The sequence below is a fragment of the Blastococcus sp. SYSU D01042 genome (genome assembly GCF_054050515.1).
In genome coordinates, this window is sequence record NZ_JBJGZM010000003.1 from 1 (window position 1) to 54584 (window position 54584).

Sequence of the window (54584 nt, forward strand, 5' to 3'; positions counted from 1 at the left end):
CCCCCCCCCCCCCCCCCCCCCCCCCCCCCCCCCCCCCCCCCCCCCCCCCCCCCCCCCCCCCCCCCCCCCCCCCCCCCCCCCCCCCCCCCCCCCCCCGGCGGGGTCAGGGCGTGACGTCCCGGGCCTCGCCCAGCCAGCCGGCCAGCTCCTCCATGTAGGCGGCCTGGGCGGCGTAGTCCATCCCGATGTACTTCCACGGGTGCACCTGGCCGGCCCGCGCCGCCGGGAGCAGGTCGTACGTGGGCTGCTCGGCCATCTGCTCCGGCGGCAGGGCGCCGCGCAGCGAGTACAGGATGAGGTCGCTCGGGTACTGCGGCACGTCCTCCCAGCTCGCGGTCTGCCAGTAGTACTCGTCGCCGCCCGGGTCGACGAACCGGACGCCGAGCTCGCTGTACATGCGCAGCGACGGCTCGTCGGGCGCCTTGGCCATGTAGAAGCCCTCGTCGGCGTAGGCGGCCACGGGCAGGACCGTGAGCCCGCTCGCGGCGGCCTCGGTCAGCGCCTCGCCGGCGGCCTCGAAGTCCTCGCGGGCGGCGGTGACCTCCTCGCCGTCCATGTCCGCGCCCAGGGCCTCGGCCAGCTCCGCGGTGCGGTCGATGACGTCGGCGGCCGAGCCCGTCCAGGCGATGGCGATGATCGGCGCGATCCGGCCGACCTGCTCCTGCTGCTCCAGCGACTCGAAGCCGTAGAGGGGCTGGCTCTCGTCGAGGGTGCCCGCGGAGTCGGTCGGGTAGACCGTGGTGACGACGACGTCGGGCGCCGCCGCGGCGAGCTGCTCGAGGTCGATCTCGCCGTAGCTCTCGCCGAGGATCTCCACGTCTGAGAGGTCACGGCCCTCGAAGGCGACGTCGTCGGCGGTGGAGGTCTGGCCGAAGGTGGCGACCGGCGCGACGCCGTAGTTCCACAGCGAGGACACGACGTCGTTGATGCCGGCGACGCGGTCGGGTGCCTCGTCCAGCTCGACGGTGTTGCCCAGGTCGTCGGTGAAGGACCAGCCCTCACCGGAGGCGGCGGCGTCCGTGCCGCCGTCGTCGTCGCTGGAGCAGGCGCTCAGCCCGACGACGGCGAGGGCCAGCAGGCCGCCGGTCAGGCGGCGGGAGGTGCGGTGCAACGGGATCTCCTCGGCTCACGGATCACGGTCGCCGGGAAGGTTAGCCTGCCCTAAGTTGACACCGCATCGGGGTCCGCGGACACGGGCGTCAGCGGAGGCGGCGGACCGGCACGACCATCGGCGTCCCGGTCACCGGGTCGGGCACGATGCGGGCCTCGAGGTCGAAGACGTCGGCGAGCAGCTGCTCGGTGAGCACCTCGGCCGGGGTGCCCGAGGCGACGAGGACGCCGTCCTTCATGGCCACGAGCCGCTGCGCGTAGCGGGCGGCCAGGTTCAGGTCGTGGAGGACGACGGCGACGGTGCGCCCCCGCTCCGCGTGCAGCCGGCCCACCAGCTCGAGCACGTCGATCTGGTGGGCGAGGTCGAGGTAGGTGGTCGGCTCGTCGAGGAGCAGCAGGTCGGTGCCCTGGGCCAGCGCCATCGAGATCCAGGCGCGCTGGCGCTGGCCGCCGGAGAGCGCGTCGACCGGGCGGGCCGCGAGCTCGGCCATGTCGGTCCACTCCAGCGCCTCGGCGACGACCGCCTCGTCGTCCCGGGACCACTGCCGGACCCAGCTCTGGTGCGGGTGGCGGCCGCGGGCGACCAGGTCGGCCACGGTGAGCCCCTCGGGCGCGATCGGCGTCTGGGGCAGCAGGCCGAGCACCTTGGCGACCTCGCGGGTGGGCGTCCGGGCGATGGCGCGTCCGTCGAGCAGCACCTGGCCGCCGGTCGGGCGCAGCAGCCGGCCCAGCGCGCGCAGCAGCGTGGACTTGCCGCAGCCGTTCGGCCCGACGACGGCGGTGAACGAGCCGTCGGTCAGCTCCAGGTCCAGGTCGTGCACGACGACGTGGTCGTCGTAGGCCAGCCGGACGCGCTCCGCGGCCAGCCGCACCGGGCCGACGGCGTCGTCGCGGGAGGAGGCGGTGGGGTGCAGCAGCCCGGTCACGGCGTCGACCTCATGTGAACTGCCGCCTTCCGCGGATCAGGAGCCAGAGCAGGTAGGGCGCGCCGATGACGGCGGTGAGGATCCCGACGGGCAGCGCCTCGGGGAGCACGGTGCGGGTGACCAGGTCGGCGGTCACGACCAGCACGGCGCCGAGCAGGCCCGAGGCCAGCAGCGGCGGCCGGGATCCGCCGGTGAGCCGGACGGCGACCTGGGGCACGACGAGCGCGACGAAGGTGATGGGCCCGGCGGCGGAGACGGCGGCGGCGGTGAGCGCGACGGCCAGCAGCACCACGGCGGTCTGCGCCCGCGGTAGCCGGACGCCCAGCCCGCGGGCGGTGTCGTCGCCGAACTGCAGGACGGTCAGCGCCCGGCCGGTGGCCAGCGCCAGGGGCACGAGGACGGCGAGGGCCAGCGCGAGGGGCACGGCCTGGTCCCAGGTGCGGGCGTTGAGCGAGCCGGTGATCCAGACGTAGGCCGCGGCGGCGTCGTAGATCTGGGCGTTGGTGAGCAGCCAGTCGACCAGCGCGCCGCCCACCGCCCACAGCGCGATGCCGACGAGCACCAGCCGGTAGCCGTCGACACCGGCGCGCCAGGCCAGGACGAACAGCAGCAGCCCGGTGACCAGGGCGCCGGCGAGCGCGGCCAGCTGGACGCCGAAGCCGCCGAGCAGCGCGCCGACCGAGCTGCCGCCGGTGAGCACCAGTGCGGCCACCGCTCCCACCGAGGCACCCACCGTGATGCCGAGGGTGTCGGGGGAGGCCAGCGGGTTGCGGGCGAAGGTCTGGAACAGCGCGCCGGCGACGCCGAGGGCCAGCCCGACCAGCAGTCCGACGATCACCCGGGGCGCGCGCAGCTGCAGCACGATGAAGTTCTGCGGGCCCTCGGTGAGCCCGGCCAGCGTGCGCAGGACGTCGGGGATGCCGATCGGGTAGTCGCCGCGGCCGATGCTCAGCGCCGAGACCAGCACGAGGACCACCCGCGCGACCAGCGGCACGGCCACCTGCCGCCAGCGCACCACCATCGACACGGGCCCGACGCGCAGCGCCGTCCGGCCGCGCGGCCCGCTGACCGGGCGCTCCAGGACCGCGCTCACAGGGCCATCGTCCGGCGACGGCGCACGAGGGCGATGAAGAACGGGGCGCCGACCAGCGCGAGCACGATGCCGACCTGGAGCTCGCCGGGGCGGGCCAGCACGCGGCCCAGCACGTCCGCGCCGAGCAGCAGCGCCGCGCCCAGCAGGCCGGAGCAGGGCACCAGCCAGCGGTGGTCGGGTCCGGTCAGGCCGCGGACCACGTGCGGCACGACCAGGCCGACGAAGGCGATCGGCCCGCAGGCGGCGGTCGCGGCGCCGCACAGCAGCGTGATGGCCGCCAGCCCGACGGCGCGGGCCAGCCAGATGCGCTGGCCCAGCCCGCGGGCGACGTCCTCGCCCAGGCCCAGCAGGTCGAGGGCCGGCGAGTTGGCCAGCGCCAGGACGGCGCCGACGGCGATGAACGGGGCCACCTGCCAGGCGACCTCCGAGCCCCGGCCGGCCAGCGCACCGACCTGCCAGAAGCGGAAGGAGTCCAGCGTCGCCGAGTCGCTGACCACGATCGCGCGGACCATCGCGTAGAGCAGCGCCGAGAGCGCCGCGCCGGCCAGGGCCAGGGTCACCGGCGTCGCCCCGCCGCGCCCGGCCGCGCCGACGGCGTAGACCAGCACCGTGCCGGCCAGCGCGCCGGCGAAGGCGAACCACACGTACCCCGAGGCCGTGGTCACGCCCAGGTAGGCGATGGCGACCACGACGGCCAGCGAGGCGCCCGCGGTCACGCCGAGCAGGCCGGGGTCGCCGAGCGGGTTGCGGGTGTGGCCCTGCATGAGCGCGCCGGACATGCCGAGTGCGGCGCCGACCATCAGCCCGAGCACGGTGCGCGGCACCCGCAGCTGCTGGACGATGACCGCGGCCTCGTCGGTGGGGTCGCTGTCGAACAGCGCCCGCCACACCTCGCCGGGCGCGAGCGACCGCGTGCCGACGGCGATGCTGGCCAGCGCCGCGACGAGGACCAGTGCGACCAGTGCGAGCAGGACGACCAGCCGTCCGGTGCGCGCCCGGCCGAGGGGCGCCCGGACGGGCGCGCCGCTCCGCGCGGGAGCGTCGGCCGTGGTGGTCACGAGCAGCTCCTGGCTTACGGCGACGGATAGCTGAGGCTTACCTTAGCCGCGGTCGCCGGGGAAGGCCCGTGCCCGGAGAGCCGGAGCGCTACCGCTTCAGCCGGCGACTGCCGCCGTGCCAGTCCTCCTGCCGGCCCGCCTCGTCCGTCCGCACGCCGAAGGAGGGCAGCTGGGGCCGCTCCCGCAGGCTGCGCTTGAGCTCCGCGAAGCCCGGGAACGAGGCGAGCGCCACGACGTGGTCCCACAGCGCGACGGCGTCCTCGTCGGCGGGCAGCCGGCTGATCACGGGCCCGAAGAACGCCACGCCCTCGGGCGGGCGGAAGTGCAGGATCGGCGTCCCCACGTCCTTGCCGGTCAGGGCCAGCGCCTCGTCGGTCTCGTCCTGGATCTGCGCGTCCCAGGACCCGTCGTCCAGGGCCGTCGCCAGCCCGGCCGGGAGCCCGGCCTCGGCCAGCGCCGGGTCGAGGAACTCGCGGGTGCCCCGGCGCGCGGCGTCACCCCGGCCGGCCGGCACCTCGAACACGTGCGCACCGAGGGTGGCGTAGAGCCGGTCGACCGCCTCGTGGCCGTGCTCGGCACGGGCACGCGCCGCGACGCGCAGCAGGCGCAGCCCGGAGGTGTGCCCGGCTTCGTACTCCGGCGGGAAGTGGGTCGCGTAGTCGACGTGCCCGTTGAGCAGCCGCAGCGAGATGAACCGCCACTCGACGTCGTACCGCCGCTGGGCGCTGACCTGGCGGACCCACTTGCTGGTCATCCAGGCGAACGGGCAGACCGGGTCGAACCAGAAGCGGAGGTCGGCCATGGGGCCGACGGTAGGCGTGGCCGGCGGTCGCTGCTCAGCGCAGCGTCGACTCCACCGCGGCGCGCACCTCGGGCGCGTCCGGCGTGGTCATCGGGCGGAACCGGGCGACGACCTCGCCCTGGCCCGACACGACCCACTTCTCGAAGTTCCACGAGACGTCACCGGCCTTGCCGTCCACGTCGGGCGTCTCGGTGAGCCGCTGGAACAGCGGGTGCGCGCCCTCGCCGTTGACCTCCAGCTTCTCGGTCATCGGGAAGGTGACGCCGTAGGTGGCCGAGCAGAACTCCGCGATCTCCTCCGCGCTGCCCGGCTCCTGGCCCATGAACTGGTTGCAGGGGACGCCGACGACGGTGAAGCCGCGGGGCGAGAACTCCTCGTGCAGCGCCTCCAGGGCGGTGTACTGCGGGGTCAGCCCGCACTTGCTGGCCACGTTCACCACGAGCGCCGGGTTGCCCCCGGTCAGCTCCCGCAGCGTCGTCGTCTGGCCCTGGAGGGTGGTCACCGGCACGTCGAGGAGGTCGCTCATGCACCCGGCCAGCGCCGCCGGACCGGCCGCTTATTCCGGGTCCTGCAGGGCGCTGAGGTCGTCGGGGACGTCGACGGCGTGCCGGCGCAGCGCCTCCAGCGGCACGACCTCCAGCGCGCGCTCGTTCGTGGCGGCCAGCACGACGCCCGCGGCGGCGCCCGACCGGTAGGCCTGGAGCCAGCGGACGGCGACGACGCACCAGCGGTCGCCGGGGCGCAGGCCCGGGAAGCCGAACTCCGGCCGGGGCGTGGACAGGTCGTTGCCGAGCTCGCGCTGCAGGGCCAGGAACTCGGCCGAGACGACGGCGCACACGGTGTGCGAGCCGAGGTCCTCCGGCCCGGTGCTGCAGCACCCGTCGCGGTAGAAGCCGGTGACCGGGTCGGTGCCGCACGGCTCCAGCGGGCCGCCCAGCACGTTCCGCTCGCTCGGGGGCACGGTGGTCTCCAGTCTCCGGTGGGCACGCCGGGGTCAGGATGGCAGGGTCGGGGCGTGCGCGACGTCCTGTGGCAGCCCTCGCCCGAGCGGATCCGCGGCTCGCGGATCGCGGCCTTCGCAGCCGAGGTGGCGCAGCGCCGGGGGCTCTCCTTCGGCGACCCGGTGGACTACGACGCCCTGTGGCGCTGGTCGGTCGAGCACCTCGACCAGTTCTGGGGGGACCTCGCGCGGTGGACCGGCGTGGCCGACGTCCCGGACGACCGGGTGCTCACCCGCCGCGCGATGCCGGGTGCGGAGTGGTTCCCGGGGACGACAGTGAACGTCGCCGAGCAGGTCCTCCGGCAGGCGACCCCCGACCACCCGGCGCTGGTCGTCACGGCGGAGGACACCGAGCCGGTAGAGGTCTCCTGGGCGGAGCTGCGCGGGCAGGTCGGCGCCTTCGCCGCGACCCTGCGCCGGCTGGGGGTCGGCCCGGGCGACCGGGTGGCCGGCTACCTGCCCAACGTGCCCGAGGCCGTCGTCGCGTTCCTCGGCGCCGCCGCCGTCGGGGCGGTGTGGTCGGCGTGCGCGCCGGACTTCGGCACCCGCGCCGTCCTGGACCGGTTCGCGCAGATCGAGCCCACCGTGCTCGTCGCCGTCGACGGGTACCGCTTCAACGGCCGCCCGTTCGACCGCCGCGCGGTGGTCGCCGAGCTGCGGGCCGCCCTGCCGAGCGTCCGGACGACGATCTCGGTGCCGCGGCTGTTCCCCGACGAGCCGCCCGCCGGTGCGCTGAACTGGGCCGACGCCGTCGCCGACGCGCAGGACCCGGTGTTCGAGCCGACGCCCTTCGACCACCCGCTCTGGATCGTCTACTCCTCGGGCACCACGGGGCTGCCGAAGGGGATCGTGCACGGCCACGGCGGGGTGGTGCTCGAGCAGCGCAAGTCCGCCGAGCTGCACATGGACGTCGGTGTCGGTGACCGGTTCTTCTGGTACGCCTCGACCGCCTGGATCATGTGGAACATCGCGACGTCGACGCTGCTCAGCGGCTGCACGCTGGTGGTGCACGACGGCGCGCCCGCGTACCCGGCACCGGACGCGCAGTTCGCGCTCGCCGCGCGCACGGGGATGACCTACCTGGGCACGAGCGCGGGCTACCTGTCCGCCTGCGAGAAGGCGGGCCTGCGCCCGGGGGAGCAGCACGACCTCTCGGCGCTGCGCGGCATCGGCTCGACCGGGTCGCCCCTGCCGGCCGCGGCCTTCCGCTGGGTCTACGACGCGGTCGCGGACGACGTGCTGCTCGGCTCCCTGTCGGGCGGCACCGACGTCGCCACCGGCTTCATCGGCGCCTCTCCGCTGCTGCCGGTGACGGCGGGGGAGCTGCAGCGCCCGATGCTCGGCGTCGCCGCCGCGGCCTGGTCGCCGGACGGCGAGCCGGTGTCCGGAGAGCTGGGCGAGCTGGTGATCACCGAGCCGATGCCGTCGATGCCGCTGCGCTTCTGGGACGACCCGGGCGGCGAGCGGTACCGCGCGGCCTACTTCGAGCCCTGGCCCGGGGTGTGGCGGCACGGCGACTGGATGGAGGTCACCGAGCGCGGCACCTGCGTCATCACCGGCCGCTCGGACTCCACGCTGAACCGCGGCGGCGTGCGGATGGGCACGGCCGACATCTACGCCGCCGTCGAGTCGGTGCCGGAGGTCCTGGACTGCGTCGTCCTCGGCGTCGAGCAGCCCGACGGCGGCTACTGGATGCCGCTGTTCGTCCAGCTCGCGCCGGGCACCGAGCTCGACGAGGACCTGGTCGCCCGGCTGCGGACCGTCATCCGCGAGCAGGCCTCGCCGCGGCACGTGCCCGACGAGATCCTCGCCGTCCCGGCGGTGCCGCACACCCGCACCGGCAAGCGGCTGGAGGTGCCGCTCAAGCGGCTGTTCCAGGGCGTGGACCCGGCGAAGGCGGTCAACGTGGGCACCGTCGACGACCCGGCTGCGGTCGAGCACTACGTCGCGCTGGCCCGGATACGCGCCGGTGAGGCTGGTCACCTGCGCGGATGACCGCGGCGTGCGGGGGGCACCTGCAGCCCCCAAGGTGAACGTGATCATCCCGCCGTCGAGGAGGGCCGTCCGACGATGACGTCGAGCGCCAGCACCGAAGAGACCGAGCTCCTGCTGCCCCCGCCGCCGGCGCTGCTGCCCCCGTGGCACACGCCCGAGCGCGAGGAGCTGCAGCTGGAGGCACGCCGGTTCGCGATGGACGAGGTGCTGCCGGTCGCCGACGAGCTGGACCCCCAGAAGGGCCTCATCCCGGCGGAGCTGCTGGCGCGGCTGGCCGAGCTCGGCTACTTCGGCATCACCGTGCCCGCCGAGCAGGGCGGGCTGGGTCTCGGCGTCTTCGAGTACTGCATGGTGAGCGAGGAGCTGGCCCGCGCCTGGATGTCGTCGGCCAGCATCCTGGCCCGCTCCCAGGGCCTCGGGACGGCGGTGCCCGACGCCGCCCGCCGCGACGAGCTGCAGCGGCGCAGCGCCCGCGGCGAGTGGATCGGCGCGATCGCGCTGTCCGAGCCCGACGCCGGCTCCGACCTGGCCGGGGTCTCCACCCGCGCGGTCCTCGACGGCGACGAGTGGGTGGTGACCGGGCACAAGCGCTGGTGCGGCAACGCCGAGGCGGCCGACTTCATCCAAGTGCTGGTGCGCGAGCGGGACCCGGAGGAGGGGGAGTCGCGCTCCGCCGGCCTGGTCAACCTGCTGCTGGAGAAGGAGCGCGGCTCGTTCCCCGAGGGGCTCACCGGGCACCCGATCGACAAGATCGGCTACCACGGCTTCCTGACCTGGGACCTCACCTTCGACGGCGTCCGCATCCCGAAGGGCAACGTCGTCGACGAGGCGCGCGCCGCGCGGGAGGACAGCGGCGAGGAGGGCGAGGCGGCCGAGCAGGCGGGCTTCGCCGAGGCGCAGAAGTTCCTCAACACCGCCCGCGTGCACACCGCCGCCCGCGCCGTCGGCCTGGCCCGCGCCGCCCTGGAGGACTCGATCCTCTACCTGCAGGAGCGCGAGCAGTTCGGCCACCCGATCGGCGACTTCCAGGCGCTGCGCTTCGCCGTCGCCGAGATGGCCGCGCAGATCGAGCAGTCGCGCGCCTTCTACCGGCAGGTCGCGCACCTCATCGACCTGGGCCTGCCGGTCGCCAAGGAGGCCTCGATGGTGAAGCTCGAGGCCACCGAGATGTCGGTGCGCGTGACCAACCAGGCCATGCAGCTGCACGGCGGCAACGGCTACACCACCGAGCGGCAGGTCGAGCGGCACTGGCGCGACGCCCGGCTGACCACGATCTTCGAGGGGACCAGCGAGATCCAGAAGCGGATCATCAGCGACCGCCTGCTCCCCCGGTCGCCCTTGTCCTGACCCGTGCCGTTGCGCACCAACCGCCCTCTCGGGAGCTCCTCACGCGGCGGTTGGTGCGCAACGGGCGGCTCAGGCGAGGCGGATCGGCATGACCATGCGGACTTCGCCGGGGCGGCGAGGGTCGCGGATCACCAGCGGCGCGAGCGGGCCGTCGAGCCCGAGCTCGAGCTGGCCGGCGTCCCCGGGCAGCGCCTCCAGCAGGAACTCGCGGTTCACGCCGAGCTCGACGCCGTCCAGGGTCAGCACCGTCGCCGTCTCCTCTCCGCCGTCCGGCCCGGTCGGGACCGTGCGCGTCGGCGCGGAGGCCAGCTCCACGCGGAAGGCGGCGGCGTCGACGTCCAGCAGCGAAGCGCTGCCGGTGCGCAGCACGCGGCGGTAGTCGGGGAACTCGGCGTCCAGCCGCCGGCCGGTGACGCTCCCGCCGGCCCACTCGACGGCGACGTCGTCGCCCGCCAGCCGGAGGGCGGCCGCACCGGCGGCGTCGGAGGCGAGGAGCCGGTCGACGAGGTCCACGGGCAGCAGCACGCTCACCGCTGCGCCCTCCAGCACGGCGCCGGCGACGGCGGACACGGCCAGCCGGTAGCGGTCGGTGGCGGCCAACCGCACGGCGTCGGCGTCGGCGTCGACCAGGACGCCGGTGAGCATCGGCAGCTCCGGGTCGGTGCCGACGGCGGGGCGGACGGCGCGGAGGGCGTCGAGCAGGGCGGCGGCGGTGGTGCGGACGACGGTCATCGGGCTCTCCTGGGCGAGTAGTGATCGGGCGGAGAGGAGCTCGCGGCGGGCGTCGGCCAGGCCGTCCTCCAGGCGCGTCAGGTGCGCCTCGAGGACCGCGTCGACGACGGCGGGGTCGTCCCGGTGCTCGACGACCCGGCGGATGTCGGCCAGCGGCATGCCCACCCGTCGCAGCCGGGCGACGAGCCGGGCCACGACGACCTGGTCGTCGCTGTACCACCGGTAGGAGCTGTGCGGGTCCACGTGCGCCGGCACGAGCACGCCCGCGCCGTCGTAGAACCGCAGGGCGCTCACCGTCAGGCCCGATTCCCGGGCGAGCCGGCCGATCCCCCGCATGCGTTCCTCCACGCCCGTCACCGTCGGGCCTCGACCTGGTCGAGGGTCAAGCGTCCCCGGACAGGCGCAGGACGCGCGCCTCCCAGGGGCGCAGGCGGGTGGGGTCGTCGTCGGGCAGGTTGCCCAGCACCAGCTCCGCGCCGGCGGCCCCGGGCAGCAGGGCGGTGAGGTCGTGCGTCGTCCGCGACAGGTTGCAGACGACGAGCAGCGTGGCGCCGTCCAGCGAGCGGGTGAAGGCGTACACCTCCTCGTGCTCGGGCAGCAGCATCGTGAAGTCGCCCAGCGCCACCACCGGGTCGTCGTGGCGCAGCGCGATCAGCCGGCGGTGGTGGGCGAGCACCGAGGTGGGGTCGTCGCGCTGCGCGGCCGCGTTCCACTCGACGTGGTCGGGATTGACCGCCAGCCACGGCCGCCCGGTGGTGAAGCCGGCGTTCGGGGAGTCGTCCCACTGCACCGGCGTGCGGGCGTTGTCCCGGCTCATGGTGCGCAGCGCGGCCAGCACCTCGGCCGGGTCGTGCCCGGCGGAGACCGCGTGCACGTGGTGGTTGAGCGACTCGACGTCGGCGAACTCCTCGAGCGAGCGGAACGGGAAGTTCGCCATCCCGAGCTCCTCGCCCTGGTAGACGTACGGCGTCCCCCGGTGCAGGTGGAGCAGCGTGGCCAGGCAGGTCGCGGAATCGCGCCGGAACTCCGGGGAGTCGTCGCCGAACCGGGACACCGCCCGCGGCTGGTCATGGTTGTCCCAGTAGAGCGAGTTCCACCCCACGTCGGCCAGGCCCGCCTGCCAGCGCCCGAACGAGGCCTTGAGGTCGTGCATCCGCAGCGGGTGGACGTCCCACTTCGACGTCCCGTGGTCCAGGCCGACGTGCTCGAACTGGAACACCATGTCCACCTCCGCGCGCGCGGGATCGGTGAACAGCCGCGCCTGCTCCACGGTCACCCCGGGCATCTCGCCGACGGTGAGGAACGCTCCCTCCCGCCCGGCGAAGACCTCGCGGTGCATCTCCTGCAGGAACTCGTGGATCCGCGGCCCGCACAGGAACGAGCCGAAGCCGCTGCCCAGCGCCGAGCCCGGGATCGGCGGGCCGTCGTGCAGCGTGCCGTCCGGGGCGACGTCCTTGCTGATCATGTTGATGACGTCCATGCGGAAGCCGTCGACCCCGCGGTCCAGCCACCACCGCATCATCTCGTAGACCGCGCTCCTGACCTGCGGATTCTCCCAGTTCAGGTCGGGCTGGCGGCGGTCGAACAGGTGCAGGTAGTACTCGCCGCTGGCCTCGTCGAGCTCCCAGACGGGGCCGGAGAAGAACGACTGCCAGTTGGTCGGCTCCGCTCCCGGGTCGCCCGGCGCCATGCCGGCCCGCGGCGGACGCCACCAGTACCAGTCCCGCTTGGGCGAGTCCGTCGACGCGCGGCTCTCCACGAACCACGGGTGCGCGTCGCTGGTGTGGTTGACCACCAGGTCCATGAGCAGCTTCATCCCGCGGTCGTGCAGCGCGGCGACCAGCTCGTCGAGCTGCGCGAGCGTTCCGAACAGCGGGTCGATGCCCCGGTAGTCGCTGATGTCGTAGCCGTTGTCGGCCTGCGGCGAGGGGTAGACCGGCGAGAGCCACAGGACGTCGACGCCGAGGTCGGTCAGGTGGTCCAGGCGCTGGAGGATCCCGCCCAGGTCGCCGATGCCGTCGCCGTCGGAGTCCATGAACGAGCGCGGGTAGACCTGGTAGACGACGGCGCGGGTCCACCAGGGCGCGGATGCGGGGTCCATGCCGTCGTCTGCCCCGTTCAGGCCGCGGGGAACCCGTGGTGGACCGCTTCGACGTTGTTGCCGTCGAGGTCGCGGAAGAAGACGCCGTAGTAGCCCGGGTGGTACTCCGGCCACTCCCGCGGCTCGTGCAGGATCTCCGCGCCCGCCTCCCGCGCCGCGGCGAAGACGGCGTCCACGGCGTCCCGGGACGGCGCTGCCAGCGCCAGGTGCACCGGCCGGTCGCCCGGGCCCTCGACCGGCGACGTCCACAGCTGCGGCTGGCCGGAGGGCCCGGCCAGGCCGATGACCGGGCCGTGCGGGGTGTCGATGCGCATGGCCTCGCGGACGCCGCAGGGCGCGAGGACCCGCTCGAAGAAGGCGGCGGCAGCAGCGGGGTCGGCGCACTGCAGGCCGAGGTGGTCGATCATGCGGCGGGACGCTAGCGCCGAAGTCCGACAACCGGGGCCCGCGGATGCGCCCGGCGCGAAACCGCGTGCGACCTGTCGTACCCATCACCGACGATGAGGGCCGATCCGGGGGAGAGGGAGGACGATGACCGCCGTGCCGCGGGCACTGTCGCCGCTGCGGCACCAGCACTACCGGTGGCTGGCCACCTCGCTGGCCGCGTCGCTGCTCGGGCACGGGCTGTGGGCGGTCGCGCTCGTCTGGCAGGTCGTCGACCTCGGGGGCGGGCCCGCCGCCCTCTCGCTGGTCACCGCCCTCTCCGCCGGCGGCATGCTGGTCAGCACCCTGCTCGGCGGCGCGTTGGCCGACCGGCTGCCGCAGCGCCGCATCTTGCTCGGGGTGGCGCTCACCGAGTGCCTGGCCATGGGCGTCGCGGCGGGACTGTCCCTGGCCGGGGTGATCGCGCTGGAGCACCTGGCCGCCGCCAGCCTGGTGACCGGCATCGCGATGGGCTTCTACTACCCGGCCTACTCCGCGCTGGTGCCGGTCCTGGTCCCGCCGGGCGACCTGCTGGCCGCGAACGGGCTGGAGGGCGTCGTCCGCCCGGTCCTGGCCCAGGCGGCGGGCCCGGCCGCCGCCGGGTTCCTGGTCGCCTCGATCTCGCCCGGTGCCGCGCTGGCCGCCGCGGCCGCAGCGGCGGCCGGCGCCGCCGCCTGCGTGACGACGCTGCCGGTGCGGGCGAGCACGCGCTCCGGCGACGGCGACGGGGGTTCGGCGGTGGCCGGGCTGCTCACCGACGTGCGCGAGGGCTTCCGCTACATGCTCCGCACGCGGTGGCTGCTGGCCACGCTGCTCTACGCCGCGGCCATGATCCTGGCCTTCATCGGACCGTTCGAGGTGCTCGTCCCCTTCGCCATCCAGGACGCCGGGGGTGGCCCGTCCGAGCACGCCTGGGTGCTGGCCGCCTTCGGCATCGGCGGCGCCGTCGGCTCGCTGGTCGTGGCCTCGCTGCGGCTGCCGCGGCGCTACCTCACCGTCATGAACCTGCTCTGGGGTGCGGGCACCCTGCCGCTGGTCGTCTTCGGGTTCACCACGGACCTGTGGCTGATGCTCGTCGCGGGCGCGGTCATGGGCGCCACCTTCCAGGCGGGCATGGTCATCTGGGGCACGCTGCTGCAGCGCCGGGTGCCCGGCGAGCTGCTCGGTCGCGTCTCCAGCCTCGACTTCTTCCTGTCCCTGTCGCTGATGCCCCTGTCGATGGCGCTGGCCGGCCCGGTGAGCGAGCTCATCGGCCGCTCCGCGACCTTCGTGGTGGGCGGCGTGGCGCCCGTCGTGCTGGCGGTGGTCACGATCGTCGCCGCCCGTCTGCGGGAGGACGAGCTGGCCCACCCGCTCGACGTGCCGGCCGAGGACACCGCACGGCCGGAGGACGAGCGGCCCCTGGAGGGCGCCGACCGGTGACCGCCACCGCCCGGGCGACCGGCCGGCTCCGCTGCTTGGATGGGCGGAGCGCCGGGAGAGCCCCGGCGCAGGAGGGAGCACCGTGGCCGAGCTGCAGCGACCGGACGTCGAGCCCCCCACCGGGCCTGCCCCCGACGACCTGGTGATCGAGGACCTCGTCGTCGGCGAGGGTCCCGAGGCGAAGGCCGGCGACCTGATCAGCGCCCACTACGTCGGCGTCACGCACGACGGCGGCGAGCAGTTCGACGCCTCCTGGGACCGCGGCGACCCGCTGGAGTTCCGCCTCGGCGTCGGCATGGTCATCCAGGGCTGGGACGAGGGCATGACCGGCATGAAGGTGGGCGGCCGCCGCCGGCTGACCATCCCGCCGCACAAGGCCTACGGCGAGCGCGGCGCCGGCGGTGTCATCAAGCCCGGCGCGACGCTCGTCTTCGTCGTCGACCTCGTCGGGGTGCGCTGACTTCACGAGGCATGCCCCGGTGCCCATGCCCCCAGCGGGCACCGGGGCGGCCGGTCCGCCCGGAATGCGTGGACGCACGACCGGGTTGGGCCGGGCATGCGCGTAGAGGTGTGGTCCGACGTCGTCTGCCCGTGGTGCTACGTCGGCAAGCGCCGGCTGGAGACCGCCCTGGAGCGGTTCCCGCACCGCGACCAGGTCGAGGTCGTCTGGCGCTCCTTCCAGCTCGACCCCACCGCCCCCGAGGGCGAGACGCACCCGACGCTGCCGGCCCTGGCCGCCAAGTACGGCGTCCCGGTCGAGCAGATGCGCGAGAACATGCGCGGCCTCGAGGAGCTCGCCGCCGCGGAGGGCCTGGAGTACCACCTGGCCGAGGGCGTCAGCGGCAACACCCTGCTCGCCCACGAGCTGCTGCACCTCGCCGCCGAGCACGGCAACGACACGCGCAACGCGCTCAAGGAGCGCCTGCTGCACGCCTACTTCGAGGAGCAGCGCTCGGTCTTCGACGTCGAGTCGCTCGTCCCCCTGGCCGTCGAGGTGGGCCTCGACGAGGCGGCGGTCCGCGAGGCCCTCGCCGATCGGCGCTTCCGCTGGGCGGTGAGCGAGGACAGCGCGACGGCCGTCGAGCTCGGCGCGCGGGGCGTCCCGTTCTTCGTCGTCGACCGGAAGTACGGCGCGGCCGGCGCCCAGCCCGCCGAGCAGCTGCTGCAGCTCCTCGAGCGCGCGTGGGCGGACGCGAACCCGCTGATCACGGTGCCCGCCGCCGACGGCTGCACCGACGACGGCTGCACGGTCTAGCCGAGCAGGCGGGGGACGGCGCGCAGCGCCGCCTCCGCGTCGGCGGTGAGCTCCCGGACGACGTCGGTCGCGGACCGCTCCGCCGTCACCAGGCCCACCGCCTCCCCGGCGTAGAGCGGGGCGTGCGCGGGATCGCCGGTCCGCCGGCCGTCGACGACGAGCTGCCGCGCGGCGGCGTCGTCCACCAGCTCGTGCTCCCGGCCGTGCCAGGCGCGTGAGAAGTCGTTGGCCAGGGCCCGCCCCGGCCAGCGCTCGGGCCAGGCGATGCCCTCCGCGACGTCGAAGGCGCGGGTCAGCACCGTCTCGTCGCCCGTGGCCGCCCGGATCCGCTCCCGGGCCGGGGCGCCGTTGAGCCCCTCGACGCACGAGAGCAGCGCCGTCCCGACCCACACGCCCGCCGCGCCGGCCACGAGCGCCGCGGCCATCCCCGCCCCGTTCGCGATGCCGCCGGCGGCGACCACCGGCCGGTCGGTGAGCGCCAGCACCTCCTGCAGCAGGGGTAGCAGCGCCCGCTGACCGGTGTGCCCGCCCGCCTCCGTGCCCTGCGCCACGAGCACGTCGACGCCCGCGTCGACCGCCCGCCGCGCGTCGGCGACGGTGTTGACCTGCGCCGCGACGGCGATGCCGGCGTCGTGCAGCGGCCCCACCCAGGGCGCGGGGTCGCCGAAGGACATCGACACCAGGCTCGGACCCGCGGCCACCGTGGCCTCGACGAGCTCCGGCCGGTCGGCCAGCGTCCAGATCATCAGGCCGACACCGAAGGGCAGCCCCTCGGCGGCGGCGAGGCCGCACTCCGACGTCACGAACTCCGCGCTGTGCCGCCCGCTGACGCCGATCATGCCCAGGCCGCCCGCGCGCGAGACGGCCGCGGCCAGCGCGCCGCCCGAGACGCCGGCCATCGGCGCACCGACGACCGGCGTCGTGAGGTCGAACCAGCGGGTCAGCGGGGTTGCTATCACCCGCCCATCCTGGCCTCGGGCACTACTTCGTGGCAGGGCCGCCCTGGTCGGTGCCCTGCAGCCGGCCCAGGAACTCGTGGCAGCGCTTCGCGCGGGCCGAGTCCTGCTCCATCACCTCGCGGAAGAACGACGCGACGTCGTCCAGGCCCGCGTTCTCGGCGTCCCGGACGTACTGGCCGTAGTCGTGACCGGCCTTCAGCGAGTGGTACTGCACGGAGACGAGGTCGTAGAAGACGTCCTCGAACCCGGTCTCACCGGTGGCCATGGCTCCTCCTCGGGTGCTCGACGGCGGGCTCCCGGGTTACCCGGACCGGACCGGTCCGTCACATCGGTCAGGACTCCGCCGGCTCGGCGAACGCGCCGCCGGCGGCGCGGTCCTCCTCGTCGGCGGCGAGCTCGTCCTCGCCCGAGACGACGGGGTCGTCCGCGGCGGAGGCCAGGTCCTCGCCCTGGCCGAGCGCGCCGGGGTCGGCCTGCAGGGTGCGCGGGTCGTTGAGCGGGTCCGGGGTGTCGGGATCGGTGACGGTCATGCCCCACCGGTGCCCCGGGCAGGCCTGGCTGATGCGTAACCGATGTGTTACGCATGGGGCGTGGAGGCACTCGCGGCGCTCGCCGACCCGGTCCGCCGGGAGCTCGTCGACCTGCTGGCGCAGGGGGAGGTGGCCGCCGGGGACCTGGCGGACCGCTTCCCGGTGAGCCGCCCGGCGATCAGCCGGCACCTGCGCGTGCTGCGGTCGGCGGGCCTGGTCACCGTCCGCGCGGAGGGCCGGCGACGGCTCTACGCCCTGGACCCGCGGCCGCTGCGCGAGCTCGACGACTGGCTGGAGCCCTACCGCGACCTGTGGGCCTCGCGGCTGGACGCACTGGACACCGAGATCGCCCGCGGTCGGCGGGCGCGGAGGAACGGAGGACCGGCATGAGCGAGGACCTGGAGACGCGGCGGGGGATCGTCACGCGGCTGGACGACGGGCGGCAGCGGCTGGAGTTCCGCCGCTCGTGGCCCGACCCCATCGAGGACGTGTGGTCCGCGCTGACCGAGCCGGACCGGCTGGCGCGATGGATCGGCACCTACGAGGGCGAGCGGGCGGTCGGGGCCACGGGCACCTTCACCATGACCCACGAGGAGCAGCCGGTCGGCGAGCCCATGCGCATCGTCGCGTGCGAGCCGCCGCACCGGCTGACCGTCGAGTGGGTCCAGGAGGACACCGACGCCTGGACGGTCGACCTCGAGCTCTCGACCGAGGGCGACCGCACCGTGCTGACCTTCGTGCAGGTGTTCGGCGCCGACGCCGACGTCACCGACTTCGCGATGGGCTGGCACTGGTACCTGGACAAGCTCGGCGCCGTCGTCGCGGGCGCGCCCGCCCCGGGCCTGTGGGACGACTTCCTGGCGGAGGTGGGGCCGTCCTACGGCCGCGGCTGAGGGGCCGCGATAGCGTGCCCGGGATCCGTCCGCCGACAACGGCGTCGGCGGCCGGGTCGACCCCGCCCGGGGAGCCCCCGCTCGCCCGGTGACGTCGGCGGAGGTCGGTTAGCGTGGATGAGCCGCAACCCGTTCGACGGAGGCTCTTCCCCACGTGGCGAATCCCTACCTGCAGGTCCTGCGCACGCCGCACGCCCTGCCCATGGTGCTGGCGGCGTTCGTCGGGCGGCTGCCGCTGTCGATGGTGGGGCTGGGCTGCGTGCTGCTCGTGGCCGCCGAGACCGGCTCGTACGGCCTCGGGGGCGCCGTGGCCGCGGTCGGCGCGGTGACGACGGCGGTCGCCGGCCCGTTCATCGGCCGGCTGTCCGACGCGCACGGCCAGCGACGGGTGCTGCTGCCGGTGCTGGCCGTCTTCGTCGCCTCCGGCAGCGTGTTCCTGGTCGCCGTGCGCCAGGACTGGCCGCTGGTCCTCGTCTTCGCCGCCGCCGGCCTGGCCGGGGCCTGCCTGCCGCCGGTCAGCTCGATGATCCGGGTGCGCTGGACCCACCTGCTGCGGGGCAGCCACCGGCTGCCCACCGCCCTGGCCATGGAGTCCGTGGTGGACGAGATGGTGTTCGTGCTCGGCCCCGTGCTGGTCACCATCCTGTCCACGACCGGGCACGCGACCGCCGGCCTGGTCACCGCCTTCGTGCTGGCGACGGTGGGCAGCCTGCTCTTCGCCGCCCAGCGGCGCACCGAGCCCGCGCCCACCGCGCACGAGCACCGCGCCGTCTCCTCGGCCATGCGGTGCGACGGGCTCAAGGTGCTGTTCGTCGTGGCCGCCGCGGTCGGGACGGTGCTCGGCACGCTGCAGATCTCGCTCGTGGCCTTCGCCGACGAGGTGGGGGAGAAGCCGATGTCCGGCGTCCTCATCGCCGGGCTCGCCGTCGGCTCGATGATCAGCGGCATCGGCTGGGGCGCGGTGCACTGGCGGCTGCCGCTGCGCCACCGGCTGGCCGGCGTGCTGGTGCTGCTCACCCTGCTCAGCGCCCCTCTGCTGCTGGTGAGCGACGTCTGGCTGATGGTGCCGTTCGTCGTCCTGACCGGGATCGCGGTGTCGCCGTCGCTGATCAGCGCCTTCACCCTCGCGGAGCTGCTCGTCCCGCGGGCCGCCGTCACCGAGGCGTTCACCTGGATCGGCACCGCGCTCGCCCTCGGCGTCGCCGTCGGCGCGTCGCTGTCGGGCAAGATCGTCGACGCCTCGGGCGCCAACGCCGCCCTCGCGGTGGCCCTGGTGGCCGCCGCCATCGCCGTCGTCGTCGTCTCGCTGTGCCAGCGTGCGCTGCACGTGCCGGCCGAGCACGCGTCGGCGCCGGCGCTCGCCCGCTGATGGACGAGCGCTACGAGATCCCCGGGGCGCTGGTCCGCGACCGGTCGGTGACCGTCCCGCTGCACTGGCGCGGGGACGACGGCGCGGGCATCGACGTCTTCGTCCGCGAGCTGGTGCGCCCCGGTGGGCGCGACGCCGACCTGCCGCTGCTGCTGTTCCTCCAGGGCGGCCCGGGCGGCCGGTCGCCGCGCCCGACCCGCGGCAGCTGGCTCCCGCGGGCGCTGCAGGACTTCCGCGTCGTCTTGCTCGACCAGCGGGGCACCGGCCGCAGCTCGCGGGTCACCGGCGCAGGCATCCAGCGGTTCGAGGATCCGCACGCGGCCGCGGCGCACCTGCTGGCCTTCCGGGCGGACTCGATCGTGGCCGACGCCGAGCACGTCCGCGCCACGCTCTACGGCGGGCGGCGCTGGACGACGCTCGGCCAGAGCTACGGCGGGTTCGTCACCCTCACCTACCTGTCCACCGCGCCCGAGGCGCTCGAGCGGTGCCTGGTCACCGGCGGTCTGCCGTCGCTGCAGCCGGACGCCCGCGAGCTGTACCGCCGCACCTACCCCCGCGTCGCCGGCAAGGTGGCGCGGTTCTACGAGCGCTACCCCGGCGACGTCGCGCGCTTCGCCGCCGTGGCCGACCGGCTCGCGGCGGCACCGGTGCACCTGCCCGACGGCGACGTGCTGACGGTCCGCCGGCTGCAGACGGTCGGCCAGGTCCTGGGCACGCAGGCCGGCGCCGAGGAGCTGCACTGGCTCGTCGAGGAGGCGCTGGACGACGGCGCCCCGAGCGGGCTCTCGGACACCTTCCTCGACCAGGTCGCCCGCCGGACCTCCTACTGGGACAACCCGCTGTACGCCGCGCTGCACGAGAGCATCTACGCCTCCGGGTCCGTCCGGCCGGGCTGGGCGGCCGAGGCCGAACGCGGGCCGGAGTTCGACGGGAGCGTGCGGCCGCTGCCGTTCACCGGCGAGATGATCTACCCCTGGATGTTCGACGAGATCGCCTCGCTGCGGCCGTTCGGACCGGCCGCGCACGCGCTCGCCGAGCGCGACGAGGCGCCCGAGCTCTACGACGCCGGGCGGCTCGCGGTCAACGAGGTGCCGGTCGACGCGGCGGTGTACTTCGACGACATGTACGTCGACGCCGGCCTGTCGCTGGAGACCGCCGACGCCGTCGGCAACGTGCGCACCTGGGTGACCAACGAGCACGAGCACGACGGCCTGCGGACCGGCGACGTGCTGGACCGGCTGCTCGGCCTGCGCGCGCGGTGAGCCGGCCCCGGCCCGCACCAGGTGGTGGCCGCCGGCTCGGCGTCGCCCCGGCCCGCCTGGGGAGGTGGCTCGACGGCGTGGCGGAACGGCACGGCGCGTTCGCGGAGGTGGCGGCCGACGACGACGGCACGGTCAGCCTGACCTGCGCCGACACCACGACGGTCGCGCTGCGGGCGCCCTTCGGCTGGCGGCCGGAGCAGCCGGTGCTCGGGAGCTTCACCGCGGCCGCGCGCGCCGACCGGACGGCGGCGGTGCTGCTCGTCCGCCGCGGCCGGTGGGCGGTGGGCGTGTTCGAGGGGGAGCAGCTGGTGGTCTCCAAGGTCGACGCCCGGCAGGTGCAGGGGCGGACGGCGGCCGGCGGGTGGTCCCAGCAGCGCTTCGCCCGGCGCCGCGGCCACCAGACCGACGCCGTGGTGACCGCGGCCGCCGACACCGCCGCGCGGGTGCTGCTGCCGCACGCCGGCGACGTGGTCGCGCTGTTCACCGGCGGCGACCGGGGGCTGGTGGACGAGGTGCTGGCCGACCGGCGGCTGGCCGGCCTGGCCGCGCTGCGGCGGGAGCCGGCGCTGGACGTCGGAGAACCCACCAAGGCGGTGCTGCTGGAGACGCCGGGGCAGTTCCGCGCCGTCGAGGTGACGATCGTGGAGCCCGCCGACCGGCGCTGACGGCCGCACCCGATCCGGAATGGCTGTTCCGGGCGCCATTTCCGCCGATCGTGTCCGGGACCACGCGAATGGCGTGGCCTGGGCCACTCCTGCGCGCCGGAGTGAGCAGCATCTCAGGTGATTGCGAGATGCAACCACCCTTTTCCGCGTTAAGAACTAAAGGAACGACCAAGCGTGGCCGATGCGAACACCGACCACCGGCACCCGTCAGGAGAGAGTCATGGGACCGCAGACCGCTCGCAAGCCCAGCACGCTCGGCAACATCCCGATGAGCTTCGCCCCGATGCTCTTCGCGGACCCCTCGTACCTGCAGGCCGACCGCGCCCCGATCGGCTCGTCGCAGGGCGACGGCGTCCGCTTCATCGCGAAGCTCGGCCGGATCCTCCGCAGCCACAGCTGAGCCATTCCTCCTCGCCCCGCGAATAGCGGCGAGAGTGCGACCCCGACGCGAGAACCGCCATTCCTGTGCGGCTCTCGCGTCGCTGTCGTCACAGGGGCCGTAAGTCCCTCGACCGGCGCGCCCGGGCGGCGTAACGTCCTCCGACCGTGTCTCCCGTCGCCCCTCCCGAGACCGATCCCTCCGCCGACCCCGTCCTGACCGCCGAGCGCGCCCACCTGGCGCGCGCGGCCGACTGCCTCACGCGGATGCGGGCCGCCGCCACCGCAGTGACCGACGCGGGCGTCGACGCCTGGGCCTCCGAGCGCCTGGGTGCCGCCCGCGCCGAGCGGCTGCGCGCGCTGGCCGCCGACCCCGGCGTGCCCCCGTTCTTCGGCCGCACCGACGCCGGCGGCCCCGAGCCGGAGACCTTCCACATCGGCCGCCGGCACGTGCGCGACGACGCCGGCGACCCGGTCGTCATCGACTGGCGCGCCCCGATGAGCCGGCCGTTCTACCAGGCCACCGCCGCCGATCCGCAGGGTCTGGCCCGCCGCCGCCGCTTCGGCTTCGCCGGCGGCGAGCTGACCGGGTACGAGGACGAGCGGCTCGAGACCGGCGACGACGGCCCCGGGGAGTTCCTCCGCGCCGAGATCGAGCGCCCGCGCAGCGGCCCGATGCGCGACATCGTGGCCACCATCCAGCCCGACCAGGACGACATCGTGCGGGCGCCGCTGAGCGAGTCCATCTGCGTGCAGGGTGCGCCGGGCACCGGGAAGACTGCCGTCGGGCTGCACCGCGCCGCCTACCTGCTGTACACCCACGGTGGTCAGCTGGCCCGCACCGGCGTCCTCGTCGTCGGCCCCAACCGCGCGTTCCTGCGCTACATCGAGCGGGTGCTGCCCACCCTCGGCGAGGTGGACGTCACCCAGTCGACGGTCGCGGACCTCACCGCACGGGTGCCCGTGCGCGCCGTCGACGAGCCGGCCGCCGCCGTGCTCAAGGGGGACGTCCGGATGGCCGAGGTGCTGCGCCGGGCGCTGTGGGGGGAGATCCGCAAACCGGCCGACGACGTCCTGGTCCCGCTGGCCGGCCGGAGGTACCGCGTCCAGGTCGAGCGGCTCAAGCGGTACGTCGACGACCTGCGCCGCCGCTCGCGCGGGGACGACGACCAGCAGCTGCTGCACTACGCGGCCGGCCGCGAGCGGCTGGCGATGCTGCTCGCCGGCGACGCCCGCCGCCAGAAGGAGGAGGCCGGCGGCAGCCCCACCGACGCCGAGACCCGCCGGGCCGCGCGCAGCCCCGAGGTGCGGGCGTTCTGTGACGAGGTGTGGCCGGCCCGGGACGCCGCCGGCCTGGTGGCGGCCCTGTTCACCGACCCCGCCCTGCTCGCCCGGGCGGCGCGCGGCGTCCTGGACGACGCCGAGCAGGCGCTGCTGAGCTGGGCCACGCAGCCCCGCTCGGTGCGCACCGCGCGGTGGACCGAGGCCGACGCGGTGCTCGTCGACGAGGCCGCGGGGCTGCTCGAGCGCACGCCGGGGTTCGGGCACGTCGTCGTCGACGAGGCGCAGGACCTCTCGCCCATGCAGTGCCGGGCGGTGGCCCGCCGGCTGGCCGCCGGCTCGCTCACCGTGCTCGGCGACCTCGCCCAGGCGACCAGCCCGTGGTCGGCCGAGGACTGGGCCCAGACGCTGACCGGCCTGGGCCGGCCCGGCACCGTGGTGCGCCCGCTCACGCGCGGCTACCGCGTGCCCGCCGAGGTCCTCGACTACGCCAACCGGCTGCTCCCGGTCATCGCGCCCGGGCTCCCCGCGGCGACCGCCGTCCGCGGCGAGCCGGGCTCGCTGCGGGTGCGCCCGGTCAGCGACCTCGCCGGCCCGCTGGCCGACGTCGTGGCGGAGCTGGCGGCCGAGCCGGGGTCGATCGGGGTCGTCTGCGCCGACGACGGGGTGCCCGACGTGGTGGCGCTGCTGACGGCGGCCGGCCTGCCCGCCGCCGCGCTGGTCGACGACGGCGAACCGCCGGCCCGGCTGGCGGTCGTGCCGGCGACGCTGGCGAAGGGGCTGGAGTTCGACGCGGTCGTCGTGGCCGACCCGGCGGCGATCGTGGCCGCCGAGCCGCGGGGGCTGCACCGCCTCTACGTCGTCCTCACGCGGGCGGTGAGCACGCTGGTCGTCCTGCACCGCGGCGACCTGCCGGCGGAGCTGGCCGCCGTCTCCTGAGCCCGCAGGTCAGCCGGCGAGCACACCGCGGCGCCGCGCGAGGGCGTCGTCCAGCGAGCCGGTGAGCAGCCAGCCGGTGAGCACGACCAGGTGCAGCAGCCACAGCCAGAAGCCGACGGCCACGACGCCGCCCACCACGTCCAGCCCGCCGAAGGGCGCGCCGAGGTCCAGCGGCAGCGACAGGAACATCACGAAGCCCTGCAGGAAACCCGAGACGCAGGCCGCGGTGAACAGCGCGCCGCAGACGAGCGCCGCCCAGCCCACCTGCCCGCCGCCGACGACGCGGAAGCCCCAGGCCAGCGGCAGCGTGAGCGCGGCCAGGCAGGCGTAGAAGCCGACCGCGACGCGGCCGACCGCGGCCCAGGCGCCGCCGGTGTCGGCGAGGTCGGCCATCTGGGCGGCGGCCAGGAGCAGCGGGTAGAGCAGGAACGGGGTGATCAGCAGCAGCGGCAGGGCCGCCAGCCGGCCCCGCCAGGCGGTCAGCCCCTCCTCCCGCCGGCTGAAGCGCAGCAGCGCCCGCCGGAGCCCTTCGCCGTAGAGCGACATCGGCAGCAGCGCGAGCAACCCCTGCAGCGGGCTCAGGCCGACCCCGGCCTCCACCAGCCGGCCGACGGCGTCGGGCGCGCCCAGCTCGGGAGGGAGCAGGTCGGCCAGCCGTTCCCCGAGTTCCGCCACGCGCTCGGGCGAGGTGAGGCGGGCGGTGAGGGAGAAGGCGAGCACCAGCAGCGGGACGACGGCGATCCCCGCGTAGAACGTGAGCCCGGCGGCGATGAGCGCGAGGTCGCGGCCGCGCAGGCGGTCGCGTACCCCCGACAGGAGGGCGCGCAGCCACGAGCGCACCGGGCGGGCCGACCCGGGGGTCAGCGGGGGCGTCCCGTCATCCGGCGTCGCCGGCGCCGGTCTCCTCGCAGCTGGCGTCCTGCGGATTGCTCGCCTCCTCGCCCTGCGAGTCGCAGTTGGTCTCGCCGCGCTGCAGGTCCGTGTTGTCGCCGCAGGCGACGAGCGAGCCGGCGACGGCCAGGAGGAGGAGGGGGCGGCGGAGGTCCATGCCCTCCGTAGTGAGCGGCGGAGCGCCATCCGAAACGGCGCCGCGCCCGGCGGCTCACCGGCGTGTCGCTCGTCACGGGCGCCGACGTGTCGGGACGGGTCCGTCACGCATCCGTGCAGGCCAGAGGCGCTTCGTACCCGACCGCCCGCCCGGTAAACCACAGACGTGTATTTCGCCCATTGTCACGGCTCGGTAACGCCCTTACGGTCTGTGTGCCCGGAGCGGCTGTCCGTCACCGCCCGGGTGACAGCCCGCCGGACCACGAACGACTGGAGAGCCGCCCGCTCATGGCGTCCCCCCTGCTTCCCGCTCGCCGCCGCACCGTCCGCCGGGCCGCCGTGGCCCTCGCCGGAGCCGCCGGCATCCTGCTGGCCACCGCGCCCGCCTCGGCCGCCCCCGCGAATCCCTCGACCGCCGCCGAGGCCGCCGAGCTGGTCGCCGCCCGCGGGCACGACCTCGAGGCGCTGTCCGAGCAGTTCAACGAGGCGCGGGAGGTGCTGCGGTCGCAGCAAGCCGCCGCCGAGGCCGCCCAGGTCGAGCTGGACCGCTCGACGGCGGTCCTCGCCCAGGCGCAGCAGAGCGTGCGGGGCATCGCTCGCAGCGCGTACACCGGCTCGGGCCTCAACTCGTTCCAGGCCCTCATGATCAGCGACTCGGCCGACGACTTCGTCAACCGGATGTCGACGCTCCAGATGGTCGCCGGGCACCAGGGCGAGGTGCTCGGCGTCGCCGCCGAGGCCAGCGCCGCCGCCGCCACTGCCCAGGCCCAGGTCCAGGCGGCCGTGGCCGAGGCCCAGCGCCAGTACGACGCCGTCGCCGCGCAGCAGGCCGACCTCGAGGCGCAGATCGCGGAGTACCGGGCGATCCACGACCGTCTCTCCGCCGAGGAGCAGCGGGCCGTCGCCGCCGCGGCGGCCGCCGCGCACGCTCCGCGCGCGAGCCGGGCCGAGCGCACCGAGCCGCTGGCCGCCGCGTCCGCCCCGGTCGTCGCCGACGGCGCCGCCGCCCAGGTCGCCATCGACACCGCCATGGCGCAGCGGGGCAAGCCCTACGTGTGGGCCGCCGGCGGGCCGGGGTCCTTCGATTGCTCCGGGCTCACCCAGTACGCCTTCAGGGCTGCCGGCATCAGCCTGCCGCACTCGAGCCGGATGCAGTCGCAGATGGGCCAGGCCGTCGCGCGGGCCGACCTGCAGCCCGGCGACCTGGTCTTCTTCTACAGCCCGGTCAGCCACGTGGGCATCTACATCGGGAACGGGCAGATGGTGCACGCGCCGACGTCCGGCGACGTCGTCAAGGTCGCGCCCGTCGACGCCGTGGGCGGCTACGCCGGCGCCCGCCGCATCGCGGCCTGATCCACCCGCTGCAGCAGCCCCCACACGAAGGTCGCCCGCACCCCGCCGGGGAGCTCCACCAGCCAGCGGGTGACGACGCCGGGGTCGACGCTGCGAGCGCCGGGCACCACGACGACGTCGTCGAGCACGTGCTCCCACACCCGCAGGGCACCGGGGGTGGCCGGCGGCACCGGGGATCCGGGCGCGCGGGCCAGGTGCTCGTGCAGCACGGCGCCGCCGGGGCCGCTCACCACCTCCCACCAGGCGTGCGGCCAGAGCGGTAGCGGCCAGCGGCGCACCTGGACGTCCAGGTCGCCGAACCGCCGGTCCTCGAGCTCGTCGGGCGGCCCGAGGACGGCGCTGCGCAGCGCCAGCCCGCGCGGCGCGCGCCGCGAGTGCTGCAGCGCCTGCCAGCGGGTGTGCGCGGCGTGGGCCTCCGCCCGGGTGGCGCCGAGCCGCGGCAGCGCGTCGGCCACCAGGTCGGGGCGGACGTCGGCCATCCGGCGCAGCAGGACCAGGCAGAACTCGCGCCGCGCCAGCCCCTGCACGCGGTCGACCCTGCCATCCCCGTGGGTACGGGATCTCACAGCGGGGCCCCGCCTGCGCCAGGTGGTGCCTCGGGCAGGATCGGAGGGGTGAACCCCCGCACCGTCGCCACCGCGTTCCGCGTCGTCGCCGTCGCCGAGGCCTGCTCGTGGGTCGGGCTGCTGATCGGGATGTTCGTGAAGTACGTGCCCGAGACCTCCGAGATCGGCGTGAAGATCTTCGGGCCGATCCACGGCGGGGTGTTCGTGGCGTACGTGCTGGTCGCCCTGCTGGCGGCCCGGACGTTCCGCTGGTCGGCCCTCACCACGCTGCTCGCGCTGGCCGCCTCGATCCCGCCGCTGGTCACCGTCTGGTTCGAGCGCTGGGCCACGCGCACCGGGGCGCTGCCGTCCGGGGACGCCGTCCCCACCACCTGACCTGCGGGGACGGCGGCGCTACGGTCGCCGTCATGCCCGAGCCCGTGCTGCCCGCGACCGCCCGCACCCTGCTCGCCCGCGTGGCCCGCGCGCAGCGCGACGGGCGGGCGCCCAGCCTGGTCGCCGGCGTCGTCCGGGACGGCGGGCTGGCGTGGTCGGCCGGCCGCGGCGCGGTGGCCGAGCCGCACGACGACGTCCAGTACCGGCTCGGGTCGATCAGCAAGACGGTCACCGCCGTCCTGGTGATGCGGCTGCGCGACGAGGGGCTGCTGCACCTCGACGACCCGCTGGAGCGGCACCTGCCCGGCACGCCGTTGGGGGAGCGCACCGTCGGTCAGCTGCTCTCGCACCTGGCCGGCGCCTCGGCGGAGAGCCCGGGCGGCTGGTGGGAGCGGGTGCCGGGCGGCACGCTGGCCGAGCTCGGGCTCGGGGACGACGACGTCGTCCTGGGCGCGGCCCGGCGGTTCCACTACTCCAACCTCGGCTTCGGCCTGCTCGGCGAGCTGACGGCGCGGCTGCGCGGCACCTCGTGGGACGACGCCGTGCGCACCGAGGTGCTCGAGCCGCTGGGCATGCGGCGGACCACGCCCCGCCCGTCGGGACCGGCCGCCGAGGGGCGGGCCGTGCACCCCTGGGCCGACGTCGTCCTGGCCGAGCCCGAGCACCACGCCGGCGTGATGGGCGCCGCGGGGCAGCTGTGGGCGACGCTGGCCGACCTCGGCCGGTTCGGCGCCTTCCTGCTCGGTGACACCGGCGACGTGCTCGACCCCGCCACGCTCGAGGAGATGGCCGAGCCGGCCGGGGTGGACTCGTCGGCCGCCGGCTGGTCGGCCTACGGCCTGGGTCTGCAGGTCATGCGGGTGGACGGCCGGACGCTGGTCGGGCACGGCGGCTCGATGCCGGGCTTCCTCGCCGGGGTCTTCGTCGACCGCGACGAGCAGACCGGCGCGGTGTCGCTGGCCAACGCCACCGCCGGCGTCGACCCGGTGGTGTTCGGGCTGCTGGCCGACCTGCGGGCCACCGAGCCGCGGATCGTCGAGGCGTGGAGCCCGGCGCCGTCGCCGGTGCCGCTGGAGACCCTCGGTGTCTGGTTCTGGGGCGTCTCGCCCGTCGTGCTGCGCGCGGTGGCAGGGGGGCGGCTGCACCTCGGCCCGCTGCCCGGACGGAACGGCCGGGCCAGCCGGTTCGAGCAGCGCGCCGACGGCCGCTGGGTGGGCCTGGACGGCTACTACGCCGGCGAGACCCTGCGCATCGCCGCCGACCACCTCGACGTCGGCACGTTCGTCTTCACCCGCACGCCCTACGACCCCGCGGCGCCCGTGCCCGGCGGCGTCGACGAGGGCGGCTGGACCGCCGGGTAGAGGCCGGCCGAGTAGGTGGCCGGGTCGTAGTAGCGCTCGAGGTCCTCCAGCGCGTCGTCCGGCCGCTCCAGCGCCTGCGCGATGCGCGCGCGGCTGGGGACGGCGTCGGGCCGCCAGGTGCCCGGATCCCACAGCTGCGAGCGCAGGAACGCCTTGCCGCAGTGGTGGAACACCTGCTCGATCTCGACGACCACGGCCAGGACCGGCCGGTGCCCCTCCACCACCATCCGGTCCAGCAGCTCCGCGTCGGTGACCAGGCGGGCGCGGCCGTTGATGCGCAGGGTGTCCGTGCGCCCGGGGATAAGGTGGATCAGCCCGACGTGCGGGTTGGCCAGGATGTTGCGGTAGCCGTCGGCCCGGCGGTTGCCCGCCCGCTCGGGCAGCGCGACCGTCCGGTCGTCGAGCACCAGCACGAAGCCGGCCGGGTCGCCCTTGGGGGAGACGTCGCAGCTGCCGTCGGCGCCGCTGGTCGCGACCAGGCAGAACGGGGAGGCGGCCAGCCACGCCCGGTCCAGGTCGGTGAGCGCCGTCCGCTCCTTGGCCAGGGCCGCCGGCACCGGTTCGCCGAGCAGCGCGCGGAGCTGGGCCTCGCTGGTGATCTCCTGCACGCCCCAGAGCATGCCGGGTGGCCCCGTCCGGAGGCTCGCCCCGAGTGTGCGAGGGGTGAGGGGGACGGGGTCCTTCACCGGTCGAAGGCGTCGATCACGTTCTTGACGACGACGCCGTAGGCCAGGTGCGGCACCAGGTCGCTGATCCAGTCCTTCGCCGACCAGGTGCGCGGGTCGGTCACGCCGAGCACCGTCATCGGGCCGTTGGCGGCGACCAGCACCCCGAGGGTGGTGAGCGCGACGCCGACCGGCTTGGCCGAGAGGTAGCCGCGGGCGCGGGCCAGGCCGCCGATCGTCCCGACGCCCACACCGGCCACCAGGCCGAGCAGCGGCCCGAGGCCCTCGACCCGGTTCTGCCGCGTCTCGTCGTCCCCGGGGATCGGGACGTGCGCCTTGCCCGCCAGCTTCTCCACCGTGTCCTCCGGCGTGGAGCTGGTGCCGCGCCCGCGGACCGCCATGTCCAGGTAGGTGACCGCGTTGAGCGCCGTGCTGCCGGCCGCGCCGGCGGCCGCGCCGCGCAGCGCCCAGCCGAGCGTGCTGATCCCGCGCTTGCCCTTGCCGCTCACGCCGAGCGGGGTCCGTCGCATCATGCGGCTGCCGGTACCCCGTCCCGGCCCGAGATCTGCACACTCGTGGCCATCAGGGCCCGGAAGGCCACGAGTGTGCAGATCTCGGGGGCAGGCGGCAGGCTCACCGGTGTGGACGACGTGGACGCGCGCCTGGAGCGGGCGATCGACGAGCTGCTCGACCACCGGCGGGCGGGTGCCACGATCTGCCCGTCCGAGGCGGCCCGGCAGGTCGACGCCGGCGGCTGGCGCGACCTCATGCCCGCCGCACGCGCCGCGGCCGGGCGCCTGGCGGCCGAGGGGCTGGTCGAGGTGACCCAGGGCGGCGAGGTCGTCGACGTCGCCTCCGCGCGCGGGCCGGTGCGCATCCGCCGGGCCGGGCGCTGAGCCCGCTCAGTCCGCGGCGCGGTCCAGCAGTGGGCGCGTGCGGTACTCGACGAACCGGCGCATCGCGAGCGCGGTGTCGACGCGCTGGACACCCGGGATGGCCAGCACCTGCTCGGTGATCCGCCACAGGTCGTCGGCGTCGACGGCGACCACCTGGACCAGCAGGTCCGCCGCGCCCGACAGCCCGGTCACCTCGAGCACCTCGGGGATCTCGGCGAGCGCGTCGCTCACGTCGGCCAGGCTGCGCTGGGTGACCTGCACCGTCGCGTACGCGCCCAGCCGGTAGCCCAGCGCCTCCGGGCGCACGCGCCGGTCGAAGGGGGCGAGGCCGCCCGCGGCCTCCAGCCGGGCGAGCCGGGCCTGCACGGTGTTGCGGGCCAGCCCCAGCTGCTGGGAGAGCGCCATGACGCTGGCGCGGGGGTCCGCGCGCAGGGCCAGGAGCAGCCGGGCGTCGGTGGGATCGAGGCGGTCCGGACCAGCGGTCACGCTGGGCATCCTGGCACGCGCAGGCGCTCCCGACCACGCATTCTGCGCAGACAGCTCGAACCCCCTTGAGCAGAAGGCGGCCGCGTGGTCTTGTCAGCCGCAGCGGCCGTCGGGCAGGATGTGTGAGCGGCGCCACACCCCGGCGCCGGGACGACGTCCACGCACCGCCCGGTGCCGGTCACCCCCGGTCCCGGCGGCCGACGACGAGGAGCGAGCCGTGACCGCGTTGCGCCACGAGACCGAGGCAGGCATCGGCGACGCCACCGAGGCCGTCGACCCCGTACCCGGCGCGGGTGCGCCGCACCTGCCGCAGCAGCCCGACCTGGTGCAGCTGCTGACGCCCGAGGGCGAGCGGGTGGAGCACCCGGACTACCCGCTGGAGGTCTCCGACGAGGAGCTGCGCGGCTTCTACCGCGACATGGTCCTCGTGCGCCGGTGGGACGGGGAGGCCACGGCCCTCCAGCGCCAGGGCGAGCTCGGCATCTGGGCCTCGCTGCTCGGCCAGGAGGCCGCCCAGCTCGGCGCGGGGCGGGCGCTCGAGGACGGCGACATGGCGTTCCCGACCTACCGCGAGCACGGCGTGGCGTGGGCGCGCGGGGTCGACCCGCTGCACGTCATGAGCCTGTTCCGCGGCGTCGACAACGGGGGCTGGCACCCGATCGAGCGCGGCTTCAACCTGTACACGATCGTCATCGGCGCGCAGTGCCTGCACGCCACCGGCTACGCGATGGGCGTCCAGCGCGACGGCGACGGCTCGGCCGTCCTGGCGTTCCTCGGCGACGGCGCCACCAGCCAGGGCGAGGTCAACGAGGCGATGGTGTTCGCCGCGAGCTTCGACGCGCCGGTGGTCTTCTTCTGCCAGAACAACCAGTACGCCATCAGCGTGCCGCTCGAGCGGCAGTCGAAGGTGCCGCTGTACCGGCGCGCCGCCGGCTTCGGATTCCCGGGCATCCGGGTGGACGGCAACGACGTGCTCGCCGTCCTGGCGGTGACCCGTGCCGCGCTGCGGGCCGCCCGCGAGGGCCAGGGGCCGACCTTCGTCGAGGCGTTCACCTACCGGATGGGCGCGCACACGACCTCGGACGACCCCACCCGCTACCGGGTGGCCGACGAGGTCGAGGAGTGGAAGCTGCGCGACCCGATCGCCCGGCTCAAGGCCTACCTCTCCCGCGGCGGGCTGGCCGACGCCGCCTTCTTCGAGGGCGTCGAGGCCGAGGCCGACGAGCTCGCCGCGCGCATCCGCAGCGGCACGCTCGGCATGCCCGACCCCCGGCCCACGGCCATGTTCGACGCGGTCCACGCCGAGCAGACCCCACCCCTGGCCGCGCAGCGCGCGGAGTTCGCGGCGTACGAGGCGTCCTTCGAGGGTGGCCACTGATGGCCGCGGAGCTGCTGGACGCCCCGGCGGTCCAGACGATGACGATCGGCAAGGCGCTCAACCTCGGGCTGCGCCGCGCGATGGAGGACGACCCGAAGGTCCTGCTCATGGGCGAGGACATCGGCCGTCTCGGCGGCGTCTTCCGCATCACCGACGGCCTGCAGGCGGACTTCGGGGAGGACCGCGTCGTCGACACCCCGCTGGCCGAGGCGGGCATCCTCGGCACGGCGGTGGGCCTGGCGATCCGTGGCTACCGGCCGGTCTGCGAGATCCAGTTCGACGGGTTCGTGTTCCCGGCCTGCAACCAGATCGTCACGCAGGTGGCCAAGATGCACGCCCGCTCCCGCGGGACGATCCCGATGCCGCTGGTCATCCGCATCCCGTTCGGCGGCGGCATCGGTGCGGTCGAGCACCACAGCGAGAGCCCCGAGGCCTACTTCGCGCACACGCCCGGCCTCAAGGTCGTGGCCGTGAGCAACCCGGTCGACGCCTACTGGGGCATCCAGCAGGCGATCGCGGCACCGGACCCGGTGGTCTTCCTCGAGCCCAAGCGGCGGTACTGGGAGAAGGCGCCGGTCGACACCGCGGCCACGCCCGAGCCGCTGTTCGGCTCACGGGTCGTGCGCGGGGGCGACGACGTCACGGTCCTGGCCTACGGCCCCATGGTGAAGACCGCGCTCCAGGCCGCCGAGGTGGCGGCGGGTGAGGGCCGGTCGCTGGAGGTCGTCGACCTGCGCACCATCTCGCCGCTGGACCTCGACCCGGTGCACGAGTCGGTCCGGCGCACGGGCCGCTGCGTCGTCGTCCACGAGGCGCCGGTGACCCTCGGCGTCGGCGCGGAGATCGCCGCCCGGGTGACCGAGACCTGCTTCCACTCCCTGGAGGCGCCGGTGCTGCGGGTGGGCGGCTACGACGTCCCCTACCCGCCGTCCAAGCTCGAGGAGGCCTACCTCCCCGACCTGGACCGGGTGCTGGACGCCGTCGACCGAGCGATGGGCTTCTGAGATGACGCGGACCACCGGCGCTCTGCGTCACTTCCTGCTGCCCGACGTCGGCGAGGGTCTCACCGAGGGCGAGATCATCCAGTGGCTGGTCGCCGTCGGCGACACCGTCACGGTCAACCAGCCGCTGTGCGAGGTGGAGACGGCGAAGGCCGCCGTCGAGCTGCCCTCGCCGTACGCCGGCCGGGTGGTCGAGCTGCTGCACGAGGCCGGCGCGACGGTCGACGTCGGCGCCCCGATCATCACCATCGACACCGGCGGCGACGACGGCCCGGCCGACGGCGAGCCCGCCGCCGGCCTGATCGGCGGCCCCGCCCCGGGCGGGCGGACGTCGGTGCTGGTCGGCTACGGGCCGCGGACCACCGAGGCCGCCCGACGCCCCCGGCGCAGCGGCGCGGTGGCCGCCGCCCGGGCGACCGCCCCGCAGGAGCCCGCCGACGCCGGTCCGCCGCCGGCGGACGGCCGCACCCCGCTGCTCGCCACCGCGCCCGACGTCCGCACCAAGCCGGTGCGGCACGGCGGTCTGGAGGTCGGCCGGCAGGCCGAGGCGGCCGCGGCCCGGGAGGACGCCGCCACGTCGACGGCGGTCGCGCCCGGCCGCCGCGGACCGCGCCCGCTGGCCAAGCCGCCGGTGCGCAAGTACGCCAAGGACCTCGGCGTCGACCTGGCGCAGGTCACCGGCAGCGGACCGGGCGGGGTCATCACCCGCGCGGACGTCGACGCCGCCCGCTCCGCCCCCGCCGACGTGGCCACCCCGGCGGGAACGGGGCGGGGCGAGCAGCGGATCCCGATCGCGGGGGTGCGGAAGCACACCGCGGCGGCGATGGTCGCCAGCGCCTTCACCGCGCCGCACGTCACGGAGTTCCTCACCGTCGACGTCACGAAGGCGATGAAGCTGCGCCGCCGGCTGGCCGAGCGACCCGAGTTCGCCGGGGTGAAGGTCAGCCCGCTGCTGCTCGTGGCCAAGGCCGTCCTGCTGGCGGCCGGCCGGCACCCGCTGGTCAACAGCTCCTGGGACGAGGCGGCCCAGGAGATCGTCGTCCACGGGCAGGTCAACCTGGGCATCGCCGCAGCCACCCCCCGCGGGTTGCTCGTGCCGAACGTGAAGGACGCCGGCAGCCTGTCGCTGCGCGAGCTGGCCGAGGCGCTGGCCCGGCTCACCGAGACCGCCCGGGCGGGCCGCACCACGCCGGCCGACATGGCCGGCGGCACGTTCACGATCACCAACGTGGGCGTGTTCGGCGTCGACACCGGCACGCCGATCCTCAACCCCGGTGAGGCCGCGATCCTGGCGTTCGGCGCCGTGAACGAGCGTCCCTGGGTGCACCGCGGGAAGGTGCGGCCCCGCCAGGTCGCGCAGCTGGCGCTCTCCTTCGACCACCGGATCATCGACGGCGAGCTCGGGTCCCGGTTCCTGGCCGACGTGGGCGCGCTGCTCGCCGACCCCGGCGTGGCGCTGGCGTTCTGACCAACGCCGGCGGCGGCAGGATGGGGCCGTGGACCGACGTGCCCCCGCCCTCGCGGCGCTGCTGCTCTTCGCCGTCGCCACCGTTGCCGCGACGGCGCTCGACGGGCGGCTGCCGGCGAGCGAGGACAGCGTCGCCGGCTGGGTCCTGCAGGTGCTCGGCCACCTCGCGGCGATCGCCGGCGGCGTGCTCCTGCTGACGACCGACGGTCACCCGGGGCGGCGGTCGGGCGCGGTCGTCCTGGGTGCGGTCCTCGTGCTCGTCCTCGCCGACGCGCTCGCGCTCGCGCTCGCGGACGACGCCGGCGGTGCGAACATCGGCCTGGGCGGGGTCCGCCTGCTCGGGCTGGTGGCCGTGGGCGCGGTCGCGCTGCGGCTGGCGCCGGCCGTCGCCCGGGACCGCCGTTCCCCGCCGGCCCGCGGCTGACCTGCGCGATCGCACGTGTCGGCGTGCCGCAGCCGGGGTAGATCGCACACGACCGATCACACGACACGAGGAGCGCAGAACGTGGCCAGCGTGCAGGAATCCGTCGACGTCGACGTCCCGATCCGGGTCGTCTACGACCAGTGGACGCAGTTCGAGTCGTTCCCCCAGTTCATGGGCGGGGTCGAGAAGATCACGCAGATCGACGACACGCACACGCACTGGGTCACCAACATCGACGGCGTCAAGCGTGAGTTCGACGCCGAGATCACCGAGCAGCACCCCGAGGAGCGGGTGGCCTGGACGAGCACCAGCGGCGAGGCCAAGCACGCCGGGGTCGTCACCTTCCACCGCCTGGACGACGCCAAGACCCGCGTCATGATCCAGATCGACTGGGAGCCCGAGGGCCTGGTCGAGAAGGCCGGCGCCGCCCTGGGCTTCGACGACCGCCAGGTCAAGGCGGACGCCAAGAAGTTCAAGGAGTTCATCGAGAGCCGCGGCACCGAGACCGGCGCCTGGCGTGGGGACGTCGAGCGCCCCAGCTGACGGCTCCGGCCCCGGTTCGCCGACGGCGGCCGCTCTCCACCGGAGGGCGGGCGCCGTCGTCGTTCGTGACCGGTTTCACCCGTCGGTGTGAGAGATCGTCGGCGTGTATGGCGGGTTGCCTAACGATCGTCGGAATATGGTGGAGCTCGCCTGCATTCACATGGGTGTAGGCAACCGGCATCCGACGAAAGAGGCACCAGACGATGAACAGCGTGACGTCCAGCTGGCGGCAGCGGCGCCAGGCGGCTCGCACCCGCCGCGCGATCGACGCGGCGCTCGCTCGCACGAGCAGCCCGGCGATGCGGGACGAGCTCCTGACGATGGCGGGCGCGACGTCCTACGTCCGCCGCTGACGCGGCCGCGCCGCAGAACCGCGGCGCACCGCCCTGCGCGACCCCGGTCCTCTCCGAGACCGGGGTCGATTGCTGTCCGGGGCACCTCCCCAGGACGGGGGATGGGTCTCAGGGCCGGACTCCGGCGTGCCGATGCTCCTGGCGTGACGCGCGCACGGACGGGGAGCGGCCCGGTCGAGGCCCCGGAGACCTCCGGGGCCACGACCGGTGGCCTGCTGCGCTACGTCCGCACGGTCGGCGGTGAGGACGCGGTCGCCGCCGTCCTGGCCCGCGCCGGGACGACCGCCACGCCGGCCGAGCTGGACGACCAGTCGCGCTGGTGGAGCTACGACACCCGGATACGGCTGTTCACCGCGGCGACCGACGAGCTGCGGGACCCGCGCACCATGTACGAGGTGGGCGCCGCCGCGCTGCACACCGGTCTGGCCCACTCCCTCGTGCTCCTGCTGCGCGCGATGGGCTCGCCACGGCAGGTCTTCGGCCAGCTGCCCCGGGCGGTCCAGAAGTTCAGCACCACCTCCACCATGGAGATCCTGGAGACGGGGTCCACGACCGCGACCATCCGCTACCGGCTGCACGACGGGTACCCGCACTCGCGGCTCGACTGCCTCTACACGCAGGGGCTGCTGAGCACCGTCCCGGCGATCTTCACGCTGCCCCCGGCCCGCATCGTCCACGACGACTGCCAGTCCGACGGCCACGACGCCTGCCTCTACCACCTCGAGTGGGCCTCCCGGTCACGCCTGCCCTGGCGACGCCGCCGCACGGCCCGGGTGGATCCCGAGCTGCACGCACTGCGCGGCCAGCTGCAGATCCTGCAGTCCGCGGCCACCGACCTCGTCGCCAGCGACGACCTGGAGACAGTGCTGCGCCGCATCGTGAGCCGTGCCGCGGAGGCGGTCCTGGCCCCCGCCTACCTGCTCGCCGTCCAGGCGCCCGGCGGGGGCGCGCCCCTCGTGCACAGCGCCGGCGTGCCGGAGGAGCTGGTGCCGGGCATGGCCGCCGCGCTGCTCGCCGGCGAGGACCTGGGCAGCAGCGCCGTCGTCGCCGCGATCGCCTCGCCGCGGCGGGCGCACGGCCGGCTGGCCGCCCTGTACCGCCCGGGCGACCAGCCGATGGGCGACGAGGGGCCGATGCTGGCCGCCTACGCCGGCCACGCCGCCGCCGCGCTCGACCTGCTCATCGCGCTCGAGGACACCCGGCTGGAGGCCAGCCGTGCCGGAGCGCTGCTCTCGCTGGCGCACGAGCTGGCCGCCGCCGAGGACGTCGACTCGATCGGCGCGGTCGTCGCCGCGGCGCTGCCGCGCGTCGTCGGCTGCAGCAGCGCCTCGCTGATGCTGTGGGACCCGGACGAGGGCGTGCTGAGGGCCCGCTCCTCGGCGAACCTCTCGCCGGAGGCGGAGGGCGTCTTCTCCGGCACCCGGCTGCGCCCCGAGGACTCCCCGGAGCTGGTGGACCTGCTCACGACGCGCGAGCCGCGGATCATCCGCGACGCCGAGAGCAGTCCCGTCCTGCGCGCGCTCCTGGCCCGGATCGGCGTCGCCGACGTCGTCGCGCTCCCGCTGCTGGCCGACGGCGTCTTCCTCGGCATCGCCACCGCGAGCTGGCGCGCCGGCCAGGCGCCCGCGGAGCTCACCGGGGACGTGCTCGCCCGGCTCCGCGGCGTCGGCGACCAGGCGGTGTCGGCGCTGCAGCGCGCCCGGCTGCTGGAGACAGTCCGGCACCAGGCCACCCACGACGCGCTCACCGGGCTGCCCAACCGCGTGCTGTTCCTCGAGCGGCTGCTCGCCGAGCTGCCGGCCGCGGCCCCCGGTGCGCACCTGGCCGTGCTCTTCTGCGACCTCGACCGCTTCAAGCAGGTCAACGACGTCCTCGGGCACGCGGCCGGCGACGAGCTGCTGCGGCAGGTCGCCGCGCGGCTGCGGGCCGCCATCCGCCCGTGCGACACCGTGGGCCGGCTCAGCGGCGACGAGTTCGCCATCGTCCTGCCCGGCCTCGAGGACCCGGCCGACGCGCGCGGCCTGGCCGACCGCGTCGAGGAGTGCTTCGCCCTGCCGTTCCGGCTCGAGGGCCGGGAGCTGGCAGTGGGCACCAGCGTCGGCGTCGCCGTGCACGAGCCGGGTGCGGACGCCGAGGCGCTCATGCGGCAGGCCGACGCCGCCATGTACCGGCACAAGGAGCGGCGCGGCCGGCGGGCGTCGGACGGCGGGGTCCGCTCCTAGCCGCGCAGGCGGGCGCGCAGCGCGGCCTGCTCGTCGGCCCCGAAGCCCTGCGACTCCAGCCAGCCGATCGGGCCGCCGTAGCGCTCGTCGAGCAGCTCGAGCACCCGGTCCATGGTCTCCCGGCGCGGGGTGTGCTCGGCGGTGTTCCGCTGCGCGGTGTCCCCGCCGTAGGTCGGGGTGGCCCGCAGCCGCGCGACGATCGCGTCGATCACGTCACCGCTGAGGCCGTAGTCGATGGCGATCTCCTCGTGCGGCACCCCGGCCACGGCGAGGGTCAGCGCCACGACGACGCCGGTGCGGTCCTTGCCCGCGGCGCAGTGCACGACCGCCGCGCCCTCCTGCTGCGCGGCGAGCGCGCGCAGGGCCTCGACGACGGCGTCGCCGCGCTGGGAGAGGTAGCCGAGGTAGCTGCGCACCGGCGCCGGCTCGCCCTCGTCGTGCTCGGCGACGTGGCGGGGGAGCAGCGAGTCCAGCCAGCCCGACGGCAGGTCGGGGACCTCGTCCTCCTCGGCGGCGAAGACGTCGGTGTACTGCCCGCGCTCGGGGAGCAGGGTGAAGTGCCGGTGGGTGACCTCCGGTCGCGCGCGCAGCGGCCCGCGCCCCTCGAGCAGCACCTCGGCGCTGGTCCGCAGGTCGATCACCTCGCGCAGGCCGATCTCGCCGATCAGGCGCTCGACGTCGGCGTCGCTGAGGGTCTGCAGGTTGTCGCTGCGCAGGATCCGGCCGGGCAGAGTGCGGCCGCCGTCGGTGGTGGGCAGCCCGCCCAGGTCACGGGTGTTGGCCGTGCCGTCCAGCTGCAGCCAGCGGGTGTCGTGGAGGGAGGTCACGCCTGCGACGGTACGGCGACGAGGTGAACGTCTCATGCCTGGGTCAGCGACCCGCAGGTGTCCAGCAGCTGCCGCCGCAGCGCTGCGCCGCGGTCGGCGAACGCCCGCTGCGCCGCGGCGTACTCCGACTTGCCGGCGGGCGTCTCGATCGGCACGGCCGCGTAGCCGTGGTCGCGGAGGTCGTAGGGCGAGGCACGCATGTCCAGCTCACGGACGTCGGCGGCGAGCGCGAAGCAGGCCGCGAGCAGCTCGCCGGGCACGGCCGGGCCCAATTTGTAGGCCCACTTGTAGAGGTCCATCGTGGCGTGCAGGCAGCCGGGCTGCTCCATCGCGGGCTGCGTCTCGCGGGTCGGGCGGAGCCGGTTCCGGTCGACGGCCTCCGGGGTGAAGAAGCGGAAGGCGTCGTAGTGGCTGCACCGGATCGGGTGCTGCTCGACGACGGCGTCGGTGCCGGCCCGGCCCAGCCGCAGGGGCAGCGCGTGCCGCCGCTCGTCGGCGCGGTAGACCATCGCCCACTCGTGCAGGCCGAAGCAGCCGGTGAACGCGGGCCGGGCCGCCGTGGCGGCCAGCAGCCCGCCGATGAACTCGACGGTCGGCCCCCGGTCGGCCAGGTACGCCGCCCGGTCGAGGGCGACCACGCCGTCGGCGTCGGTGCGGTACCAGCGCCAGCCGGTGTGGGGCGCCGGCCCGTCGGACGACGGGGCGAGCGCGGTGCCGGCACCCGGGTGCCAGCGCCGCAGCCGCCCGGGGGTCTCGGAGTAGTAGGTGAAGAGGAAGTCGTGCACCGGGTGGATCTCGCCGCGGGAGCGCCGGTCGCGGTGCGGCGCCGCCCACCGGTCCATGCGCTCCTCGTGGGCCGCGGCCCTCGCCCGCCACTCCGTCGCCGTCAGGACGGTCGCGGCGGCGGACGAGGGCACCGGCCAAGCCTAGGTCGCGCCCCTGCGCTCAGCTCCCGGCCGGCTGCCCGGGGATGGTGAACAGCGGCTCCCAGGCCTCGTCGGACCCGATCGGGAACAGGCTTCCCGGGGCAGCGCCGCGGCTGGCCCAGCGCGCCTCGTACGGCAGCCCGTCCAGGAGGACCCGGGCGCCGCGCTGGTAGAGGACCTCGGGGTTCCACACCTCGGTCACGTCGACGACGGTCGGGACCGGCGCAGGAGCGGCCTCACGCGTCGTCACCGCTCCCAGCAGCGCCCACGGCGACGGCGTCCCCGTGGTGGCCGGGACGGACGGGTCGACACCCGCGGCGTACCAGCGGGCCTGGTAGACGTCGCCGTGCCAGACCACCTTGTAGCCGGCCGGGTACTGGCCTTCCGCGCGCCAGACGGGGTAGGGGCTGGTGGCCGGGTCGTCCACCACCGGCTGTCGCTCGGCGTCCCGGACGACGTCGTCGACCCGCACGGCGGGACCGTCGCCGGCCAGGCCGGAGAAGACGTCGACGAAAGCGAGCGACTCCTGCTCGACCCCGCTGCACGTGTTGGAGTGCACGGCGACGTCGGCGAAGCTCGCGCTGCACCCGGTGTCGCGGTTCAGCGACCACAGGGAGACCCGGCCCAGGCCCTCCTCCCGCGCGAAGGCGGTCAGCCGTTCGGCGTCGTCGAGGGTGAACACCTCGCCCTCGACGTCGTTCTGCCCGATCATCGGCGTCGCGCCGACGCGGCTCCAGGCCTGCGCGTCGCTGAGCCGGGTGCCCTGCTCCCGGTAGACCGTCTTGACCTGCTCGGCCGTCGCCCGCAGGGCCTGCTCGGTCGCCAGCACCATCGACTGGCTCTCGGGGCGGGACGGGCCGTAGTTCATCGTCATCACGTTGACCCCGGTCAGCTCGACGCCGCCGGCGAGGGTGGTGCGCACCAGGTCGAGCGCCTCGGACGTCAGCCCGGTCGGCGCCACCGGCAGGGTGAGCCAGACGTCCAGCGGGGAGCCGTCCTCCGTCCGCTCGCGCTGCAGCGCGGCCAGTGCCTCGGCTCTGCGGGCGGCGGCGGCCTGGTCGGCGACGGCCGGCCCCTCGATGTCCAGGTCTATCGCCGTCAGGTCGTAGCGCTCCACCACGTCCCGGTAGGCACCGGTGAGGTCGCCGGCATCCCGGCAGGTCACGGCCAGCTCGTCGTTGGCCTGCCCGCCGAAGCTCACCATGACGTCGCCGCCGGCCGACCGGAGCTGGTCGATGCGGCGGTCGAGCTCGAGGTCGGACCCCGCCTCGTCGAGCGAGTAGTACGTGCCCCAGCTGGGGGCGCAGTCGTCCTCCGGGTCGGCGACCACGAACGCGAGGGCGACGGTGCGGGCCGGGTTGGCGGCCGGGTCCTGGAACTGGAACGTCGGGGTCAGGGTCACGTCGACGTAGGGCACGCTCCACGACGTCGTCGCGGCGGCAGTCGCGCGGCCGACGGCCCCGGTCAGGGAGGCGAAGGCGCCTCCGGCGAGCACGCCCACGACCAGCAGCAGCACTCCCAGGCGGGTCCAGGAGAGCCGACGTGCGACCGGCTGCTCGTCGTCCGTGTGCCGGCCGGCGGATGTGGCGCGCGCTGCGCGCATGGACGTCCTCGCTCTCCTCGACGCAGCACCCGGCGGGACCGCGCGTTCCTGTGACTGGCTCCGACGCACGGTGCCACCTGCCGGCCCCGGGACGGCGGCGCCGGGCGCTGGGCTCACCACGACGGGTGAGCGGGGGCAGCGTCGACGTGCGGGACGCCCGCAGGATGCCGGAGGACGTCGTGAGCTCAGGCCTGCCGCCTGGTGCCCGTCGGTCCCGACGAGCAGAAGGTGGACATCTCGATGAAGCGCACCGTGCCCGACCCGCGCCGGCCCGACATCCGGCGGCAGTGGGGCAGTGACCGCCGGCGTGAGCCGCTCCCGCTGGTACCGCCGAAGGTGTCCGAGGGACGCATGGCCATCGGGCGGCTGGCCATCGTGCTCACCGTGTCGGCGTGGGCCGTCTACGTGGCCTTCACCATCGAGCAGCAGTTCATCGAGGGCAAGGCCGACAGCGCACGTCTGGTCATCGAGGCGATCGTCTACCTCCTGATGGTCACCGGGTTGGCCACGTCGGCGATGGCCTACCTGATCACCCGCATCGGCTTCTTCTACCGGAGCCGGGCGCACACGCGGGCGTCACGGGTCGTCCTGGACGCGTTCTTCGACCAGCCGGCGCCCCCGGTGACCGTCCTGGTCCCCTCCTACCAGGAGGACGAGCGGGTCATCCGGACGACGCTCCTCTCCGCCGCCCTGCAGGAGTACCCGGCGCTGCAGGTGGTCCTGCTCGTCGACGATCCCCAGAACCCGACGACGGCGCGGGCCCGCGCCCTGCTGGACGACGCGCGGGCGCTGCCCGGGATCATCGAGGGCGAGCTCGCGGTGCCCGCGACCCGCTTCCGCACCGCTCAGGCCGCGTTCGAGCGCGCGACCGGCGAGGGAGCGGGGCGCGCCGCGACGACCGAGGACATCCGCGAGCTCGCCGGTCACTACCGCTTCGCCGTCGAGTGGCTGCACGACCTGGCGGCCCGGCACGAGGTCATCGACCACACCGATCTCTTCTTCATCGACCACGTCCTCGGCGCGCTGGCCGCCGACCTCACCACCGTCGGCGAGGCGCTGACCTCCGGCGCCGACGAGGGCATCGTGCTGCCGGCCGGCCGGCTCGTCCAGCTGTACCGCCGGCTGGTCGCCACGTTCGGGGCCCGGGTCACCAGCTTCGAGCGCAAGCGCTACCGGTCGCTGTCGCACGAGCCGAACAAGGCCATGAACCTGAACAGCTACATCGGCCTCATGGGGGGCAGCTACCAGGAGGTCGACACACCGCTGGGCCTGGCGCTGGTGAGGTCCTCCGCCCGCGCCGCGGACCTGGTCGTCGACGAGCCGGCCTACGTGCTGACGCTGGACGCCGACAGCATGCTGCTCCCGGAGTACGCAGCACGGATGGTGCACCTCCTGGCGCAGAGCGCGCACTCGGGCGTGGCCGTCGCGCAGACCCCGTACAGCTCCTTCCCGGGGTCGGCGACCCGCTTGGAGCGCATCTCCGGCGCCTCGACGGACCTTCAGCACATCGTCCACCAGGGCATGACCCAGTACGACGCGACCTTCTGGGTCGGCGCCAACGCCGTGCTCCGCAAGAAGGCCCTCGACGACATCGTCGAGGTCGACTACGACGGCGACTTCGAGATCCGGCGCTACATCCAGGACCGCACGGTCATCGAGGACACCGAGTCGACCATCGACCTCGGCGTGCACGGGTGGCAGCTGCTGAACTACCCCGAGCGGCTGGCCTACTCGGCGACCCCTCCGGACTTCGGGTCACTGTGCATCCAGCGTCAGCGGTGGGCCAACGGCGGCCTGCTCATCCTGTCGAAGCTGCGCGAGCAGATGCGAGCCCGACGGGCGCGCGGCGAGCGCAACCGTTTCGGCGAGCTCTTCCTGCGCGTCAACTACATGGCGTCGATCTTCTGGAGCTCGGTCTGCCTGGTGACGATGCTCGTCTACCCCTTCAACGCCGAGCTGCTCAACCCGCTGCTCCTGCTGGTCTCCATCCCGTACTTCCTGATGATGGCCGCCGATCTGCGGGCCACCGGCTACCGCCGGACCGACGTGCTGCGCATCTACGGCTTCAACCTCGTCCTGCTGCCGGTCAACCTCTCGGGGTCCTTCGCCTCGATCCTCCAGCTGATCACCGGGGAGAAGAGCGCCTTCAAGCGGACCCCCAAGGTGCGGAACCGCACGACGGCCGGTGCGTTCTTCATCCTCGCGCCGCTGGCCCTGATCGGGCTCTCCGGGTACGCGGTCGTGACCGACGTCCAGCGTGCGCAGTGGGGGCACCTGGTCTACGCGCTGCTGAACTTCACCCTCGCCGGGTACGCCATGGTCGCCTTCGTGGGCGTCGGCAACAGCATCGTGGACCTGTGGGTCCACCTGCGGGACTGGCTGTACCGGCCCGTCGACACCCGCCGTCCGGTGCGGAACGGTCGGGCGCCCGGGCGGTCGGGCGCCCGGGCCGCCGCGGTCCGCCCCGCTGCTGCCGGGCCGGCCGCGCCCGACTGGGCGTCCGTGCTGCACTACGGCGTCCCGGGGACCACCGGCGGCGTGCCCGTGGAGGAGCCGGCCGCCGCACCTGCCGCGCAGCACCGCCCGTCACTCCCCGTGCCCCGGCAGGCGACGGGGGCTCACGGCGACGGGGTCTCGGCGTTCCGGGACTTCATCTTCTTCACCGTGTTCCAGCCGATCGTCGACCTCCGGAGCGGCGAACCGGTGGGCTACGAGGCGCTGTGCCGCTTCGCCGACGGCCGCCGGCCGCAGGAGCGGCTGGACGCGGCGAGCGACTCCGGGGTCGTCGTGGACCTCGACAGCGCGATGATGCGCGCCTCGCTGGCCGCCGCCGCGGGACTGCCGGAGGGGGCGTGGGTCTCGGTCAACGTCTCGGCGGCCATGTGGGAGGCACCCCGCGAGCTGTCCTCGATCGTGGGGGAGTCCTCCTGCCCCGTCGTCCTCGAGTCCGGTGCGCTCATCGGGGAGCGGGAGCTCTCGTCGGCGGACGTCCCGAGAGGCGTCCAGGTGGCCGTGGAGGACGCGCTGGTCGGGTACGACAGCTTCGACAAGGTCGAGCGGTACCGGCCGGCGTTCCTCAAGCTCGGCCGGGAGACGACGGCGGGCATCGAGCACGACTCCGCCCGTCGTGCGCTGCTGGCGGCGCTCGTGCCGTTCGCCGAGGAGCGCGAGTGCCAGGTGGTCGCCTCGGGTGTGGAGACCTCCGCCGAGCGGGACGCGCTGCGGTCCTGCGGGGTGGAGCTGGGACAGGGCTACTTCCTCGGCCTGCCCGCTCCCGCAGCCCGGCCGGTGAGGACTCCGGCGCTGGCGGTGGCTCCCGCCACCGACTGAGCCCGGCCGGAGCAGGACGTGGTCAGTCGGGAGCGTTGCCGGGCCGGACGACGCCGTCGTCGGCCTGCGCGTCCTCGTCGGTGGTGAGCGTCGCCGAGCCCTCGGGGGCCTCGCCGGGGGTGGGGGCCGGGCCGTCGGTGGTGTCGGGGGACTCGCGGTACCCGGTGCTGTCGCTCTCGCTCATGCCCGGCCCATGCCCGCCGCCCCCTGGCCGGAAACGACGGCAGGCGCCGTCCCCCGAGGGGAACGGCGCCTGCCGGTCGCGGAGAGGTCGTCAGAAGCAGGCCTCGTCGACCTCCATGAGGGCGTTGTCGGTGTTCTCCACGACGACCCGCTCCGCGGTCAGGCGCGGCAGGACCTGGCTGGTGAAGAAGCGCGTCGCGGCGAGCTTGCCCTCGTAGAAGAAGCGGTCCTTCTCGCTGACGTCGCCGGCCAGCGCGGCCAGCGCCACCTCGGACTGGCGGACTAGCAGCCAGGCGGTGACCAGGTCGCCGACGGCGAGCAGCAGGCGGCTGCTGTTCTGGCCGACCTTGTAGAGGGCCTTCATGTCCTGCTGGGCCTCGGTGAGGTGGCCGAACATCGTGGTGAGCATGCCCTGCACGTCGTTGAGCGCGGCGGCGAGGGCGGCGCGCTCCTCCTTGAGCCGGCCGTTGCCCACCTCGTTGTCGATGGTGGCCTGGATCTGGCCGGCCAGCCAGGTCAGCGCGACGCCGCCGTCCTTGACGATCTTCCGGAAGAAGAAGTCCTGGCCCTGGATCGCCGTCGTCCCCTCGTAGAGGGTGTCGATCTTGGAGTCGCGGATGTACTGCTCGATCGGGTAGTCCTGCAGGAAGCCCGACCCGCCGAGGGTCTGCAGCGACTCCTGGGTGAGCAGCTGGGTGGCGCGCTCGGAGCCGAAGCCCTTCACGACCGGCAGCAGCAGGTCGTTGAGGCGCGCGGCCAGCTTCGCCTCCTCGCTGCCCGCGGTCCCCTCGGCCTCGGCGGCCGTCACCTGGTCGCGGAAGCTGGCCGCGTACAGGTAGAGCGCCCGCATGCCCTCGGCGTAGGACTTCTGCAGCATCAGCGAGCGGCGGACGTCGGGGTGGTGGGTGATGGTCACCCGCGGCGCGTCCTTGGACGTGGCGGTGAGGTCGGCGCCCTGGACGCGGGTCTTCGCGTAGTCCAGGGCCACCTGGTAGCCGGCCGACAGCGTGGCGATGGCCTTGGTGCCGACGAACATGCGCGCGTACTCGATGATCTTGAACATCTGGGCGATGCCGTCGTGTACCTCGCCGACGAGCCAGCCCTGCGCGGGCACCGGCCCGTCGCCGAAGGTGATCTCGCAGGTCGTGGAGACCTTGAGGCCCATCTTCTTCTCGACGTTGGTGACGTAGGCGCCGTTGCGCTCGCCGAGCTCGCCGGTCTCCAGGTCCACGTGGAACTTGGGGACGACGAACAGCGACAGCCCCTTGGTGCCGGCGCCCGCGCCCTCGGGACGGGCCAGGACCAGGTGGATGATGTTGTCGCTGAGGTCGTGCTCGGCGGAGGTGATGAACCGCTTCACGCCGGAGATGTGCCACGAGCCGTCGGGCTGCTGCACGGCCTTGGTGCGGCCCGCGCCGACGTCGGAGCCCGCGTCGGGCTCGGTGAGCACCATGGTGGCGCCCCAGCCCTTGTCGATCATGAGCCGGCCGAGCTTCTTCTGGTCCTCGGTACCCAGGTCGAACAGGACCTGCCCGAACGCCGGGCCCGAGCCGTACATGAAGACGGCGGGGTTCGCGCCGAGCACCATCTCGTAGGCGGCCCAGGTCAGGGCCGCGGGCGCGCCGAAGCCGCCGAGCTCCTCCCCGAGGTCGAGCCGGAACCACTCGCCGGCGTTCAGCGCCTCGACGGACTTCTTGAACGACTCCGGCAGGGTCACCGAGTGCGTGGCGGGGTCGAACACCGGCGGGTTGCGGTCGGCGTCGGTGAAGGAGGCCGCGATCGGGCCCTCGGCCAGCTTGCGGATCTCGGCCAGCACCCCGCGCGCGGTCTCGGCGTCCATCTGCGCGAACGGGCCGGTGCCGAACCGGTCACGGGTGTCCAGGAACTCGAAGAGGTTGAACTCGAGGTCCCGCAGGTTGGCGGTGTAGTGGCTCATGGTGCTGGTGCTCCCGTGCTCCGTACCGGTGTGGCGGCGAAGGCTACTCGCCGGTAACAACCGATGTTACCGGCTGGTACGGGGAACGCGGGCACGGCTCCGCGCGGACACCCTGGAGGGGTGCCCGCGCGGAGGTGGGGCAGGTCAGGAGCGGTGGCGCCTGCGGGTGCGCAGGACCAGGCCGGCGAGCCAGACCAGCAGGCCGCCGAGCGCAGCGGCGATGAGCAGCGCCAGGACCAGCGGGGCGTCGACGTTGCCGAACACCAGGCTGATGTCGACCGTCTGCGTGTTGAAGACGACGAACAGCACCAGGACGACGGTCACGAACAGCAGCAGCGCGAGCGCGAGCGAGCGGCCGATCGTGCGCCCCGTCTGGCGGGTCCGGCCCGGGCCGGCCGGTGCGGTCGTACCGGGCGCGGTCGTGCCCGGGGCGGACGTCGGCCGGTCGAGGCCGACGCTCAGCGGGTCACCGGTGGTCCCGCTGGTGCGGGGGTCCGGGGCGGTCACCGGGCGTCCGGTTCGGTGTCGGCGGGCGGGTAGGCCGGGCCGGCGATCCCGTCGGTCGAACCCTTGACGTCACCGAGGGACTCGCGGTCCTCGCCGGGCGCCTTCTCGGCTCCCAGGGGCTGCGCCTCGCGGTCGGATCCCGCGCCGTTCTCGTCGGGCATGCTCATGATCGGGTTGTGCCCGTCGGCGCCGGCCGGGAAACGGGTCAGCCCTGGTCGGCGAGCGAGGGGCCCGCCTCGTGGCGCGGGTGGCCGTGGGTCCGCTCGCGCTGCTTCATCCGGGCCTCGAACACGTGCCGGTCGCCGCCGGCGAGCTCCTCGCGGGCGCGCGCGTCGTAACCGCGGAAGGCCTCCCAGTAGCCGGCGTCGAAGTCCTCGACGATCTGGAAGGTCCACCGGTCGGCGATGACGTTGCGGCCGACCAGGTCGCGGTCGAGGTCGGCGGCGAGCGCCGTCGCGCCGGCCTGCTCGAAGAGATCGACGGACTCCTGCAGCAGCCGGTCGGCCTTGCCGGTGAGCTGGTGGAAGGCGTAGAGGAAGCCGCGGGCCTGGTCGACGGTCTCCAGGGCCTCGGAGAGCTTGCCGAGGGCCTCGACGGTGGCGTCGTCCAGGTCGGGGCGGGTGCGGTCGGTGGTCACCATGACATCGTCGCCCTCCGGGCGACACCGCGCCCAGGATCCGTCCCCCGGTGGCGTGGAGCCCCCACCCGCGACCCGGTCGGGAGGCCTCCGACCCCCGCAACCGGTCCGCGGCGCTCCGCCGCTCGAGCGCTCAGGCGCGGGCGACCGCCGCGTCGATGAGCTTCTCGGCGAGCCGCCGGCCGTGCGCGGCCGGGCCGTCCGGGCCCAGCAGGCCGCCGGAGAGGTACATGCCGTCGATGATCAGGTGGATCTGCGCGGCGAGGTCCTCGCCGGCGCCCGGCACGATCTCGTCGGTCAGCCGCTCGAGCCGCGTGTGCAGCTCGAACTTGTAGTCGGCCGCGGCGCTGCGGGCCGGGTGCTGCGGGTCGTCGTACTCGCTGCTCACGTTGGTGAACGGGCACCCGCGGAAACCGGTGCGCGTGACGTCGCGCTCGACGGCGTCGACCACGGACAGCAGGGCGGCGCGGGGCTCGTCCTGCAGCCGGACCAGCTCGGCGTCGATGAAGCCGAGCACGGTGGCGGCCTTGCGCGTGAGGTAGGCGCCGACCAGGTCGTCCTTGCTCTTGAAGAGCCGGTAGACGGTCATCTTGCCCAGGCCGGTCTCGCGGACCAGCTCGTCCATGCCCACGCTGCGCGAGCTGCGGCTGGAGAACAGCCGCTCCGCGGTGTCGAGCACGATCGCCTGACGCTCCGCCCGGCTCCGGCGGACCGGGACCGGGGCGTCGTCGACGGCGGTGAGGATCATGGCGGCGGTCACGTCACGGATGGTGCCCCAGCTCGTGACGGAGGAGTTCGCGGCACGCCGGATTCGATTGCTCTGAGTGACGAGAGGAAAACGGGTTGTGCGTGGCGCGAGCGGTGCCTGGGACCGCTGTGGTCACACGGAGTGATCCGGGGACGTGCCCGGCCTCAGGAGCGGCGCACCCGCCGCGGGTTGGCCAGCATCCGGGCCACGGTGGCGGCCGCAGCGGTGGCCGGCGACTCGTCGGCCGACGTCCGCGGGCTGGGGTTCTCGGCCTTGGTCTCGCGCTGGTCGTCCATGGGTTCCACCCTGCCCCGGGGCCGGGCCGGCCAGTCCCGTGCGGCCGGGGATTTCACCACCACGAGGGGGAGATCTGGGTCACTCCTGACCGAGCGCCTCGGCGAGCTCGGCCAGCTGGTCGAGCTGCCACTCGACGAACGGGGCGTCGTCGGGGGGCGCGGCGGCCACCTCGGCGACCGGCACGTCCGCCTCGTCGGCGGCCTCCCGCAGCCGGTCGGTGACGCCCTCGTCCGGTCCGCCGTCGAGCACCAGCACGTCCAGCGCGCCGCCGCGCAGCAACTCCTCCACGGCCGCGACCTCGTCGGGCGGCAGGGCGCCGGTGCGGGGGCCCGGCGTGCGGTCGGTCAGCCCGGCGGCCTCCGCCGTGGGCACGAACGCCCCGCCCGTCGCGGCGAAGCTCCGCCCGGTCGCATCGACCCGGAGCGCGCCGATCGTCTCCAGCCACGGCTGCAGCTCGGTGGCCCAGGCGGTGTGCTGCGCGCCGAAGTAGGGGGCGGCGTCGGGGGAGAGGCGGCCGAGCTCGTCGGCGACCGCCTCGGCCACGGCCGGGACGGCGACCGGGTCGTTCCACAGCCAGGGATCGCGACCCCGCCGCTCGGAGCCGACCGCCTCCGCCGCGCTGACCACGGCGGGCCGGCCGGCGGCGGCGTCGGCCAGCTCGGTCGCCCAGCCGTCGTACCCCGCCCCGTTGACGACGACCAGGTCGGCGGCGTCGAAGGCCGCGCGGTCGGCGTCCGGGCCCACCGGGGCGGTGCCGGTCGGCGCGATCGTGGTGACCGTGGCGCAGTCGCCGCCCAGCCGCCGGACGACGTCGCCCCAGGCCCCGACCGAGACGACGACGTCGAGGATCTCACCGGGGCACGCGGCCGGATCGCCCGAGGAGACCGCCGCCTGGCTGCCGGGCGTGCGGTCGCCGGAGCACGCCGGAGCGGCCAGCACTGCGAGCACCGTCAGCCCGGCGCGGAGCGTGGCGTGCCGCACGCATCCCCCATCGCCGACGGCCGATCCCTCCGGGGAGCATGGCAGACCCGATCGTCCGCACGTGCGGTGGTGCCGCGCCGGCTCAGACGTCCGGGGTGTCGGCGCCCCCCTCGAGCTCCTGGCCCTCGGCCGGCTGGTCGGGGTGCGGGGTCCGGCCGGTGCCCTCGGCCTCCCGGGACGGTGCGCCGCCCTCGGGCTGGTCGACGTCTGCGGCGCGCTCGGGCTCGGTCATCGCGGGTCCTCCTCGGGACGCGGGAACGGGTCACCCGCCCAGTGCCCGCGGGCGCCCGCTCCGGAAACGGTCAGCCCACCTCGGTCGCGTCGGGCACCCGGGCCAGGGCGGCCCGGACGTCGTCGTCGGCGGGCAGCGCGCCGCGGGCGCCGGGTCCGGTGGTCGACAGCGCGGCCGCCGCGACGGCGTAGCGCACCGCTCCGGGCAGGTCGGCCCCGCCGGCCAGCGCCTGGGCGAGCGCGCCGGTGAAGCAGTCGCCCGCGCCGGTGGTGTCCACGACCTCCACGGTCAGCGGCCCCTGCAGCAGCGCCGGGCCGCCGTCGGCCGGCACGACCAGCGCCCCCCGCGCGCCGAGGGTCACCACGACCGCGCGGCTCCCCAGGCCCCGCGCCAGGGCGGCGAGCTCCGCCGGCGTCCGCTCCCCCGCCTCGGCGCCCGCGAGCTGCACCAGCTCGTGCTCGTTCGGGACCAGCACGTCGACCCGGGCGAGCAGGGCCGCGGCGAGCGGGCGCGGCGGTGCCGGGGTCAGGACGACGGTCCCCCGCGCGGCCGCGGCGGCGGCCTCGACCGCGGCCACGGGCACCTCCAGCTGGAGCAGGAGCACGTCGGCCCGGTGCACGGGCTCGACGTCGACGTCCGCCGGGGTGAGCGCGTCGTTGGCGCCGGGCACCACGACGATGAGGTTCTCGCCGCTGCCCTCCTCGACCGGGATGGTCGCCGTCCCCGTGGGCAGGCCGGGCGTGCGGTGCACCCGGCTGACGTTGACCCGCGAGCCGGCCAGGGCGGCCAGCTGCCGGTCGCCGGCCGGGTCTTCCCCGACCCGGCCGACCATGTGCACGCCCGGACCGAGCAACCCGGCGGCGACGGCCTGGTTGGCGCCCTTGCCGCCGGGGGCGCGTGTCGCCGACCGCCCGACGACGGTCTCCCCGCGGCCCGGCAGCCGGCCCACCGAGACCAGCACGTCCTCGTTCACGCTGCCGACGACGGTGACGGACACGGGGGCCTCCAGGTGCGGGATGGGGGACCAGCAGTACCAGACGCCGGTTTCCGGCCCGCCGCGCAGCGGTAGGGGAGGACGACGACCCGAGCGGAGGACCCGATGGCAGACGAGGACCGCGACACCACCCGGCGCGAGTTCGGCGAGGCGGTGAACATGACGCCCGCGGAGCTGGAGGAGTGGCTGGGCAGCGACGAGTCGCAGGCCGTCGGCCAGAAGGACGGGGACGGCGAGTCGACGGGGCACGCGTCGGGCCGCCGGATCGTCGAGCTGCTGCGCACGAAGAAGGACGACCTCACCGACGACGACCTCGCCCACATGCGCAAGGTGCACGGGTACGTCCAGCGGCACCTCGCCCAGGAACCGGCGAAGGAGGACGTCGAGACGTCGAAGTGGCGGTACTCCCTGATGAACTGGGGGCACGACCCCCTGAAGAAGGGCTAGACCGGGTGCCGTGACGAGCCTCCCGCGCAACGACCCCGCGCAGTACGACCTCCTGGCCGACCAGTGGTGGGAGGGCGTCGGAGGGTTCGCGATGCTGCACTGGCTGGCCGCCTCGCGCGCCGAGCACATTCCCGCGGCGCCGGCCCCCGGGGCGCTGCTGGTCGACCTCGCGTGCGGTGGCGGTCTCATGGCCCCGCACGCCGCCCGGCTGGGCTACCGGCACGTCGGTGTGGACCTCGGGCTGCCCGGTCTCGCCCTGGCGCGGGAGCACGGCGTCCTGCCCGTGCGGGGGTCGGTGCTCGCGGTCCCGCTGGCGGACGGCTGCGCCGACGTCGTGGTCGCCGGGGAGATCCTCGAGCACGTCGAGGACGACGTCGCCGTCCTCGCGGAGGCGGCGCGGCTGCTGCGCCCGGGCGGCACCCTGGTGATCGACGCGATCGCCGCGACCTGGCTCGCCGACCTGATCGCCGTCCGCATCCTGGAGCGGGTGCCCGGCGGGCCGCCCCCCGGCATCCACGACCCGGCGCTCTTCGTCGACCGCGCGCGGCTGCTGGCGGCCGCCGACCCGCTCGGCCTGGACCTCCGCCTGGTGGGCCTACGGCCCTCGCTCCGCGACGTCGTCGCCTGGCGGCTCGGGCGGCGCAGCGGCGTGCGGATGAAGCCGCTGCCGACGACGGCCGTGCTGTTCGCCGGGTACGGCCGCAAGCGCTGATCCGCTGCGCGGACCTGCCTGCGCACGTACCGTCGTGGCATGAGGCAGAGCGCCCGATGAGCGACGCCGTCCTGACCGGGGCCGGCTCGGCCCTCCCCGCCGCGCTGGAGCAGGAGGCGGCCTGGGACGGGTTCTTCGCTGCCCACTACGAGGGTGTCCGGGCCGCCAAGCGGATCTTCCTGGGCGCCGGGGTGCGCCGCCGGCACGCCGTGGCCAACCCGCTGGACGAGGACCTCAGCAGCTGGGGCACCGGCGCGCGCATGGAGCGGTACGTCCAGGAGGCGCTGCCGCTGGGCAAGCAGGCCGTGGCGGGCGCCCTCGACGCCGCGGGCCTCGCGCCGGGCGACGTCGGCCTGTTCGCCGTCGCCACCTGCACCGGGTACGCCACCCCGGGCCTGGACATCCGGCTGGCCAGCGACCTCGGCATGCCGTCGGGCCTGCAGCGGCTGCTGGTCGGCCACATGGGCTGCTACGCCGCCATCCCGGGGCTCGCCGCGGTCGGCGACTTCGTCGCCGCGCGCTCCCGCCCGGCGGTGCTGCTGTGCTGCGAGCTGACCAGCCTGCACGTCCAGCCGGCCCAGCGGGACCTCGAGCAGGTGGTCGCGCACGCGCTGTTCTCCGACGCGGCCGCGGCCGTCGTCGTGGAGCCGGGCGCGGGCCGCGGACGTCGGCTGGCGGGCGTGGTGGCCCGCACCGACGCCTCCACGGCCGACCACATGACGTGGGACGTGACCGACCTGGGCTTCCGCATGGGGTTGTCCCCGCGGGTGCCCGACGTGCTGTCCCGGCACGTGGGCGAGGTCGTCGACGAGCTGCTCGCCGGCGCCGGGCTGCGCACCGAGGACGTCGCCGGCTGGGCCGTGCACCCCGGTGGCCCGCGGATCATCGACGTGGTCCGCGACGAGCTGGGGCTCGCCGAGGAGCAGGTCGCGGCGTCCCGCAAGGTGCTGTCCGAGCACGGCAACTGCTCGTCGGCCACGGTGCTGCTGGTCCTGCAGGAGATGGCCGACGTCGACGGCCCGGTGGTGGCCATGGCGTTCGGCCCCGGGCTGACGCTGTACGCAGCGCTGTTGCTCCCCGCCTAGAGCCCATAGGCTCTGTGGCCCAGGTCACAGCGGAGGTGGTCGATGACCGAGGTCGCGACCGTGCGGGTGTTCCTCGTCGACGACCACGAGGTGGTCCGCCGCGGGGTCGCCGAGGTGCTGGAGGACGATCCGCACCTCCTGGTGGCCGGGGAGGCCGGGTCGGTCGCGGAGGCGCTGGCCCGCGTGCCGGCCGTGCGGCCCGACGTCGTCGTCCTCGACATGCGGCTGCCCGACGGCAGCGGCGCGGACCTGTGCCGGTCGCTGCGCGAGCGGATGCCGGGGCTGCCCTGCTTGGTGCTGACGAGCTTCACCGAGCCCGAGGCGCGGGAGGCGGCCGTCCGCGCCGGCGCGACGGGGTTCCTGCTCAAGCAGGTGCGCGGCCCCGCCCTCGTCTCCGCCGTCCGCACCGTGGCCGCCGGCGGCACGCTGCTGGACGAGGTCCCCGTGGCGCAGCCGCGGCCCCGGCCGCCGACGGCGGCGGGCGGTGACCGGCTCGGCCTGCTCACCGACCAGGAGCGCATCGTGCTCCGGCTGATCGGCGAGGGCCTGACCAACCGGCAGATCGGCGCCCGCATGGGGCTGGCCGAGAAGACGGTCAAGAACTACACCAGCCACCTGCTGGCCAAGCTCGGCCTCGAGCGGCGGACGCAGGCGGCGATCCTCGCCACCCAGCTGCGCGACCTGGCCGACGGCTGAGCGGCACGGTCAGCGGTCCAGCGGGACCGCCCACTCGACCTCGCTGCCCGAGGGGCCGCCCGAGGCGGTGAGCCGCCCCCCGCGCCGCTCGGCCCGGTCGGCGAGGTTGGCCAGGCCGCTGCGCACGGTGATCCGCGGCAGGCCGCAGCCGTCGTCGGTGACCGTCACCCGGAGGGCGTCGGTCACCGCGACCGTCACGGTGACCCGCTGGGCGCCGGCGTGCCGCACCACGTTGGTCACCAGCTCGCGCACCGTGGCGACGACGTCGTGCACGAGCTCGGCGGGCAGGTCCTCGACCTCGCCGTGCACCCGCAGGTCGGGCCGGAGCCCGTGCCCGTCGACGACCGAGCGGACCACCTCGACCAGCCGGTGCCGCACGCCCTCGGGCGAGGCGTCCTGGTGCTGCAGCTCGAAGATCGAGCTCCGGATGCGGGAGATGGTGCCGTCGAGCTCGTCGACCCGCTCCGCGAGGCGCGCGGCCAGCTCGGGGGAGTCGGCGGCCACCGACCGGCCGATCCGGTCCAGGGCGAGCGCGGTGGCGAAGATCCGCTGCACCACGTGGTCGTGCAGGTCGCGGGCGATGCGGTCGCGGTCGGCCTGGACCTGGAGCCGCCGCTCCCGCTCCTGGCTGCGCACGAGCTCCAGGGCCACCGTCGCCTGGGCCGCGAACGCCGCGGCCAGGTCGAGCAGCTCCGGCTCGAACGGGTCGCCGTCGCGGTGGCGGAGCAGCACCAGCGTGCCGAGGGCCGGCGGCCCGCCGACGGG

The 54584-nt window shown here is 75.1% G+C and carries 61 protein-coding genes (1 of these 61 running past the window's edge); 28 read left to right on the forward strand and 33 right to left on the reverse strand.

The annotated features are described in order from the left end of the window. Positions 1–103 precede the first annotated feature (103 nt). The 7 genes from ACI79H_RS06550 to ACI79H_RS06580 form a co-directional block, all read right to left on the reverse strand. Positions 104–1111 carry an ABC transporter substrate-binding protein gene (locus ACI79H_RS06550; RefSeq protein ID WP_456553571.1) on the reverse strand — a complete coding sequence of 336 codons (1008 nt, stop codon included), beginning with the start codon at positions 1109–1111 and terminating at the stop codon, positions 104–106. An 88-nt stretch (positions 1112–1199) separates the two neighbouring features. Beyond that, positions 1200–2036 carry an ABC transporter ATP-binding protein gene (locus tag ACI79H_RS06555; RefSeq protein WP_456553572.1) on the reverse strand — a complete coding sequence of 279 codons (837 nt, stop codon included), beginning with the start codon at positions 2034–2036 and terminating at the stop codon, positions 1200–1202. Positions 2037–2046: 10 nt separating this feature from the next. Further along, positions 2047–3129 (reverse strand): FecCD family ABC transporter permease, encoded by a 1083-nt coding sequence (locus tag ACI79H_RS06560; protein WP_456553573.1) that lies wholly within the window; start codon positions 3127–3129, stop codon positions 2047–2049. After that, positions 3126–4187: a FecCD family ABC transporter permease gene (locus ACI79H_RS06565; RefSeq protein ID WP_456553574.1), complete on the reverse strand. Its 1062-nt coding sequence runs from the start codon at positions 4185–4187 to the stop codon at positions 3126–3128. The genes ACI79H_RS06560 and ACI79H_RS06565 overlap by 4 nt, the downstream gene beginning before the upstream one ends. Before the next feature lie 88 nt (positions 4188–4275). Beyond that, positions 4276–4989, reverse strand: coding sequence for a mycothiol-dependent nitroreductase Rv2466c family protein (locus ACI79H_RS06570; RefSeq protein ID WP_456553575.1), 714 nt, complete (start codon positions 4987–4989; stop codon positions 4276–4278). A gap of 34 nt (positions 4990–5023) precedes the next feature. Further along, positions 5024–5515 carry a glutathione peroxidase gene (locus ACI79H_RS06575; RefSeq protein WP_456553576.1) on the reverse strand — a complete coding sequence of 164 codons (492 nt, stop codon included), beginning with the start codon at positions 5513–5515 and terminating at the stop codon, positions 5024–5026. Positions 5516–5545: 30 nt separating this feature from the next. Continuing rightward, positions 5546–5950 carry a DUF2237 family protein gene (locus ACI79H_RS06580; protein ID WP_456553577.1) on the reverse strand — a complete coding sequence of 135 codons (405 nt, stop codon included), beginning with the start codon at positions 5948–5950 and terminating at the stop codon, positions 5546–5548. A gap of 54 nt (positions 5951–6004) precedes the next feature. On the opposite strand from ACI79H_RS06580, the gene ACI79H_RS06585 reads away from it, so the two are divergent. Continuing rightward, positions 6005–7984 (forward strand): acetoacetate--CoA ligase, encoded by a 1980-nt coding sequence (locus tag ACI79H_RS06585; protein ID WP_456553578.1) that lies wholly within the window; start codon positions 6005–6007, stop codon positions 7982–7984. A 75-nt stretch (positions 7985–8059) separates the two neighbouring features. Beyond that, positions 8060–9331 carry an acyl-CoA dehydrogenase family protein gene (locus tag ACI79H_RS06590; protein ID WP_456553579.1) on the forward strand — a complete coding sequence of 424 codons (1272 nt, stop codon included), beginning with the start codon at positions 8060–8062 and terminating at the stop codon, positions 9329–9331. 69 nt (positions 9332–9400) lie between these two features. Here ACI79H_RS06590 and ACI79H_RS06595 read toward each other — a convergent pair whose 3' ends face one another. The 3 genes from ACI79H_RS06595 to ACI79H_RS06605 are packed head-to-tail and all read right to left on the reverse strand — an operon-like array spanning position 9401 to position 12571. Then, positions 9401–10411, reverse strand: a complete 1011-nt coding sequence (locus ACI79H_RS06595) for a DNA polymerase III subunit beta family protein (RefSeq protein WP_456553580.1) — start codon at positions 10409–10411, stop codon at positions 9401–9403. A gap of 34 nt (positions 10412–10445) precedes the next feature. Continuing rightward, positions 10446–12164, reverse strand: a complete 1719-nt coding sequence (locus tag ACI79H_RS06600) for a glycoside hydrolase family 13 protein (protein ID WP_456553581.1) — start codon at positions 12162–12164, stop codon at positions 10446–10448. Between the two features lie 17 nt (positions 12165–12181). After that, a complete protein-coding gene (locus ACI79H_RS06605) occupies positions 12182–12571 on the reverse strand; it encodes a VOC family protein (protein WP_456553582.1) in 390 nt (129 codons plus the stop codon). Between the two features lie 124 nt (positions 12572–12695). Here ACI79H_RS06605 and ACI79H_RS06610 point away from each other — a divergent pair, with 124 nt between their 5' ends. The 3 genes from ACI79H_RS06610 (at position 12696) to ACI79H_RS06620 (ending at position 15264) form a co-directional block, all read left to right on the forward strand. Further along, positions 12696–14009 (forward strand): MFS transporter, encoded by a 1314-nt coding sequence (locus ACI79H_RS06610; protein ID WP_456553583.1) that lies wholly within the window; start codon positions 12696–12698, stop codon positions 14007–14009. An 82-nt stretch (positions 14010–14091) separates the two neighbouring features. Continuing rightward, complete coding sequence (locus tag ACI79H_RS06615) at positions 14092–14469, forward strand: FKBP-type peptidyl-prolyl cis-trans isomerase (RefSeq protein ID WP_456553584.1); 378 nt, start codon at positions 14092–14094, stop codon at positions 14467–14469. A gap of 96 nt (positions 14470–14565) precedes the next feature. Beyond that, complete coding sequence (locus ACI79H_RS06620) at positions 14566–15264, forward strand: DsbA family oxidoreductase (protein WP_456553585.1); 699 nt, start codon at positions 14566–14568, stop codon at positions 15262–15264. On the opposite strand, the gene ACI79H_RS06625 is transcribed toward ACI79H_RS06620, so the two are convergent. The 3 genes from ACI79H_RS06625 to ACI79H_RS06635 all read right to left on the reverse strand — a co-directional run bounded on the left by ACI79H_RS06625 (position 15261) and on the right by ACI79H_RS06635 (position 16753). After that, complete coding sequence (locus ACI79H_RS06625) at positions 15261–16223, reverse strand: NAD(P)H-dependent flavin oxidoreductase (RefSeq protein ID WP_456553586.1); 963 nt, start codon at positions 16221–16223, stop codon at positions 15261–15263. The two genes, ACI79H_RS06620 and ACI79H_RS06625, sit on opposite strands and share 4 nt — an antisense overlap. A 22-nt stretch (positions 16224–16245) precedes the next feature. Next, on the reverse strand, positions 16246–16488 hold the full coding sequence (locus ACI79H_RS06630; RefSeq protein ID WP_456553587.1) for an acyl carrier protein: 243 nt from the start codon (positions 16486–16488) through the stop codon (positions 16246–16248). A 67-nt stretch (positions 16489–16555) separates the two neighbouring features. Continuing rightward, entirely contained in the window at positions 16556–16753 is a 198-nt protein-coding gene (locus ACI79H_RS06635; protein ID WP_456553588.1) for a hypothetical protein, read from the reverse strand. Between the two features lie 60 nt (positions 16754–16813). On the opposite strand from ACI79H_RS06635, the gene ACI79H_RS06640 reads away from it, so the two are divergent. The 7 genes from ACI79H_RS06640 to ACI79H_RS06670 all read left to right on the forward strand — a co-directional run bounded on the left by ACI79H_RS06640 (position 16814) and on the right by ACI79H_RS06670 (position 23540). Then, positions 16814–17143, forward strand: coding sequence for an ArsR/SmtB family transcription factor (locus ACI79H_RS06640; protein ID WP_456553589.1), 330 nt, complete (start codon positions 16814–16816; stop codon positions 17141–17143). Beyond that, a complete protein-coding gene (locus tag ACI79H_RS06645; protein WP_456553590.1) occupies positions 17140–17646 on the forward strand; it encodes an SRPBCC family protein in 507 nt (168 codons plus the stop codon). The genes ACI79H_RS06640 and ACI79H_RS06645 overlap by 4 nt, the downstream gene beginning before the upstream one ends. Before the next feature lie 154 nt (positions 17647–17800). Beyond that, entirely contained in the window at positions 17801–19015 is a 1215-nt protein-coding gene (locus tag ACI79H_RS06650) for an MFS transporter (RefSeq protein WP_456553591.1), read from the forward strand. Further along, positions 19015–20277, forward strand: a complete 1263-nt coding sequence (locus ACI79H_RS06655; protein ID WP_456553592.1) for an alpha/beta fold hydrolase — start codon at positions 19015–19017, stop codon at positions 20275–20277. Before ACI79H_RS06650 ends, ACI79H_RS06655 begins: the two co-directional genes overlap by 1 nt. Next, on the forward strand, positions 20274–20942 hold the full coding sequence (locus ACI79H_RS06660) for an acVLRF1 family peptidyl-tRNA hydrolase (protein ID WP_456553593.1): 669 nt from the start codon (positions 20274–20276) through the stop codon (positions 20940–20942). Before ACI79H_RS06655 ends, ACI79H_RS06660 begins: the two co-directional genes overlap by 4 nt. Positions 20943–21162: 220 nt before the next feature. Beyond that, entirely contained in the window at positions 21163–21342 is a 180-nt protein-coding gene (locus tag ACI79H_RS06665; RefSeq protein WP_456553594.1) for a hypothetical protein, read from the forward strand. A 146-nt stretch (positions 21343–21488) separates the two neighbouring features. After that, positions 21489–23540, forward strand: coding sequence for a HelD family protein (locus ACI79H_RS06670; protein ID WP_456553595.1), 2052 nt, complete (start codon positions 21489–21491; stop codon positions 23538–23540). A gap of 9 nt (positions 23541–23549) precedes the next feature. Here ACI79H_RS06670 and ACI79H_RS06675 read toward each other — a convergent pair whose 3' ends face one another. Both ACI79H_RS06675 and ACI79H_RS06680 read right to left on the reverse strand, forming a co-directional pair. Next, complete coding sequence (locus ACI79H_RS06675; protein WP_456553596.1) at positions 23550–24380, reverse strand: YhjD/YihY/BrkB family envelope integrity protein; 831 nt, start codon at positions 24378–24380, stop codon at positions 23550–23552. A 37-nt stretch (positions 24381–24417) separates the two neighbouring features. After that, a complete protein-coding gene (locus ACI79H_RS06680; protein WP_456553597.1) occupies positions 24418–24588 on the reverse strand; it encodes a hypothetical protein in 171 nt (56 codons plus the stop codon). Between the two features lie 287 nt (positions 24589–24875). Here ACI79H_RS06680 and ACI79H_RS06685 point away from each other — a divergent pair, with 287 nt between their 5' ends. Further along, the gene (locus ACI79H_RS06685) at positions 24876–25940 is read left to right on the forward strand and encodes a C40 family peptidase (protein ID WP_456553598.1); all 1065 of its coding nucleotides are present in this window, start codon (positions 24876–24878) and stop codon (positions 25938–25940) included. On the opposite strand, the gene ACI79H_RS06690 is transcribed toward ACI79H_RS06685, so the two are convergent. Beyond that, the gene (locus ACI79H_RS06690) at positions 25910–26467 is read right to left on the reverse strand and encodes a hypothetical protein (RefSeq protein WP_456553599.1); all 558 of its coding nucleotides are present in this window, start codon (positions 26465–26467) and stop codon (positions 25910–25912) included. The genes ACI79H_RS06685 and ACI79H_RS06690 overlap by 31 nt on opposite strands. An 87-nt stretch (positions 26468–26554) precedes the next feature. On the opposite strand from ACI79H_RS06690, the gene ACI79H_RS06695 reads away from it, so the two are divergent. Both ACI79H_RS06695 and ACI79H_RS06700 read left to right on the forward strand, forming a co-directional pair. Further along, positions 26555–26881 (forward strand): DUF3817 domain-containing protein, encoded by a 327-nt coding sequence (locus tag ACI79H_RS06695; protein ID WP_456553600.1) that lies wholly within the window; start codon positions 26555–26557, stop codon positions 26879–26881. Positions 26882–26913: 32 nt separating this feature from the next. Continuing rightward, on the forward strand, positions 26914–28242 hold the full coding sequence (locus ACI79H_RS06700; protein ID WP_456553601.1) for a serine hydrolase domain-containing protein: 1329 nt from the start codon (positions 26914–26916) through the stop codon (positions 28240–28242). On the opposite strand, the gene ACI79H_RS06705 is transcribed toward ACI79H_RS06700, so the two are convergent. Continuing rightward, complete coding sequence (locus tag ACI79H_RS06705) at positions 28182–28850, reverse strand: pyridoxamine 5'-phosphate oxidase family protein (RefSeq protein ID WP_456553602.1); 669 nt, start codon at positions 28848–28850, stop codon at positions 28182–28184. The two genes, ACI79H_RS06700 and ACI79H_RS06705, sit on opposite strands and share 61 nt — an antisense overlap. A gap of 74 nt (positions 28851–28924) precedes the next feature. After that, entirely contained in the window at positions 28925–29440 is a 516-nt protein-coding gene (locus tag ACI79H_RS06710) for a hypothetical protein (RefSeq protein ID WP_456553603.1), read from the reverse strand. 108 nt (positions 29441–29548) lie between these two features. Here ACI79H_RS06710 and ACI79H_RS06715 point away from each other — a divergent pair, with 108 nt between their 5' ends. Beyond that, positions 29549–29803 (forward strand): DUF3253 domain-containing protein, encoded by a 255-nt coding sequence (locus ACI79H_RS06715; RefSeq protein WP_456553604.1) that lies wholly within the window; start codon positions 29549–29551, stop codon positions 29801–29803. A gap of 6 nt (positions 29804–29809) precedes the next feature. Here the strand turns inward: ACI79H_RS06715 and ACI79H_RS06720 are convergent, their stop codons facing one another. After that, complete coding sequence (locus tag ACI79H_RS06720; RefSeq protein ID WP_456553605.1) at positions 29810–30289, reverse strand: Lrp/AsnC family transcriptional regulator; 480 nt, start codon at positions 30287–30289, stop codon at positions 29810–29812. 217 nt (positions 30290–30506) lie between these two features. Here ACI79H_RS06720 and pdhA point away from each other — a divergent pair, with 217 nt between their 5' ends. The 7 genes from pdhA to ACI79H_RS06755 all read left to right on the forward strand — a co-directional run bounded on the left by pdhA (position 30507) and on the right by ACI79H_RS06755 (position 37678). Further along, the gene (gene pdhA / locus ACI79H_RS06725) at positions 30507–31667 is read left to right on the forward strand and encodes a pyruvate dehydrogenase (acetyl-transferring) E1 component subunit alpha (RefSeq protein ID WP_456553606.1); all 1161 of its coding nucleotides are present in this window, start codon (positions 30507–30509) and stop codon (positions 31665–31667) included. Then, positions 31667–32671 carry an alpha-ketoacid dehydrogenase subunit beta gene (locus tag ACI79H_RS06730; protein WP_456553607.1) on the forward strand — a complete coding sequence of 335 codons (1005 nt, stop codon included), beginning with the start codon at positions 31667–31669 and terminating at the stop codon, positions 32669–32671. The genes pdhA and ACI79H_RS06730 overlap by 1 nt, the downstream gene beginning before the upstream one ends. Before the next feature lies 1 nt (position 32672). Then, positions 32673–34136, forward strand: a complete 1464-nt coding sequence (locus tag ACI79H_RS06735; RefSeq protein WP_456553608.1) for a dihydrolipoamide acetyltransferase family protein — start codon at positions 32673–32675, stop codon at positions 34134–34136. A gap of 28 nt (positions 34137–34164) precedes the next feature. After that, positions 34165–34560 (forward strand): hypothetical protein, encoded by a 396-nt coding sequence (locus ACI79H_RS06740; protein WP_456553609.1) that lies wholly within the window; start codon positions 34165–34167, stop codon positions 34558–34560. Between the two features lie 81 nt (positions 34561–34641). Then, complete coding sequence (locus tag ACI79H_RS06745) at positions 34642–35103, forward strand: SRPBCC family protein (protein ID WP_456553610.1); 462 nt, start codon at positions 34642–34644, stop codon at positions 35101–35103. 212 nt (positions 35104–35315) lie between these two features. After that, positions 35316–35456 carry a hypothetical protein gene (locus tag ACI79H_RS06750; protein WP_456553611.1) on the forward strand — a complete coding sequence of 47 codons (141 nt, stop codon included), beginning with the start codon at positions 35316–35318 and terminating at the stop codon, positions 35454–35456. 143 nt (positions 35457–35599) lie between these two features. Then, a complete protein-coding gene (locus ACI79H_RS06755; RefSeq protein WP_456553612.1) occupies positions 35600–37678 on the forward strand; it encodes a diguanylate cyclase domain-containing protein in 2079 nt (692 codons plus the stop codon). Here the strand turns inward: ACI79H_RS06755 and ACI79H_RS06760 are convergent. From ACI79H_RS06760 to ACI79H_RS06770, 3 genes are read right to left on the reverse strand one after another with little or no spacing between them, the layout of a single operon-like run. Continuing rightward, entirely contained in the window at positions 37675–38505 is an 831-nt protein-coding gene (locus ACI79H_RS06760; RefSeq protein ID WP_456553613.1) for a tyrosine-protein phosphatase, read from the reverse strand. The genes ACI79H_RS06755 and ACI79H_RS06760 overlap by 4 nt on opposite strands. A gap of 32 nt (positions 38506–38537) precedes the next feature. Next, positions 38538–39422 carry a 3-methyladenine DNA glycosylase gene (locus ACI79H_RS06765; RefSeq protein WP_456553614.1) on the reverse strand — a complete coding sequence of 295 codons (885 nt, stop codon included), beginning with the start codon at positions 39420–39422 and terminating at the stop codon, positions 38538–38540. Positions 39423–39450: 28 nt separating this feature from the next. Beyond that, positions 39451–41034 carry a chitinase gene (locus ACI79H_RS06770; RefSeq protein WP_456553615.1) on the reverse strand — a complete coding sequence of 528 codons (1584 nt, stop codon included), beginning with the start codon at positions 41032–41034 and terminating at the stop codon, positions 39451–39453. A gap of 201 nt (positions 41035–41235) precedes the next feature. On the opposite strand from ACI79H_RS06770, the gene ACI79H_RS06775 reads away from it, so the two are divergent. Further along, complete coding sequence (locus tag ACI79H_RS06775) at positions 41236–44364, forward strand: EAL domain-containing protein (RefSeq protein WP_456553616.1); 3129 nt, start codon at positions 41236–41238, stop codon at positions 44362–44364. A gap of 22 nt (positions 44365–44386) precedes the next feature. On the opposite strand, the gene ACI79H_RS06780 is transcribed toward ACI79H_RS06775, so the two are convergent. The 10 genes from ACI79H_RS06780 to ACI79H_RS06825 form a co-directional block, all read right to left on the reverse strand. Further along, a complete protein-coding gene (locus ACI79H_RS06780) occupies positions 44387–44548 on the reverse strand; it encodes a hypothetical protein (protein ID WP_456553617.1) in 162 nt (53 codons plus the stop codon). A gap of 90 nt (positions 44549–44638) precedes the next feature. Beyond that, positions 44639–46483 (reverse strand): acyl-CoA dehydrogenase, encoded by a 1845-nt coding sequence (locus ACI79H_RS06785; protein ID WP_456553618.1) that lies wholly within the window; start codon positions 46481–46483, stop codon positions 44639–44641. Positions 46484–46627: 144 nt separating this feature from the next. Further along, positions 46628–46990 carry a lipopolysaccharide assembly protein LapA domain-containing protein gene (locus ACI79H_RS06790; RefSeq protein ID WP_456553619.1) on the reverse strand — a complete coding sequence of 121 codons (363 nt, stop codon included), beginning with the start codon at positions 46988–46990 and terminating at the stop codon, positions 46628–46630. Further along, positions 46987–47157, reverse strand: coding sequence for a hypothetical protein (locus ACI79H_RS06795; RefSeq protein WP_456553620.1), 171 nt, complete (start codon positions 47155–47157; stop codon positions 46987–46989). Before ACI79H_RS06795 ends, ACI79H_RS06790 begins: the two co-directional genes overlap by 4 nt. A 38-nt stretch (positions 47158–47195) precedes the next feature. After that, on the reverse strand, positions 47196–47627 hold the full coding sequence (locus tag ACI79H_RS06800) for a hypothetical protein (RefSeq protein ID WP_456553621.1): 432 nt from the start codon (positions 47625–47627) through the stop codon (positions 47196–47198). A 133-nt stretch (positions 47628–47760) separates the two neighbouring features. Continuing rightward, on the reverse strand, positions 47761–48387 hold the full coding sequence (locus tag ACI79H_RS06805; protein WP_456553622.1) for a TetR/AcrR family transcriptional regulator: 627 nt from the start codon (positions 48385–48387) through the stop codon (positions 47761–47763). 152 nt (positions 48388–48539) lie between these two features. Next, the gene (locus ACI79H_RS06810) at positions 48540–48671 is read right to left on the reverse strand and encodes a hypothetical protein (protein ID WP_456553623.1); all 132 of its coding nucleotides are present in this window, start codon (positions 48669–48671) and stop codon (positions 48540–48542) included. A 79-nt stretch (positions 48672–48750) separates the two neighbouring features. Beyond that, a complete protein-coding gene (locus tag ACI79H_RS06815; RefSeq protein ID WP_456553624.1) occupies positions 48751–49653 on the reverse strand; it encodes a metal ABC transporter solute-binding protein, Zn/Mn family in 903 nt (300 codons plus the stop codon). Positions 49654–49735: 82 nt separating this feature from the next. Continuing rightward, entirely contained in the window at positions 49736–49885 is a 150-nt protein-coding gene (locus tag ACI79H_RS06820) for a hypothetical protein (RefSeq protein WP_456553625.1), read from the reverse strand. A gap of 70 nt (positions 49886–49955) precedes the next feature. Continuing rightward, entirely contained in the window at positions 49956–50882 is a 927-nt protein-coding gene (locus tag ACI79H_RS06825) for a ribokinase (protein WP_456553626.1), read from the reverse strand. 102 nt (positions 50883–50984) lie between these two features. Between ACI79H_RS06825 and ACI79H_RS06830 the strand changes: the two genes are divergently transcribed. The 4 genes from ACI79H_RS06830 to ACI79H_RS06845 are packed head-to-tail and all read left to right on the forward strand — an operon-like array spanning position 50985 to position 53819. Continuing rightward, positions 50985–51326 carry a DUF3140 domain-containing protein gene (locus ACI79H_RS06830; RefSeq protein WP_456553627.1) on the forward strand — a complete coding sequence of 114 codons (342 nt, stop codon included), beginning with the start codon at positions 50985–50987 and terminating at the stop codon, positions 51324–51326. Between the two features lie 10 nt (positions 51327–51336). Beyond that, the gene (locus tag ACI79H_RS06835) at positions 51337–52038 is read left to right on the forward strand and encodes a methyltransferase domain-containing protein (RefSeq protein WP_456553628.1); all 702 of its coding nucleotides are present in this window, start codon (positions 51337–51339) and stop codon (positions 52036–52038) included. Between the two features lie 56 nt (positions 52039–52094). Then, positions 52095–53123: a type III polyketide synthase gene (locus tag ACI79H_RS06840; protein ID WP_456553629.1), complete on the forward strand. Its 1029-nt coding sequence runs from the start codon at positions 52095–52097 to the stop codon at positions 53121–53123. Between the two features lie 42 nt (positions 53124–53165). Then, a complete protein-coding gene (locus ACI79H_RS06845; protein ID WP_456553630.1) occupies positions 53166–53819 on the forward strand; it encodes a response regulator in 654 nt (217 codons plus the stop codon). Positions 53820–53828: 9 nt separating this feature from the next. Here ACI79H_RS06845 and ACI79H_RS06850 read toward each other — a convergent pair whose 3' ends face one another. After that, positions 53829–54584, reverse strand: partial view of a GAF domain-containing protein gene (locus tag ACI79H_RS06850; RefSeq protein WP_456553631.1) — the 3' portion only. The gene runs 873 nt beyond the window's last position; 756 of the gene's 1629 nt are visible here — the last part of the coding sequence; its start codon lies beyond the right edge, outside the window; it ends in the stop codon at positions 53829–53831.

Excerpts from the sequence above, each read along its gene's own strand:
- ACI79H_RS06685 (WP_456553598.1), top strand. The coding sequence starts at position 24,876 with ATGGCGTCCCCCCTGCTTCCCGCTCGCCGCCGCACCGTCCGCCGGGCC.
- ACI79H_RS06620 (WP_456553585.1), top strand. The coding sequence starts at position 14,566 with ATGCGCGTAGAGGTGTGGTCCGACGTCGTCTGCCCGTGGTGCTACGTC.
- ACI79H_RS06795 (WP_456553620.1), bottom strand. The coding sequence starts at position 47,157 with ATGAGCATGCCCGACGAGAACGGCGCGGGATCCGACCGCGAGGCGCAG.
- ACI79H_RS06680 (WP_456553597.1), bottom strand. The coding sequence starts at position 24,588 with ATGGACCTCCGCCGCCCCCTCCTCCTCCTGGCCGTCGCCGGCTCGCTC.
- ACI79H_RS06635 (WP_456553588.1), bottom strand. The coding sequence starts at position 16,753 with ATGACCGTCACCGATCCCGACACCCCGGACCCGCTCAACGACCCGCGC.
- ACI79H_RS06630 (WP_456553587.1), bottom strand. The coding sequence starts at position 16,488 with ATGGCCACCGGTGAGACCGGGTTCGAGGACGTCTTCTACGACCTCGTC.
- ACI79H_RS06780 (WP_456553617.1), bottom strand. The coding sequence starts at position 44,548 with ATGAGCGAGAGCGACAGCACCGGGTACCGCGAGTCCCCCGACACCACC.
- ACI79H_RS06570 (WP_456553575.1), bottom strand. The coding sequence starts at position 4,989 with ATGGCCGACCTCCGCTTCTGGTTCGACCCGGTCTGCCCGTTCGCCTGG.
- ACI79H_RS06735 (WP_456553608.1), top strand. The coding sequence starts at position 32,673 with ATGACGCGGACCACCGGCGCTCTGCGTCACTTCCTGCTGCCCGACGTC.
- ACI79H_RS06700 (WP_456553601.1), top strand. The coding sequence starts at position 26,914 with ATGCCCGAGCCCGTGCTGCCCGCGACCGCCCGCACCCTGCTCGCCCGC.
- ACI79H_RS06710 (WP_456553603.1), bottom strand. The coding sequence starts at position 29,440 with ATGATGCGACGGACCCCGCTCGGCGTGAGCGGCAAGGGCAAGCGCGGG.
- ACI79H_RS06785 (WP_456553618.1), bottom strand. The coding sequence starts at position 46,483 with ATGAGCCACTACACCGCCAACCTGCGGGACCTCGAGTTCAACCTCTTC.
- ACI79H_RS06590 (WP_456553579.1), top strand. The coding sequence starts at position 8,060 with ATGACGTCGAGCGCCAGCACCGAAGAGACCGAGCTCCTGCTGCCCCCG.
- ACI79H_RS06605 (WP_456553582.1), bottom strand. The coding sequence starts at position 12,571 with ATGATCGACCACCTCGGCCTGCAGTGCGCCGACCCCGCTGCTGCCGCC.
- ACI79H_RS06840 (WP_456553629.1), top strand. The coding sequence starts at position 52,095 with ATGAGCGACGCCGTCCTGACCGGGGCCGGCTCGGCCCTCCCCGCCGCG.
- ACI79H_RS06575 (WP_456553576.1), bottom strand. The coding sequence starts at position 5,515 with ATGAGCGACCTCCTCGACGTGCCGGTGACCACCCTCCAGGGCCAGACG.
- ACI79H_RS06645 (WP_456553590.1), top strand. The coding sequence starts at position 17,140 with ATGAGCGAGGACCTGGAGACGCGGCGGGGGATCGTCACGCGGCTGGAC.
- ACI79H_RS06610 (WP_456553583.1), top strand. The coding sequence starts at position 12,696 with ATGACCGCCGTGCCGCGGGCACTGTCGCCGCTGCGGCACCAGCACTAC.
- ACI79H_RS06730 (WP_456553607.1), top strand. The coding sequence starts at position 31,667 with ATGGCCGCGGAGCTGCTGGACGCCCCGGCGGTCCAGACGATGACGATC.
- ACI79H_RS06810 (WP_456553623.1), bottom strand. The coding sequence starts at position 48,671 with ATGGACGACCAGCGCGAGACCAAGGCCGAGAACCCCAGCCCGCGGACG.
- ACI79H_RS06830 (WP_456553627.1), top strand. The coding sequence starts at position 50,985 with ATGGCAGACGAGGACCGCGACACCACCCGGCGCGAGTTCGGCGAGGCG.
- ACI79H_RS06655 (WP_456553592.1), top strand. The coding sequence starts at position 19,015 with ATGGACGAGCGCTACGAGATCCCCGGGGCGCTGGTCCGCGACCGGTCG.
- ACI79H_RS06665 (WP_456553594.1), top strand. The coding sequence starts at position 21,163 with ATGGGACCGCAGACCGCTCGCAAGCCCAGCACGCTCGGCAACATCCCG.
- ACI79H_RS06820 (WP_456553625.1), bottom strand. The coding sequence starts at position 49,885 with ATGACCGAGCCCGAGCGCGCCGCAGACGTCGACCAGCCCGAGGGCGGC.
- ACI79H_RS06770 (WP_456553615.1), bottom strand. The coding sequence starts at position 41,034 with ATGCGCGCAGCGCGCGCCACATCCGCCGGCCGGCACACGGACGACGAG.
- ACI79H_RS06600 (WP_456553581.1), bottom strand. The coding sequence starts at position 12,164 with ATGGACCCCGCATCCGCGCCCTGGTGGACCCGCGCCGTCGTCTACCAG.
- ACI79H_RS06845 (WP_456553630.1), top strand. The coding sequence starts at position 53,166 with ATGACCGAGGTCGCGACCGTGCGGGTGTTCCTCGTCGACGACCACGAG.